The following is a 55,253-nucleotide window of genomic DNA, read 5'->3' on the forward strand; positions in this document are numbered from 1 at the left end:
AGTTTTCAAGGTTCAATGTGCAATCGCTTCGTTTAAGCGACTTTTTAATCTTACCAAGTTATGGAGTTAATGTCAACAACTTTTTAAGATTTTTAAGTCGCCACTGACCGCTCGTTGTCGTCGTTCAGCAGCGACATTTACTAATATAACAAGGTTTCATATTGAAGTCAACGAATAATTAATATTTCACTATAATTATTTCACTGCTCGATAATAACGGTGATAAATCCCCTGTCCCTTTGTCTCTACATTTACAATTTCAACAAATCCTTTGTCTGTCAAATATTCAATGAGCATGCTTAAATCCACTGAATAATGCTTGGCCTCTGAATGATTGAGAAGGTCCTGGAACGTCCAATGTTCTTTCTGGTCCAGGATGCTTAATAGATGTTCCGTTGAAACCTTTGTTCTTGAGTGAATGAGAAACTCGCTTGCCAGAAATAGCAGTTCAAGTCGTTTATCGATTTCTTCATCGCTTGTTACGAGTTCTTCATACAGCTTGTAGATTTCAGGCTCTATTTGTTTTACCTGGCTCCATACTGTTACCTCCGGATGGAATCCGTTTTCGATAACCGCGAGCCTGGCCAGATGGTGTAAGGAATGAACGATGTGATTATAGGCATCTAAATAATGCTTACTTTCAAAGAATTCTTTACCGTCCATGTAACGACGAATCAACTTGGCAAATTCCATCCCCATCTTTATCTTTCTACCATAAAAGGGGAAATCCCTCAGCTCTGTTTTAAGATTAAGAATATATTCGTTGCGATCGAACAGTATCTTACCATTAAATAGCCAATCAATCACTTTACGGTTGGACCCGAGTAAAATCCACTCATTCAGCTTACCTTCCGTTACGATATGTAAGGCTGCCTTCTGTTCTTTATAAGAATAGTGCTTAATGAATACTGGTTCTTCAGCTTCTTTCACCACTAGAAAAAGGACAATATCAAAAGTATCCGTCAACGGACTGGATTTCTTGCTTTGTTCTATTAAAAGCGCTCCTAAAGTATTGGGGTGACTTGTACGCTCTTGATATAACGGTCGTAAAATATCTTCCATTTCATACTCCTCCACATCAATCATTGGTTGGTTACTATTTCGACATTCAAAGACGATTTCCTTCTCTGAATATAGTCATTTTTCGACAAAAGGGTTTCGTATCCCTCTTCTTACAACAATTATGGTATAGTATTTTTTTAGGAGGGACAAACAAATGGCTAAGTATTCGAGTAAAATTAATAAAATCCGTACGTTTGCCTTAAGTTTGGTTTTCATCGGATTTATCATTATGTACGTAGGTATATATTTTAGAGAACATCCATGGGTTATGACAACATTCATGCTGCTGGGTTTTCTGGCAATCATCGGAAGCACGGTTGTGTATTTCTGGATCGGGATGCTATCCACGAAGGCTGTTCAAGTCACATGTCCTAATTGCGGGAAGGTCACAAAGGTCCTTGGGCGAGTAGACATGTGTATGTATTGTAATGAGCCATTAACTCTTGATCCGAACTTGGAAGGCGAAGAGTTTGATGAGGACTATAATAAAAAGCAAAGATAGACCCAATTGAGAAAAGACCTTCTGCTGAAGGTCTTTTTTGGCATCAAAAAAAGAATGGCCCTGATATTGGGACCATCCTTATCTAGTGGGTTTCCTTTATAGAGCAGTCAGAACATGTTCCGTAGATTTCCATTCGGTGGTTATTCACCTTGAAACCTGTCACATGGGAAGCCAATTGTTCAACTTCATCCAGTCCAGGATAATGGAAGTCAACGATTTTCCCGCAGCCATCACAGATGACATGGTAATGATCGGTTGTCACAAAATCGAAGCGACTGGAAGCATCACCGTAGGTCAACTCTTTCACTAAGCCTACTTCACGGAATACGCGTAAGTTATTATAAACAGTAGCGACACTCATGTTGGGGAATTTCCCTTCGAGTGCTTTATATATGTCATCGGCAGTTGGATGAGCCATTGAATCAATGAGATACTCTAATATCGCATGACGTTGAGGAGTGATACGGACTCCCGTTTCCTTCAATGTCGAAATCGCTTCTTTTAATTGTCCTTCTTCAGACATCGTCATGCACCTCTTTTCATAAGAATTATTATTTTATAATCTTTATAAATAGTGTACTAATCAACGGTCCCCTTTGTCAATCTTTCTCCCTGGTTACTCATGTAAGTTTTTCTCTTGTTCCCCAAGCTGTTGGTTTATATAGCGGCCTGCAACGAATAGATAGTCAGAAAGTCTGTTCAGATAAGAAAGGACCAACGGATTAATGTCTTCATCAATTCCAACCGCTTCTCTTTCGGCTCTTCTCACGATTGTTCTGGCCGTATGAAGGGCAGCTCCGGCAGGCTGACCTCCTGGAAGGATGAAATTGCTAAGGGGCGTCAGGGCACCATCAAGAAAGTCGATTTGCTCTTCCAGTTCTTTAAGATGTGATTGTTCAAGCTTCCACTTCACATCTTTTCCTGCAGGCGTAGCCAGTTCCGCTCCAACATGAAAGAGAATCGTTTGAACCTTATGAAAGAACTCCTCAAACTTTTCTTTTCCATCAAAGTATTCAGCTTTAAGGTAGCTTAGACCTAAACCGATCATGGAATTCGCTTCATCGCATGTCCCGTATGCCTCAACCCGCTGATCTTTTTTTGATACTCTCGTTCCATATACCAATGACGTCGTTCCCTTGTCTCCGGTTTTTGTATAAATTTTCATCCTAATATCCCCTCTCTGCATCGATTACGTTAATATAGTTTTCACTATTCTTACGATATGTAGTTAAATTCTTTTTAAATATTTCAAGTGCTCTTGGCATGTATTTTTTTGTGATGCTGGAAAGATGAGGCGTCACCGTTATACCTTCATTCTGCCAGAACGGGTGATCTTCTGGTAATGGTTCCTTTTCAAATACATCAAGGTACATATGCTGTATTAACTTCTTGTCACTTACTTCAAGGAGAACGGATTCCTCCACGAGATCCCCACGACCTATATTGATGAAAACAGCCGTGTCCTTCATTTGTTCAAAGTGCTCAACCTGCAGGAGATGCTTCGTTTTCTCAGTACTGGGCAGAACGGATAGTATGTAATCGGCATTTCTCAGCTCCGTCTGAAAGGTCTTCAGGGTGAACATACTGTCAAAATGTTCTGCAGGAGAGCCGGAAGAATTCACACCCGTCACTTTCATATGAAACGCTTTTGCCAACCGTGCGATTTCTCCTCCAATCGCTCCTGCCCCGAGAATAAGGATAGAGGCTTCATGAAGTTCTGAGGTTGGAAGTCTTCTGCTCCACACGCTATCCTCTTCCTGCTTCCATACTGCTTGAAGCTGTTTTGCATGCTGAAGCATCAATCCGATTGTAAACTCAGCCATAGGAATTTTATGAATACCTCTTGCATTGGTGACCAGGATGCCTCTTTTTTTGATGGCTTTAAATGGCATCTTCTCAAGGCCAGCTGAGGTGACCATGATCCATTTGCATTTCTCACTTTTTTCAATGTGAAAGTCGGTCAAATCTTCCCCCATAGTGACAATCACCTCTGCTTCTGGAAGTTCTTTCTCCGCTTCTTTGATTTTTTTGTAAAAAAGAAACTCAACCTCATGGAAGCTATTCTTTAAGTCTGAGATAAACTCTTCCTTAGGTTGAAATGTGAAGATAATTTTCATGCAGATGCCTCCCATCCCTATTGCCCATTATTTTACCATATTTATACCGTATCACCCTATTTTATAGCATCTTTAAAAGCATAAAAAAAGAGGATCGACCTGGTCGATCCTTAAACGGATGAGACTGACTTATTTGAGGAGGTTGCCCTACTCTTACTATATGTCTTTACCTCTCTTGTGAATGGACAAAAGCCTCAAGCTTCTTAAAATAGGCTTAAAAATAGGTTCAGAAAAGGTTCTCTTTAATGTATTGCAGAGCTTCCTCCACATGTCCCTTCACTTTCACCTTTCTCCATTCCTTTGACAGGTTTCCTTCTTTATCGATAATAAAGGTAGAACGTTCAATGCCCATGTATTCTTTCCCGAAGTTCTTCTTCAGCTTCCACACGCCGTATTCCTCTGCCACCTTATGATCTTCATCCACCAGCAGAAGGAACGGAAGTCCATGCTTGTCTACAAACTTTTCATGCTTATCAACGGGATCGGGACTCACCCCTAAGATAACGGCATCGAGATTCTCAAAGTTTTCATGCTGATCCCTGAAATCACATGCTTCTGTCGTACAACCTGGAGTCATGTCCTTTGGATAGAAATAAAGAACCACGTTTTTCCCCTGGTAATCTGAAAGCTTCACCTTTTCTCCATTACTTGCAAGTAATTCAAATTCAGGTGCTTTTTGACCCACTGTCATATTTGTTCCCCTCCATTGAATATTTTCTAACTTTAGCGTACCCAATAGGAGGAAAAAACTCAAACCATATGCTACTTGTTTTCGTAGTTTAAAAATGATTTCACGACAAAGGCGGCAGGTATGGTGTAACCGAGCCATGACTCAATGAGGGCAATTCCCCTCCCGATACCAACAGGGGTTACATCCCCGTAACCTACTGAGAAAAGGGTGATGCCGCTGAAATACATCGTGGTAAAAAAATGATCGAGGAAGTCTCCCGTTAAGGGTTTTCCTCCTTCAACGAGAATCGGAACCCCTTCAAGCTCAAGGAGAGCAAACAGAAGACCGAATCCAACCATGATTGTGATATAACTCATTCCTAAAAAGAGAAAATGATGAAGTGAAACGTGATGCTCTTTCCACCTTGAAGGATAAAATAAGGCCCGTAAACTCATCACCATACAGAACAAAATGAAAAACCCTATGATATAAAGCATGTACATACCCTCTTTTTTCTGCTTGTCTTCCTATATGTACGCTTAATTCTTCAGATTCATTCTAGTTACCTGCACCCCTGTATCGTTTCACTCCTTCATTCCATAACACGATCGAGAAGATGAAAAAACCGATGCCCACAAATGGAGTCAGAAACGAATAGGGGTACCATTCCGTCTTTTCCAGGAAAAAGGCAGATGGATAGACTCCGACAAAAGCGAATGGAAGAATCCACGTTAATACGAAACGAATCACTTTATTATAGATATCAACGGGGTATCTTCCATAGTTACCGATATTGTACATCATCGGCATGATCGACGTTTTCGCATCCGACCAGAACCCGATGCTTGCAAGGGCGATGAAGATTCCTGCATACACAAGAGCTCCCCCGATTACAAAGAGGATAAATAATACGGGTTCGTACCATTCAAAGGTAATATCCAGTCTTCCCCCGGCGTAGAACATAACCGCGAGGCCCGTTATCACTCCGAAAAGCGACTCCAGTTCCATTCGCTCTAAGATGATTTGAAATAAGCTGTGTATGGGACGGGTCAGGATCCGGTCGAACTCTCCCTTCACCACATACCGGTCGTTAAAGTCCCAAATGTTGAAGAACGAACTGAATAGTGCAAACGGGACCAAGAAGAAACCATATATGAAAATGATTTCGTCTCTTGTCCATCCGCTCAGAAGCTGAGTATGGCCAAACACGACCAGGATAAATACGAGGTTAACTGCCTGAAACAGTAAATCAGAAAGAATCTCGACAACCAGGTCGGCCCTGTATTGCAGCCTGATCTTCATATATTGGGCGACATATTGAAAAAACATCCTTACATAAAACATCGGTCACCCTCCTTGAATAATCATTTGTTTTTTTGCCATGACCCAGAGTATCTTGATCGGTATGAGAAGGATCAACGACCATACGCCCTGCATAAGAATCGCATTGAATGATTCAGAAGTCGTAAAGCCATTGGTGAAAATCATGCTGGGAACATAACTTATACTCTGGAACGGTAAGTAACCCATCACATCTTGCGCCCAAAGGGGGAAGAAATGAATCGGCAGCAGTAAGCCGGAAAACAAATCAATGACCACTCGTTTCGCCCGGATGAGACCATCATTATTAAACAAGAAAAAGGTCGTGATACCCGTCAGTAAATTGATTTGTGTATTGATAATGAAGCTAAACAGGATCGAAATTGCAAATAAGCCCAATGTATCAAACCCTGTACCGAATTGTAGCGGGAAGATGAGGCTGACAATAATCATTCCCGGGAACGAGAAAAACAACAGTCTGAAGACTCCCTCTCCGAGTCCCTGCATCGTCTTCATTCCAAGATAGTTATAGGGCCTGATAAATTCAACTGCCACTTTTCCTTCTTTAATTTCCTGAGAGATTTCACGGTCGATATTATTAAAATAAAAGGCCCTCGCCATCCAGGAAACGGCCACATAGGTCGTCATTTGAATGATGGATAATCCTTCAATATCACTTTTTCCTCCGTAGATGGCCTGCCACAAGAAATAGTAAGCTCCAATATTGATACTGTATATTAATATTCCACTATAATAATTAGTTCGGTACGCCAGCATCATGAGAAAGCGGATGCGAATCATTTCTATATACTTAGCCATGATACCCTCCCGGACACTGGAGCTGAACCGATAGCTTCTACTCCCAAACTCATCTCGTCACTGCCCCCTTTTCATAGATGTTCCGTATGATCTCCTCCGTAGTCGTTTCTTCAATCTTCATGTCTTTCACTTTGAAACTCGCAACGATTTTCGTTATCAGTTGTGAGATGACTTCATCATCCGCTTCAATTAATGCTGAATAGCTCTGCTTTTTCTCATCAAAAGACCAGGAGATGTTTTGATTCTTTGTAAGATCGGATAAAGCGGAGAGAGACGTATCGTCCAGGAATTGAAACACGACTTCCTTTTGATCTCCCCAATTTTCTTTGAGCTGACTCAGAGCCCCGTCATAAATGATTTTCCCTTCATCCAACATCACGACCCGTTCACAAAGAGCTTCGATGTCGGTTAAATCATGGGTGGTTAAAAGAATCGTAGTATTGTACTTCTCGTTGATTTCTTTCAAGAATTGGCGGATTTTCAGTTTCACCAGAACATCCAATCCAATTGTAGGTTCATCCAAGAAAAGTAAAGGCGGATTATGGACAAGAGCCGCTGCCAATTCACATCTCATTCGCTGCCCCAGTGATAATTTACGGACCGGCTTGTCCAGTAGCGGCGCGATATCCAACGTTTCAATCACATGATCCATATGTGCTTTGTATTGTTGATCAGGGACTTTGTACACTTTCTTTAAGAGTTGGAAGGATTCCTGAACCGCAATATCCCACCAGAGCTGGGAACGCTGCCCAAACACGACCCCTATCGTCTGAACGAATTTTTCCCGATCACGATGAGGATTCATTCCATTGACGGTCAACTCTCCCCCGGTCGGTGTCAAGATCCCCGTCAGCATCTTGATGGTAGTGGATTTTCCGGCTCCATTTTCACCGATGTACCCGACCATCTCCCCCTGCTTCACATTAAATGAGATATCATTCACCGCAGGAACGATCTTATAATTACGCGTAAATAAATCCCGAAAGGCTCCTTTAAGTCCGGAACGACTTGAAAAAGCCTTGAATTCTTTACGCAAGTGATGTACTTCGATTGCATTCATATTGCGTCCTCCTAATTTCAAAAAAAGTATCGGTCCCTCTTTTACAAACAAAGAATAGTGTACCACAGAGAACTGTTTCCCTTAGAACAGTCTGCTTGAAAATTTGTGTGCCCAATGATTCCCTATTTGCTAAAGTGGAAAAGACCGTACTACAATAGAAGAGTAATAGATAGCTAAATACACATATTCAGGAGGAAATCATGAAATATACTGAATCAGAAACTTTACATACAGAAGCATTGGAACATATCGTAGGAGGAGTGAACAGCCCGTCACGCTCATATAAAGCAGTGGGCGGAGGCTCGCCGGTTGCAATGGAAAGGGGTCAAGGCGCATATTTCTGGGATGTAGACGGAAATAAATACATCGATTATCTGGCAGCATACGGACCTATCATCACCGGACACGCTCACCCACATATTACAGAAGCGATCAAAACAGCGGCGGAAAACGGAGTCCTTTACGGAACCCCTACCCGTCATGAAGTGAAGTTTGCCAAAATGATCAAAGAAGCAATGCCTTATATGGACAAGGTTCGATTTGTAAACTCCGGGACTGAAGCGGTGATGACAACGATTCGTGTTGCAAGAGCATACACCGGGAAAGACAAAGTCATTAAATTCGCAGGTTGCTATCACGGTCACTCAGATCTGGTACTGGTTGCAGCCGGATCTGGACCATCCACATTAGGAACCCCTGATTCAGCCGGTGTTCCTAAGAGTATCGCCCAGGAAGTCATCACGGTTCCATTCAACGACATCGAACCCTTTAAAGCAGCAATGGAAAAATGGGGAGATCAAATTGCAGCAGTCCTTGTGGAACCCATCGTAGGGAACTTCGGCATTGTAGAACCAAAAGAAGGCTTTCTTGAGCAAGTGAATGACATTACTCATAATGCCGGTTCCCTTGTCATTTATGATGAAGTCATTACGGCATTCCGCTTCATGTATGGCGGAGCTCAGGATATGTTAAAGGTGAAGCCTGACTTAACGGCGCTGGGGAAAATCATCGGCGGCGGTCTTCCAATCGGGGCTTACGGCGGGAAGAAAGAAATCATGGAACAGGTCGCCCCGTTAGGTCCTGCCTATCAAGCAGGTACAATGGCAGGAAATCCCGCTTCCATCCTTTCAGGAATTGCCTGCCTTGAAGTGTTAAAAGAAGAAGGCGTATATGAGAAACTTGATAAACTCGGAGAAATGCTTGAAAAAGGGATCCTTACAGCAGCTGAAAAACATAACGCACCAATCTCCATTAACAGATTGAAAGGAGCTCTCACACTTTACTTTACTACAGAAAAAGTGGAGAACTATGAGCAAGCTGAAGCGACCGATGGAGAAATATTTGCGAAGTTCTTTAAGCTTATGCTTAATCAGGGAATCAATCTTGCTCCTTCTAAATATGAAGCATGGTTTATTACGACCGCTCATACAAAAGAAGATATACAGGAAACGATCGAAGCTGTCGATCGTGCATTTGCACAATTATAATAGAAGAACCTAAAGACTGCTCCACCTGCGTAGGGCAGTCTTTATTATTGATTTTGTAGAACAACTCTTCCCTTCATGGCATATCTATTCATTCGGGAGAAGACTGCTGCGATTTGTTTATTCCCTTCCTCAAAAAGGTACATATTTTGTAGAAACTTATTTAAATTTCCCTATTGATATTACTTGTAAGTACATGTATAGTACAGTATTGTTTATTAAAATGTTACACAAGAAAGGATCCTAATTCCATGAAACTTGGTGCTCGCATCCTTAAAACGGGAATTGCGATTGTATTAGCTTTACTTGTATCGCAGCTATTGGGTATACCTTCTCCAGTTTTTGCTGGAATCGCGGCGGTCTTTGCCGTACAGCCCACCATTTACCGCTCATATCTATCGATCATCGAACAGATTCAAGCAAACCTGATCGGTGCTGGGATTGCCGTTATCTTTGTACTCTTATTCGGCAGCAATCCCCTTATTGTAGGTCTCGCTGCTGTCATAGCCATTGCCATCATTCTGAAATTAAAGCTGCAAAACACGATCGGCCTGGCCCTGGTGACGTTGATCGCGATTATGGAAGTGACGGACCAGGATTTTATTCAATTTGCATTTATCCGTTTCTCAACCATCATGATCGGTGTGTTCTCATCTTTCATTATTAACTTGATTTTCCTGCCGCCAAAATACGAAACGAAGCTTTATCATAAAATATCTGATTCAACAGAAGAAATCTTAAAGTGGATCAGGTTGAGTTCAAGACACGCAACAGAGTTCCATCTTCTGAAAAAAGACTTGGAGCGCATTAAAGAAAAACTTATTAAGGTCGATCAATTGTATCTTCTTTATAAAGAAGAACGGGATTATTTCAAGAAAAATTCGATTGTCAAAAGTCGTAAGCTTGTCATTTTCCGTCAGATGATTTCATCAACGAATCGAAGCTTTGACATCTTGAAGCGATTGAACCGGTATGAAAATGAAATTTTTCAATTGCCGGATGAATTACGTGGAGTGATCAAGGGACAGCTTGATTGTCTTCTCACCTACCATGAACAGCTTCTTTTAAAGTTCCTTGGAAAAATGCATCCGCATGCTGAATCAGAAGCCCAGCAGGATGTGTGCATGCATCGAAAAGAACTGATGAATATCATGATCCAGGAAGTAAAACAGCATAGTAAAGATGAAAATATTCATAACTTTCATCTCCTTCATATTTTCTCGGCCATCTTTGAATACGATGAGCATTTAGAGCACCTGGAAAAACTCATCACAAGCTTCCAATCGTATCATAAAGAAGACAATGAAGTGACGATCGGGGAAGAGGAAGAATAAAAAACGGAGCAAAGGATGTGATTTCCTTTGCTCCGTTTTATTGTTCTATTTAGTTTTTCATTTTAGGATCAAGGGCATCCCGAAGTCCGTCCCCCATCAAGTTGAATCCCAGTACCGTCAGCATGATGGCAAGTCCCGGGAAGATCATTGTCCAAGGAGCTTGCAGCATATATTGCCTTGCATCAGACAGCATCTTTCCCCATTCAGGTTCAGGAGCCTGAGCTCCTAGACCAAGGAAACCGAGTGCTGCTGCTTCAATGATGGCAGTCGCAATGGCAAGAGTGCCCTGCACGATGATCGGAGCCATACTATTTGGCAATACGTGACTGAAGAGAATACGAACGTCGCTCATTCCGATGGCTTTTGCAGCCATTACATACTCCTCCTGCTTCACACTCAACACCCTCGAACGGATGAGTCGTCCAAATTTCGGAATATTAATGATGGCAATAGCAATTAAAGCGTTTCTTAGGGAAGGCCCAAGAGCAGCTACGACTGCTATCGCTAACAGGATACTCGGAAATGCAAGCATAATATCAAAGATACGGGAGATGATGGTATCGACCCATCTGCCGTAATAGCCTGCTACGATCCCCAATAGACTTCCTACTACTGAAGAACCGATAACCGCGAAGAATCCTACCCATAAGGAGATGCGTGCTCCATGGATGATTCTTGATAATATATCCCGGCCGAAGTCATCCGTCCCTAACCAATGTTCAGAGGAAGGTGCTTGTAGTCTTTTTGATAAATCTTGATCATTAATACCTTGTGGTGCAATGACTGGAGCCGCAATTGCTAAAATCACGAAGAAAAGAACGATACAAAAACCTACTAATGCAATTTTGTTTTTCTTAAAGCTTTTCCATGCTTCCTTCCAGGGAGATACCGTTTCTTCTTCCAAAGAAGGATGAAGCTCCTTTTGCGGTTCTGCTAATTCTGCCATGAGAGTTCACCTCTTTCTTCTATTGATGTTAGTTGTATTTAATACGTGGATCCACAGCAGCATAAAGTAGATCGACAATTAAGTTAATCGTGACGAAGATCGTTGCGACTACCAGGATGCCAGATTGCACTACAGGGTAATCACGGTAACCAATCGCTTCATAAATATAACGACCGATTCCCGGCCAGCCGAAGATGGTTTCGGTTAAGATCGCTCCTCCCAGGAGAAGGCCCATCTGCAAACCAATGACGGTCAATACCGGAATGATGGCATTTTTCAGCGAGTGCTTGTACACTACCCAGAACATCTTCAGACCCTTGGCACGAGCTGTACGAATATAATCTGAGCGCATGACCTCCAGCATACTGGAACGTGTCATACGTGCAATGATTGCCATAGGGATGGTTGCCAGAGCAATTCCTGGCAGGATGATGTGCTTCAGTACCTCACCAAGCTGATCAAACCGACCTTGAATTAGGGTATCGAGAATATAGAAGTTGGTAACCGAATCAACAGGGTTTCGTATATTCTCCCTTCCAGTTGTAGGAAGAATGTCAAGCTGAATACCGAATATCCATTGCTCCATCAACCCTAACCAGAAGATCGGCATGGAAACACCGATAAGGGCCAGGATCATGGCCGTATAATCGAACCAGGAGTTTTGAAACCAGGCACTGATGATTCCTGCGTTCACTCCAATAAAGATCGCTATGATGATGGCCACGATCGCTAACTCGGCGGTAGCGGCCAAATATGGCCAGATTTCAGCTGAAACTTCCGTCTTGGTTCTAAGGGAACTTCCTAAATCCCCGGTCAATAATCCTTTTAAATAGTCAATATACTGGATATACCAGGCATTATCGAGCCCCAACTGATCTCTTAACGCGGCTACTGCTTCTTTCGTAGCCTGTTGCCCAAGAATGACCTGAGCTGGATCGCCGGGAATGGCACGAATGATTGAAAAAACAATAAGAGTCATTCCCAGCAAAACAGGAATGAGCTGTAATAATCGACGAATGGTGTATTGGAACATCATGTTCACCTCTCTATGTGGAGATTCTGATTTTCTTGTAATGTTAGTTAGATTAGGAAAATAGCAGGTTTGGTATTAATTAAGGATTGCTCGGAAATGCTTGTCGAATCTGGGCATAGCCCCTCCGATCTTCTACCTGTCCAGCTGCGGGGCTTAGAGGCTCGAGGTCATAAGGCCAGCCCACCAAAAAGGCAAAAGGCGCCTTTCCGGTGGACTTCCCTTATGCTTGTCGCCTCTGGGCAAAGCCCCTCCGCTTTTCTATGTACAAAGGGGAGAAATCATAGATGTCTCCCCTTTGGTCTATTGCCTATTACTCCATATCTACTGCGCCTAACCAGTCGGAACCAGTTGGGTGCGGCTTGAAGTTTTTAAGAGCTGCACTTCCTGCAAGTAGTGGTGTAGAGTGAGCAATCGGTACCCATGGAGCATCTTCATGGATAATTTCTTGCGCTTTTTTGTATAGCTCTTCACGTTTTGCAGGATCTACTTCTGTTTGAGCATCAATTAAGATTTTGTGTACTTCATCGTTACTATAGTAAGAGTAGTTGTTACTTCCGATATTGTCCTTATCAAGAAGAACGTATAAGAAGTTATCTGCATCTCCATTGTCACCAGTCCAGCCAAGTAAGAATGCATCTGCCTCACCGTTTTTAGCTTTTTCCAGGTAAGTAGCCCACTCGTAAGATACGATTTTCGCTTTGATGCCTACTTCAGCTAAGTCAGCTTGCATCGCTTCCGCTACCTTTTGACCATCCGGCATATAAGGGCGTGGTACAGGCATTGCCCAAAGTTCCATCTCGAAACCATCTTTTAATCCTGCTTCTGCAAGAAGTTCTTTTGCTTTTTCAGGATTGTATTCATAAGCTTCTACGTCATCATTGTATCCGGCAATAACCGGAGGCATCGGGTTTTTCGCCATTTCTGCTTTTCCTTCGAAGAAAGCGTCAATGATTTCTTGCTTATTGATGGCATAGTTCACAGCTTGACGTACTTTAGGGTCATCAAACGGCTCACGAGTTGATGTTAAACCTAAGTATCCAACGTTCATAGATGGACGCTCGAATAATTGCAGGTTGTCGTCCCCTTCAACTTTACTTGCATCACTTGGATTGACTCCATCTGCAAGATCGATTTCACCAGATATCAATGCATTCAGACGAGCAGAGTTTTCTGGAATTGATTTAAATACGACCTGATCTAATTTTGGTAAATCTTTGTTCCAGTAGTCTTCGTTCTTTTCAAGAACAATTTTGTCATTACGCTTCCACTCAACAAACTTGAATGGACCAGTACCTGCATCAGTTGGTGCTTCTGCAAGCTTGTCACCTAATTCATCAATCGCTTTAGGACTTACAATCGCGAATGGGCTCATTGCAATATTTTTCAAGAAAGGTGCTTGCGGGCGTTTTAATACGAATTCAACTGTCATGTCGTCAGCTGCTTTTACTTCTTTAATGACATGACCTTCATCGGCTTTGAATCCGCCGAACATTGAACCGTAATAAGGGAATTGATCTGCATTCCCGTTCATCCAGCGCTCGAAGTTTTTCACAACGGCCTCAGCGTTTAAGTCAGTGCCATCTTGGAATTTCACTCCGTCACGAAGCATGAATGTATACGTTAAACCATCATCGGATACCTTCCATTCTTCTGCTAATCCCGGATTCACTTCTGTATCCTGCTCTCCGAATTTTACAAGTGTTTCGAAGATATTCTTCGTTACCTTAAATGATTCGCCATCAGTTACTGTTGCAGGATCAAGCCCTACAGAGTCTCCTCCGCGACCAAAGATCAATACTTTTGGATCGCCGCTATCTTTACTGTCGCCGCCTTCGCCTGAAGAACTTTCATTTCCTCCACATCCGTAAAGAACAGATGATACGAGTAGGATGAGCAGCATTAAAATTGACCAGCTTTTTTTTCTCAACTAAATCCCCTCCTGAATAATGTTTATATACTTATGAGACTTGTCTTCTAGTAAAGATGACAAGCTACATAATGCCCTGGTTGGTGTTCCTTGAATTCCGGTACCTTCTGTTTGCAGATCTCCGTTGCATGTGGACACCGGGTGTGGAATGTACACCCACTCGGTGGATTGGACGGGCTCGGAATATCCCCCTGCAAGAGAATCGTTTCTCTCTTGAAATCAGGATCCGGAACCGGTACCGCTGATAGTAGTGCCTCAGTATATGGATGAAGCGGATTTTCATAGAGTGTTTCACTATTACTCAGCTCTACCATTTTGCCTAGATACATCACGCCTACCCGGTCACTTATATGTCTCACTACACCTAAATCATGCGCAATGAAGATATAGGTGAGTCCGAACTCTTTTTGCAAATCCTGCATCAGGTTCAGGACCTGTGACTGAATGGACACGTCAAGAGCTGACACAGGTTCATCGGCAATAATGAGCTTGGGCTTCGTCATTAGAGCTCTCGCGATCCCAATTCGCTGCCTTTGTCCACCACTGAATTGATGTGGGTAACGTTTCGCATGATAGCTGCTTAACCCGACAATATTGAGTAGTTCATGAACCCTCTTTTTTCTTTCTTTCGCTGAACCCATTCCATGGACCTTTAATGGTTCTTCGAGAATTTTTTCAACAGTATGCCTTGGATTCAAGGAAGCAAAAGGATCCTGAAAGACCATTTGCATTTCCCGGCGGATCTTTCTCATTTCAGAGTTTGATAGACTGGTAAGCTCTCGATCTTCGAATGTCACTTTTCCTTCCGATGGATCGATAAGTCTCATCAGCATCCTGCCAGTCGTCGACTTTCCACATCCGCTTTCTCCTACGATTCCAAGAGTCTCTCCTTTATTCACGGTAAAAGAAACCCCGTCCACTGCTTTTACAGAACTGACAGGTCGTCCGAGAATTCCTCCTGTGATCGGAAAGTGTTTCTTAAGATTCTCAACCTTTAGCAACGGTTCCGTCATAAACTCCCTCCTCCACTTCATCGAACAGGAAGCATCGTGTGCAATGTCCTTGTGATGTTTCATATAATTCCGGTGTTTCGACTAAACAGCGATCGAAGGCATACTCACAGCGTGCTGCAAATCGGCATCCGGTCTTAATGGATCCCGGTTTCGGTACATTTCCCTGAATCGAGTGCAGTCGCTGCTGCTTGTTTCTCATATCCGGTACGGATTGAATCAGGCCTTTCGTGTAAGGATGCTGAGGGTTTTTAAAGATTTCTTCTACTTTCCCCTCTTCCACCACTTTCCCTGAGTACATAACGACCACTCGTTCACATGTTTCAGCTACAACTCCTAAATCATGAGTGATCAAGAGGACCGCTGTATTCAGTTCTTTATTTAATCGTTTCATCAATTTTAAAATTTGGGCCTGAATCGTCACGTCAAGAGCGGTTGTCGGCTCGTCTGCTATCAATACACGTGGATCACAAACCATGGCCATGGCAATCATGACCCTTTGTCTCATACCGCCTGATAGCTGATGAGGGTATTCCTTGATAAGCTCCTCAGATCGCGGTAAACCGACCATCTTCATAATTTCAATTGCTTTATCTCTTGCTTGTTTCTTTCCAACCTTCGTATGTATTCGTATTGCTTCCGTTAATTGGTCACCTATAGTAAAAACAGGGTTTAAAGAAGTCATTGGCTCTTGGAAGATCATCGCTATATCATTGCCCCGGATATCTCTCATTCGCTTTTCAGATGCTTGTGTCAAATCTTCATCTTTATACAGTATCTTTCCACCTACTATTTTCCCCGGTGGTTTCGGTACCAGGCCCATGATGGATAGGGATGTAACACTTTTACCACATCCACTTTCCCCTACAATTCCCAGTACTTCCCCTTCATTCACATGAAAGCTTACTCCATCGACTGCAGGAACTTCTCCGTCATCAGTAAAAAAGGAGGTCCTCAAATCTTCCACTTTTAGTAAAGGACGCGCTTCGCTCATTCAAATCCTCCTCTTGAAACTATCTCTCTTTTCTTAATAGTGTTTATTTTCTAATTTTTATATGTTTCTTATTATACAAGATGTTACAAATGTTGCAATCTATTTTCAGAATTTTTCTACACAAAATCAATATGCTCTTTCATTCCTAATTCAATTCAATATATGTCCAATTATCCTTTTCATTCCTTCCATATAAAGTTATTTAGCCCTACTTTCTTCACGACACACCTGAAATAAGTTTGATATATTTTTTTGATAAACAAAAAAAGTCATGACTTTTATCACACGTATCGTGATAAGTCATGACTTTCCATTTTTACTGATCGAGCTGCTGTACTTGGAAAAGTTTATGGTAATGTCCCTGTTTTGCCATCAGCTCTTCATGGGTTCCCATTTCGACAACTTCACCGTGCTCCATATGAATGATTCTGTCAGCATGGGTGATCGTTGATAATCGATGAGCGACTATGAAGGTCGTTCGATCTTTTGCCAGGATTTCAAGAGATTCCTGGATAAGGTGTTCGCTTTCCAGATCAAGGGCTGACGTTGCTTCATCCAGTATGAGAATCGGTGGATTCTTAAGGAACACCCTGGCAATCGCGACACGTTGCTTCTGTCCACCCGATAGCTTCACACCTCTTTCTCCTACTTTCGTGTCATAGCCTTGAGGTAATTTCATGATGAAATCATGTGCATTTGCCGCCTTGGCAGCTTCTATTACATCTTCATCCGTCGCATTAGGATTACCGAATTTAATATTCATCTTAACCGATTCACTAAAGAGAATATTGTCCTGAAGCACCATTCCGATATTGTCCCGCAATGACCTCACCTGAAACCTTCTGATGTCTGTTCCATCTAAAAGAATTTCACCATCTGTGACATCATAAAAACGGGGAATAAGACTGACGAAGGATGATTTTCCTCCACCGCTCATCCCGACCAGAGCGACGGTTTCACCCGTTTTAATATCAAGGTTGAGATTACGCAGTACCTCTTCCTCTTCAGATTCATAGCGGAAGGAAACATTTTTAAAATGAATATCTCCGCGTACGTTTTCACAAGGAATCGCACCTGGTTCATCATCAATATCATACTTCTCATCCATGAACTCAAATACGCGGTCCATGGAAGCGATCGATTGAGTCAAGGTTGTAGAAGAATTCACCAGTCGTCTAAGCGGACCATAGAGACGATCGATATAGGCGATAAAGGCAGCCATTGTACCAATGGTCAGATCTCCATTAATCACTTGCAGCCCCGCATAACCAATGATGATCAGCGGAGAAATATCCGTAATGGTATTCACAACCGCGAACGCTTTCGCATTCCAGCTTGTTTGCTTTAAGGCCTTCGTTAAGAAATTACTATTCTGATCCTGAAACTGTTTTTGTTCATAGTCTTCAACAGCAAAACTCTTGATGACAGCCATTCCCTGGACCCGTTCGTGTAAGTGACTTTGAACCTCTGCCAGTGCCTGAGACCGGTCTCTCGTCAAACCTCTGAGTCTTCCAAAGAAATAACGGACAGAGAACGCATAGAAAGGAAACGCGATAAGAGAAACAAGTGTTAACGAAACATCCATCGTAAACATGATGGACAAGGCAATGACAATGGTAGCAGCATCCAGCCATAGATTCATCAGACCGGTGATCACGAAATTCTTCGTTTGCTCAACGTCATTGATGACCCTGGAAATGACTTCCCCCGCTCTTATATTCGAATAATACTTAAAACTGAGTCGCTGAATATGTGAAAACAAATGATCCCTTAAGTCATACAAGATCTTGTTTCCCGTCCACTGAGCAAAGTACTGTCGATAATACTCCACAGGCGGTCTTACCAATAAGAAAAGGCCAAGCATGACCCCCATGATCATCAGTAATTGATTGGTCTTTTCTTCCGAGGATAAGCCCGAAGCGCCTACAATATCATCGATTACATATTTAATTAAAATCGGAATTAATAAAGGGATGGTAAATTTAATAATACCTATAATTAATGTACCAATAATTTGCCACCGATAAGGTTTTACAAATTGAAGGTAGCGTTTGATACTATCCAAGTGATTACTCCTTTCTAAGGTGTGAGTATTTATTTTGCCCCAATAAAAAGGGATGACCCTGTATGGAACGCAGCACTGTTCCTCTTCAAGTCCTTTCAGGAAATGAAAAGGGTTGCTCCTTACTGGGTCAGCCCTTTAATGCCTATACAGTTTTCCAGCTGTGTTATCCCCTGTGAGTCAGATAACGCTCGTACCAAATATCAATAAAGTCAGGAGCAAAAGGCCCTTTTCTTTGTCGGATCCAGCGAACAAGCTTGTCTACATTTCGCTTCAGGATGTGATCGATCACATCCGGGTAACCGTACAACTTGCGATGAGCTTCATACTCATCCTCATCCAGCAGTGTATATGTCATATCAGGAAACACTTTAATATCCAAGTCGTAATCGATATACTTGATCGCTTCATGATCATATACAAATGGTGAGCTTAAATTACAATAATAATAAATACCGTCCTCACGAATCATACAAATAATGTTAAACCATAGCTCTGAATGAAAATAGCATATTGCGGGTTCACGGGTCATCCACGTTCTTCCGTCTGATTCCGTCACCATCGTTCGATCATTTCCACCGATTATCTGATTGCTTGTTCCTTTCAGAACCGTCGTCTCATTCCATATCCGGTGAATGTTGCCATCATGCTTAAAGCTATGTATTTGTACTGATTTTCCTTCAGTGGGAACCGCCATCGTATCCCCTTCTTTCATTTCAAAATTACCCTTATATATGCTTATCTATTCTATCATTATAACGTTTCCTCAGAAAATTTAAAACAAAAGGGCTATCCTTAAAGAAAAAATCCTTTAAGAATCGCCCTGTTCCTGTTCAAAAATGGGATTTATCATGAATATCTTTTTATGTTGTAACGCTGTTTTGTTCCTTTTGATAGGAGCGAATCACTTCATCGGTTTGTTTTTGAAACATTTTTTGAATCTCTTTTAGTTCCTTCTTTTTTGAAGCAATCTCTCTCTTTATAGATTCAACCTTCGTCATTTCTTGAAGCTCGAACAGCTCCTCTTCAAGCTCTTGACAACGTTCGATCTCTGACTGAAGATATAACAACTTATCCATCGTCTCTAACTGCTCTGTTACCAACTCATTAAACCGTTGTTGCATCAGTTCCACCACTCCTCTAAACAAGCTCTCCTAAACATTCTCCTTCCCACCCCCAAACCCTTTGACAACTTCTGTCACATTCCCACCTGTTTTGTCGATGTGGAGGGACGGACCTCTTTTTTATAGTGGATATTGATAGGAGTTAGTTGTGTAGACTTCTGGAAGATCAGTCCTTCATTGATTGAAGATTTGAAAGGTCCGTCCCTCAAAAACAAAATGATGCCCAAAACGAAAAAGCACCCAACTTAATGGGTGCTTTTTCCGTCAAGAACAATTCAATTATTGTTGTTGTTGACCGTATTTACCAGAAGCTTTCGCTTTGTTAGCTTCTGCTTGTTGGTTTTGTTGCTTCACGTGTTGTGCTGCTGTTGTTTCTGAAGCGAACTCAGTACCGTATTGTTGTTGCTGAGCTGCACCAGCTTGAGCGTTTTGTTGTTTTACGTGTTGAACGCTTGTACCAGCTTGAGTTTTGTTTGGTTGTTTTGCCATTGTAATCACCTCCACGCTTATTAAGATAACCAAGCGTGGAATTCACTATTCGATATTTTTCAGGAAAAACATTCCACTAAACGAGTAGTGAGCGACCTCCATCTACGATGATTGTTTGACCTCTGATCATGGAGGAATCGTCTGAAACGAGGAACATCACTGACTTCACAAGATCATCAATTTCCACCATTCGTCCTGCAGGTGTTTTACTGCGGGCATCTTCGAGAAGCTCTTCACGATTAGGGAAATGCTTGAGTGCATCTGTATCGATCGCACCACCGGAAACTGCATTTACGATTATGTCACGCGGTGCAAGCTCAACTGCAAGATAACGCGTTAATGCTTCAACTGCAGCTTTAGATACTCCCACAGTTGTGTAATTGTCTAAATAACGGATGGATCCCAATGAGCTTATGCTTACGATGCGTCCACCCTTATCCATTAACTTTGCTGCTTCCTGGGCACAGAATAGTAACGCCTTGCTGTTAATGTTCATCGTCCAATCCCAATGAGATTCTTCAAGTTCCATGACTGGACGCAGAACCCCGGATGCTGCGTTACTTACCAATACATCCAAACGGCCGAATTCTTCTTTAATCTGTTCGAACATAGATTTGATTTTATCCACGTCTCCTACATTTGCCCGTACGACAAATGCTTTTTGGCCCAACTTTTCGACCTGTTCTGCCGTTTCAAGTGCACCTTTTTTACTCCGTGCATAATTGACTACGATATCGTATCCTTTTTCTGCTAGTTGAATCGCGATTTCTCGTCCAAGTCCGCGGCTGCTTCCTGTGACTAATGCTACTTTTTGACTCATCATGTTGATCATCCTTTCAATTTCATTTTCCATTTGGTGTAAAGCATATTCAGGCCTTCTAACATACACACTAATAGGAGCATGTCAGTTAAATGGAGGAATGAGTTATGTATGTAGGTAGAGATATGACAGAGCTTTCAATGATTCCAAAAGATGAATGGCAAAAAAGCGAGCTGGCTTTCTTTCATCATTCACTACAACAAATAGTACCCTATTTGAACGCAGAAGGACAATCGATTCACAGAGAAATTGTCGAAGAAATTGAAAACCGCGGCGGATTGAAGCGTGGCGAAGCCGATTATACTCACGGCACGAAGGTTAGTTACGATTAAGACGATAATACACAAAGAGCAACCAGCACGGCTGCTCTTTTTTATTTCTGTAGTATTCCTGCTCCTGTTTCCCTCCAAATTTTCTGATGGGAGACGGGAAAGGCATATTTCTCCAATTCTTCAGTCGTAACGGCAATCAGGCCGCTTTCATCAAGAGTGGTGCTGTCGATAGAACCAACATATACTTCAATATCCCAAACGATGTGAGAGAATAAATGCTGGATTTTCGTGACAACCCCTGCTTTCAAAGAGCAATCGACCTTGTATTCCTCCTCCATTTGATCAAGCAATTGTTTTCGACCTCCGCTTGAACCCCCCACTTCAAAATTAGGGAATTCCCATAAATTAGCGAGCAGTCCTTTACCCGGTCGTTTATGGATAACAACTCGATCATCTTCTGTAAACAGAACGGCTGCCGCCATATTTATTTTACGTGCAGATTTCTTTTTTGATTTAATTGGAAGTTCTGTTTGCACTCCTTCTTCAAATGCCTGACAGTGCTCCCGGACAGGGCATAGTAAGCAGGATGGTGATGTCGGTGTGCAAATCAGTGCACCAAGCTCCATCAGTGCTTGATTGAAATACGATGGATTCTCTTCAGAAATCAAATTTCTGACCGCTTGTTCAAATACCTTGCGTGATGCAGGTTTGGCAATATCGAGCCAGATGGATAGAATACGTGAAAATACCCTCATGACATTTCCGTCGACAGCAGGTTCCGGTTTGCTGTAGGCAATACTCAAGATCGCCCCCGCAGTGTATGGTCCCACACCTTTTAATGACGATATTTCTTTCGGAGTATCCGGGACGATTCCTCCATACTTTTCACTCACTTCTTTTACAGCAGATTGAAGATTCCTGACTCTCGAGTAATAGCCTAGTCCTTCCCATGCTTTCAGGACATCTTCTTCGTCTGCTGTAGCAAGAGCATCTATGGTAGGAAATTTCTCGATGAATCGGTTAAAATAAGGTATGACCGTATCCACCCTTGTTTGTTGAAGCATGATTTCAGATACCCAAACCTTGTATGGATCTTGATCCTTCCTCCATGGAAGATCACGCTGTTCTCTTGAAAACCATGATAATAAATTCTTCTGAAATTCCTTACGGTTAATGGTCTGTAAATGTTTCAATGGTTCTTCTTTCAATTTTGTACCTCCAAGATGTTAAATGTTACGTTGAATAGGGAATAAATAATTAAAGTTGTGTTTTTAAGCCAACAAGGTTTATTTCTTTTAACCCTCCACAAATACATTCGTCCAATAATCCAAATAATAAATGACGACGGGATGTCCGTAAACGTTTCAAAACATGGAAATGGGATTCAGTGGGCACTATAAACCGTTCGATGTAACGATTAGGGTCGGCTTCAGACTTTTCCCACTGGATATTAAAGGCGTCGTATTGTGGTAATGTCGCTACGATATTGTTCATAATCTGATTATATTGAGGTTGAAAATTTTGTTTTATTTCATATTCTAAGTAAATGTGTAAAGTGTTTTTCATTGAAATAAACTCCTTTTAACCATATCATGTTCAAAAATGAATACAAGTCATTAAAAATACAGATGAAAATGAGCCAAGGGAGGACTTTTTTTGGATACAGGCACTCATATCGTCATGGGTTTCGCTCTAGGGGGCTTAGCCACCCTGGATCCCGTTGTTGCTGAAAGTGCGGCCACTTCTCAAAGTGTGTTGGTTGCAGCAGTCATCGGCTCTCAAATACCAGACATCGATACCATTTTGAAATTACGCAATAATGCGGTTTATATACGTCATCACCGAGGCATCACCCATAGCATTCCGGCCGTTGCTCTTTGGCCGCTATTAATTGTCGCTTGTCTTTATCCCTTTTTCCCGGGGGCAGATTTGCTTCATTTATGGATTTGGACATTTGTGGCCGTATTCCTCCATGTATTTGTCGACATTTTCAACGCCTATGGGACACAAGCCATCAGGCCGATCTCGTCGAAATGGGTCGCTTTAGGGGTCATTAACACGTTTGACCCGATTATTTTCGGGATTCATATTGGAGGATTGATCCTTTGGGGCATCGGATTACCTCCAGGAAAGACTTTTTTGGTCATGTACATTGTGATTTTTGCTTATTATGTATTGAGATTCCAGGTTCAAAAAGCCGTAAAAAATGCTGTTAAGAGAAGAATTCCGAAAGCGGAGAAAATAATCGTTTCTCCGACGATCCGGTTTTTCCAATGGCGCCTTGCGATTGTGACCAAGGAACATTATTATGTCGCACGGGCATTCAGACGGTCGATTACGATTTTCGATAAATTTGAACGTATACCGATACCTGAGAATCCAGTAATAAATGCCGCTAAAAAAGATAAAAATCTCGCCGCCTTTCTTTCCTTTTCCCCGGTTTTCCGCTGGGAAGTGGACGAATACGATGATCACTTTGAGGTACGCTTCATCGATCTTCGCTACAGAAATAATGGACACTATCCCTTTGTCGCCCTGGTACAGCTCGACAAAGACCTGAACATCGTCAGCTCCTACACAGGATGGGTCTTCAGCGAAGAAAAACTTCGCTCAAAAGTCGACATCAACATTTTAATCGATTAAAGCAGTGAGGGACGGACCTTTAAAAAGGTCCGTCCCTCATCACTTTAATGTACTAAATCGTCATCTTCTTTATCGTCGATCAGGTGTTTGTATTTAGGGTTTTGTGCAGCAAATTCGTGGATTTGTTCACCGTATGTATTGACCCATTGGCGAACGACTTTTTCCGTTACTGCTTTTCCTTTATAATCGTAACCTGCTTTTGCGTATGTGGCTTCGAAATCCTCCCACACAAGTTCGATCCAGGTTCTCGCTTTTTCATACGAGAGCTTATTATTTTTTTCAATTAACAATTGTGTTAATTCGTGGAATGTTGACTCCATTTTGTCTCCTCCTTTTCCATATATTTAGTTCCCACTTTTATGATAATGTACACCAATTCACCCATACTATTAGTACGTGGTTAAGCTTAGTTGTGAACCTTTGCTTCTTCACGGTATGAGTCAGAAAATTCACCTTTTAGGAGGCACTTTATGCGAAATAAAACGACAGGGTTCCCTAACATGAATAACAATAAATTCGAAGGTGAACCGAGAGCTAAAGCGGAATTTGCATCTAAAAGGGCTAACGGCACCATCAATACCCATCCTCAAGAACGTATGAAAGCTTCTGGAGAAAGAGATCACGACTCACTTTAATGAAGTGAAAATCTGTTTAGGGGGTAGTTACGATGGCAAACATGAAAAACAACTTCTACCGAAATAAGTACAGCAGTCCATTTAACAAGGCATTCTACAATCCAAAGCATGCCCATTCCCAAGCTAATGGACAAACCACACAAACTCAAGACTTAATCATTCTAGAGAACCAGACACGCAAGCGTTCCTAGACTACTTCAGAGGTCCGTCCGTATGACGGACCTCTTCATTACTTCTTTTCTCCTGCCAACAGGGAAATCGGCAGTGCTTCTTCTTTTCCGTCTCCACCAAGGCGATATCCCCAGGCAAATACCCCGTTTAGATAGTCGACTTTGAAATATGTACCGGGATCACCTTCTATCGCGTATATCCCGCCAGGCTTGTAGGCGTCAGGATTCATCAAATAAGCCTGTGCCATAAGTGCCTTGCGCTCCAAAACGGCAAACTCATTCACAATCCCCAGTTGTTCAGCTTTCCTTGCCTTTTCCTTCAACGAAGCAATCTCCTGCTTCAACTCATGCTCCGTCATCTCACTATATCTTCTCTCTTGTTCCATTCCTCATCACCTCTACTAATAGTAGTATAGAGAAAATGATACAATAAGAAAAGCGGAAGCGGCTGGTCAGCCCAGACAAGCATAAGGCAGGCCCTTAATTAATTACACCAGAAAGGATGACACCACCATGAAAACAGCCATCATCACAGGCGGAGGCTCCGGCCTTGGAAAAGAATTAGGAAAACTTCTTAGCCAGCAAGGATATCATATCTTCCTTCTTGCTCGGACGGAAGACCGCTTAAAAGAAGCTGCAGAAGAAATTGAAAACATAGGCGGACAGGTTTCATTTGCCACGTTGGATATTCGGTCAACTCATGACATTCAACAATTCGGTGAAAATCATCTTAAGGATCATAATGTAGAATTACTCATACATAACGCAGGGATAGGCTATTTCGGCCCCTTCAAGGATACGGACGATGATGAATTAGTAAGCATGTTTGAAACGAATGCACTAGGTCCCATTCGATTAACCAAGGTACTGCTAAATCGACTGGAACAAAATAGCACCATCATTAACATTATTTCAACAGCAGGCCTTAGAGGGAAAAAGAACGAATCATTGTATGTAGCGAGCAAGTTTGCCCTCAGAGGATTTGGTGAAAGTTTACAGAAGGAGTACGAGGATTCGAATCTTCGTATCGTGAATGCTTATATGGGTGGAATGGATACTCCATTCTGGGAAAACAGCGATCATATCAGTGATCCTTCAAGGCTTCGCTCTCCTAAGGAAGTTGCGGAATTGATTGTGAATGAATACCAAGAAAAAGACGAAATCGTCATCGAATCAAAAAAATAAACCTCAAAAGGCAGCCTTCCCTAAAGGAAGACTGCCTTCTCATTTATGGAGCAAAAGGGAAGAACATAAAGGCCACTACAAATAATAAAACAGGCACTATAAATACAGCGAAGGCATCAATAACCACGACAAAAGCCATCCACACCCAGCGGATACCGTCTTTTCTTTTGAGAAACTGCTGGATCATCCGGATGTTCACGATGATGAGGAAAACCGCCACCCCTAATAGGAAAAATGGCATCACCCATTTCCCCATGGTTTCGGCGTATCCTTGGTTATACCACTCTTGCTTCCCAAGTGTATAGAATCCGGTTTGGACTTTAATAATGATTTCACCAATGATAAATAGTGCGGCTGCCCCTAAGACAATTCCACCTGTGTAAAGCTTGAATTTTTTAGTCGTACCGATGAGCAGCAGAAGTGTTAAACCAGCAAACAGAAGCGCAAAAATCTCCACACGAACTCCCCCTTGTCATACCCCTTTAGTTCAATCTATCTTGAAAACATCAAATCATTCTTCATTTTCTTTTAATTCTTCCAAAAGTCTTTCGATGTCCTCCATAGAGAAACCTTTTCGATACAAGGTCTGTTTCATTTTCTGGACATACTCGTATCCCTCATACTTTGAACTCAGCTTTCTATGAGCCTTTAACCCTTGGTGATAGACGGCATCCCATTTTTCATCGTCATCCCGATCAGATTCTACTGTCTCCCAGACAATTTTCATGACAGAACCCGGATATCCTTTTCGCATCAGATTTTGTTCAATTTTTTGCCTGGCAATCATCTTAGAATCTTTTCTATATTTATGAAGAAGTTTTTCGGTGAGACCGACCGCTTTGTCTACCTGCTTCTCTTCGGTAAATACAGCAAGAGCCTCTTCGATATAAGGGTCATCCACCCCTTTTCTTCTTAATTCCCCCCGGATCCAAGTCGGCCCCTTATCAGAGGTATTCATGTGAGTCCCGACAAAAGCGTGAGCGAATTCTAAATCATTAATGTATTTAATATCATTTAATTTATGAATCACTTCCTGTATGACTCCATCTTCGGGATCTCCTTCTTGTAAATGGTCCCGAATTTCTTTTTCCGTGCGCATTCGATGGGCTAAATATTGAATCGCTTTATTGAATGCTTTTTTTACATCGTCTTCATATTGAAGCTCTGAAATCTCAAGCTCATCCACATCCAGACCTTTTCGAAGCTGAAACTTCGCCAGTACTGCTTCATCGACACTGAAGGCATATTTTCCATCTATAAATAAATTGTAACGCTCATCGTTCTTTACTTGCTTCGTTATTTTCGTAATCTTACCCATTTTTTCCACCTCATTGTAATCCTAACACATTCAGCATATGTTTTTTATTCTGTAGATAGGTAAAATAATAAGTATATTGGAGGGATGATGATGAAGATCGCTATAACAGGTGGGACGGGTTTTGTCGGGCAGGCTCTAACGGAGGAACTTCTCGGACACCATCACGAAGTCATGATACTTACTCGAAATCCGGATAAATACGACAATCGTTCAGGAGTTACCTACGTAAAATGGCTTTCCGACGGGGCGAAACCCGAAGAAGAGCTCGAAGGAATCCAAGCCTTCATTAACCTTGCAGGGGAATCCATCAACAGCGGCCGCTGGACAGATGAGCGTAAGAAACGAATCATCAATAGCCGGATCAACTCAACACAAGAGGTAATGAACATTATAAAGGCACTGAAAGAGAAACCGGCGTGTCTTATTAACGCAAGTGCAATCGGCTACTATCCTTCTTCCAAAACGAATACGTATACGGAAGCGTCAACGGAAACGGCAGAGAACTTTTTAGGAGAAACCGTTCAAATATGGGAAAAAGAAGCGAGCAAGGCAAATCAGCTGGGTATCAGGGTTGCATATGCTCGTTTCGGAATTATACTGGGGGAAGGGGAAGGCGCCCTCCCTCGTATCGCTCTTCCTTATAAAATGTTTGTGGGAGGAACGGTTGGGTCCGGTGACCAATGGATGTCGTGGGTCCATATTAAAGACATCGCAAGAGCGGTGCATTTCATTGCTGAAACAGAATCCATCTCGGGACCGGTGAATGTGGCAGCACCCTCCCCCGTTACCATGAAAGAGTTCGGGAAAACACTCGGGGCCGTGCTTGGCAAGCCACACTGGATTCCTGTCCCTTCCCTTACTTTAAAAGTAGCAATGGGTGAAATGAGCGCCTTAGTCCTAGAAGGCCAAAAAGTACTTCCGAGTGTCCTTTCAGAAAACGGTTTTCAATTTGAATACCCTGAATTAAAAAGTGCCTTGATTGATATTTATCATTAATTCACAGGTATGCCCCTTTCTTTTCAAGGCAAAAATAGAAGTAATCTTGAAAAGAAGGGATGTACATACGAATGGATAATAAGAAGAAGAAAGACAAAAACAAATCGGTTCTATCCAGTGCACAGGAAGTAACGTATTCAAGAGAATTCAAAGCAGCTGATCGTGCAGGCGGCTTCAGTTCCAAAGCCCATAGATAGACAATTATTACCTAACTAAAAACCCTTACTTTGAAGAAGAATAAAGGTACAGACTTCTTAGTCTGTACCTTTATTTTTTTAACCAACTGAAAAGGGGATGTTCATATTGGGCAGATCACGCGGAAATAGCAAACGAGGAAACAAAAACAGCTTGCCACAAACACCCGCTCAGCTCAAATCTGACGGTGTTGACGAAGAGTTCTCACGTGAACTTGCCGACCAGGCTGATATGGAAGCACAAGCTCGCGCCAATGCTGCCAACCAGCGTGCACGAGTGAAGAAAAACCAATAGTGTACTCCCTGTAGGTAAAAAAAAGATAGGTTCTGAGGAATTCACTAAGAAACCACCCATGCAATGTCTGCATGGGTGGTTTCATTAAACGTTCTATCACACCACGATCGGTTTTTTATTCTGTTTGCCTTTAGGAAGGACCATATGTTTCAGGTATGGCATCATCCAGCGGTCAGCTCCCCAACAGAATGCCCCTCTGCCGGCAAAAAGAAGGATGATGGCAACTGTGTAGAGAACTGGATTCGTGCTCACCGTGCCTGCTAATAAGAAGTTTAAGTTCATGAAAGCTCCTGCGAGTAGCGCCGGTATTGTCATGAAGCCGACAATCAAGCCAACTCCCACCAGCACTTCTCCCCAAGGGATCAAAGTATTGAATACATCGACATTCGGTATTGCGAACGCTGTTAGGAATTCTGCGTACCACCCTTGAACGGCTGGATGATCTCCCGTCGCCTTAGCCAATGCTCCTTGCAAGAATCCGCTTGCATCAAAACCATCGTTCACCTTATGCCAACCCGCTTCCAGCCATTGAACGCCCAACCAGATTCTAATCACTGTCCAAACCATGCTCACCTTTTGATTTTCCCACCATCTCATGATGGATCATCTCCTTTTGGATCTATATTGTGAAATATTTCACAAGAGTGATTAAAAAAACAGTTGATCAAAGTTTGTGATGGTTTTTGATATGATAGCTGTTTTGTTTGTGAAATATTTCACATTCCCTTTACACTTATAATATACCTCTTCTCCATGCGTATTGCAATAGGCTTTTGAGCAGTTCACAAAGGTGTCAAAAACGGTAAAAAAACATTTTATAATTTCATTCACTTCTTTGTGATTTAGCTTTTTGAGATGAATTCCTCTCAGCTACTAACTGGTTATTTCTTTCACGATGAATTGTTTTAAATCCCGCTCATTCTGTGATTCACATCCTTTGGTATCGTTAGAAACCTTTTACTGATATTATTCAATATATTGAATTGTGTATATATTACTATGAAAATCCAACGGAAAATGAACTTTCTTTATGATAAGGCAGAGAAACTTTCTTCTTCTTTATCCGTATTACATAATAGAACTAGACAGTCCAGTTACGGGGGATGAAACGATGAAATCAGAGAAGAAGCTTTGGAGAATGTGGAAGGTATTATCACTGGCGCTTTCCATCGTGGTGAGAGTCTATTGGTACCGTCTCCGCGGTAAGTCCCAATGGGAGAAAGAGAAGCTCTGGGAACGCATTGGAAAAGAGTTTAAAGAAACTTTATTTGAGTTAAATGGCGTTTTGATCAAGGTTGGCCAGCTCCTTAGTATACGTGAGGATTTGCTTCCGAGAGGATTTATCAATCAAATACAGGATTTGGTCGATCACGTTCCTCCTTCACCATGGAAGGAGATTGAAAAGGTTCTGGAAAGTGAATGGAACGGTTCTGTGACTACTAAGGTACAGGCCATCGAATCAGAAGCTGTTGCTTCAGCTTCAATAGGAGAAGTTTACAAAGCGACGCTGTTAGATGGTACCCAAGTGGCTATAAAGGTGCAGCGCCCTGAGATTCCTTCCCTGGTGAAGACGGATTTCCGTTCCCTTGCCATCATTATTTGGTTCGCTCGACGATTCGCTCCAGTTCCCAAAGGGTTCATTGATTTCAAGATGCTTTATCAGGAATTAAAGCAAGTCATCGAACAAGAGCTCGACTTTTCAAAGGAAATGAACACGGCAATTTCATTCAAGCAGCGGTTCAAGGACCATCCTAACGTGAAGATTCCTGCTATGTACCCTGAACTTTGTACAGATAAAGTATTGGTGATGGAGTGGGTGGATGGCGTTCGATTGAATGACAGAAAAGCGTTTGAGTCTTATGGGTTGGACGGGCAGAAGTTAGCTCAGGAATTGTTTCGCCTCTTCCTTCCCCAATGGCTCGAGCCGGGCGTCTTTCATGCCGACCCACATGCAGGGAATATACTCCTTCAGCCGGATGGTACCTTTGTTCTCCTGGATTACGGAATGATCGGGGAAATTTCCAAGAGAGATTCCACTCACTTTCAAGATCTTCTGGAAGGAATCCTTCTAAAGAATTTCCGGAAAGCAGCAGAAGCTCTGGCTCAATTAGGGTTCTTGCTTCCTGATGCCAGTCCGAAAACGATCGAACCCGTGCTGAAGGAATTTGTCACACTCGATATGGAGCAATTCAAACAGATGGATCTGATATCCGTGAAGAAAGAAATAAATGATATGGTGAAATCATTGCCTGTACAAGTGCCTACACGCTTCATCTTTTTAGGTAGGTCTTTTGCAACCATAGAAGGGCTTGTTCATACATTGAATCCCGATGAGGAGACCCTCGATGTTGTCAAACCCGCATTCATGGATTGGGTAAAGGATAGTAACACAAACAAGTGGGAGCTTCTTTTGAAATGGATAAGCGCTCAGCCTCTGTTTCAAACGGTGCAAAAAGTCCGTCAGCTCCTGGACGTACCGGAAAAAGCACTCGAGCAAAAGGATCATCATCAGCAAAATGAGTTTCAGTTTTTGATTTTTGAAAACCAAAAGAAGCAGTCCTTCATCCTTCTACTCTCCGGTGGCGTTGGCGCGTTTACAGGATTGGGATTCGACGTGGATTTCATTTACCAAGGTAGTTTAGTGGTATCTGGATTAAGTCTAGTTGGTTATTTGTTTATCAGCTCCCGACAAAAACGTTGGCTGAAGAGACTTAGGAATGGACAGCTGAATTAACAAAAAAAGGTAACCTTGAATTTAGGTTACCTTTTTTATGGTAAAATATAGAAAGGAGGGATACCATGACAAATCCTAAGAAATCGTTTAATGATGTGACAGACCATTTGTCGAAAATCGAAGGAGCCCCCATGAGTAAACCCGAAATGGGGAGTCTGCCATTGGGAATCCGGATCATCGGATACGTGATCATTGGATTCACAGCCCTTACATCTTTATTTGTCATTGTTTTCGGCTTTCTTGATTGAAACCTGGTTAAGATTTTGACATAGAGATGCCACAATGGAATCGACCGGTACCGTTAGCCTGAACCAATAGAAATTAACTTTTTAGCTATGCAATTTTGAGGTGAGGAGTAATTTATGCGTCAATTTGAAATTTTTGGAATTGATCACACTAAATATCCCACTCCGGTTCGGGCTCATACCGATACTTCTCTAACCTGATCCGATTCTTCCCTATGAAATGAACCCCTTCAGCTTCCAAACATAGCTTTTGGGTCATCGCTTGCTCTTCATCCCCAAATCCAATTTCCCCCTTGCTATTCAAAACCCGGTGCCAGGGAAGTTTATACTTTTCACTCATGGAATGAAGAATCCGTACGACCTGCCTGGTAGCTCTTGGACTGCCTGCAAATGAAGCGATTTGACCGTACGTCATCACTTTTCCAGAAGGGATGCTCTGTATGATTTTTACAACTCGTTCAGTAAAAGGTTTCATGCGAATTCATTTCCCCTTTTCATATGTAAATCCATAGATTTCTTCCTCTCACTTTGTACTTCTTCTATTGTAATACGAAGGTCCAAGCTTAGGAAATAATACCTTCATCAAGTCGGCTCCCTAGAAGATTTTCTCCAATTATATTACACTGGATATGAATGAATAGAAGGACGTGATAGGTATTATGGATATTAAATTAATTGCCCTGGATATGGATGGAACACTCGTTAATCACGAAGGAGAAGTATCTCCTGAAAACGCACAAGCCATTCAACGTGCGAAGGAGAAAGGAATTCATGTGGTGTTAAGTACCGGCCGCTCCCTTTTCACATGCCGGGACATTTCAGATGAGCTTGGACGTTCATCTTATCTGGTGACCGTGAATGGAGGGGAAATTTACGATCATGAATACAAGCTGGTAGACAGCATCCCACTCGATCTTGATCTTGTGAAACAGCTTTGGAAATTAAAAGAAGAGCATGATGTCTACTTCTGGTCTTCTACTTCCCAAGGACTTTTCAATACGAATAAGCCTTTTGATCAAGATATCGGTACCTATAACTGGTTGAAATTCGGTTTCGATATCCAGGATGATGACGTCCGCAAAGTCATGATGGACGAGCTGGTGAAAAATGAAGCACTTGAAATCACAAATTCTTCGCCGACGAATATTGAAATCAATCCTGCAGGCGTCAATAAGGCAGCGGCTTTAGTGAAGGTATGCAAATGGCTGGACCTGTCCATGGAACAAGTCATGGCGGTCGGGGACAGTATGAACGATATTGCCATGATTCGGGAAGCCGGTTTCGGAGTGGCGATGGGGAACGCACAGGAAGCTGTGAAAGAAGCCGCTGACTGGGTCACTGGTATCAATACGGATCACGGGGTAGCCCAAGCGATTGATAAAATTTTATCTGATAAGTAGTAGATGAGCCTATTAAAGTGCCTGATTCAATAAGAATCAGGCACTTTATATGTCAAGAGGTCTATTCTGTTTCTGATACGTCCATACTGAGTAACAAAAACAAGGATTGTTCTATATGTATTTATTACTGGTAGTGATTGTTTATCTGATTTTTGCCAAGCTTTTTATTGATTGGAAACGCTGGAAAGAGTATTATCCAACGGTTCAATACTATATTATTTGTAATCTCACATATAATTTTATTTTTTACAACCATACATTATGGGAGTACAGGGCTGTAACGGTAGACTGGCTCAATCATACCTTTATTGAACTTGTCTTCTCTTTCTTCATCATTCCGGTTGTCATCATGATTTTTCTTCGTTATTTTCCATATCGAAAAAGGAAGTGGCTGTATCTTACGTGCTGGATTGCCTATTTCACGTTATTGGAATACTTATTTCATAAAAAAGGACTGTTCCTTTACGAAAATGGCTGGAATTTAGGATGGTCTGCTTTTTTTAATGTCATCATGTTTTCAATCTTAGGATTGCACCATAAAAGGCCGTTACTTGCCATCATTATTTCCTTACCTATCATTGCGATCCTATTATTCATTTTCCATCCATCTTTACAAGATTTAAAGTGAGGGTGTTTCTATGATTTCCTTTTCTACCCCTGTATTTATTGTCTTAGTTTTAGGAGTTTATTTAGCTATGGCAGTATATATCACTTTTTTGAAGAGGAAAGAATAGAAAAAGAAGCACCTCAAAGGATGCTTCTTTTCTTATTTGACGATGATTTCGTCGTTTTCCAGTGAAATGACTACGTCCGTTACACCATCTACATCAAGGAGTAAATCAGCGATTTTATCTTCCACTCTTTCCTGGATCACACGACGTAATGGGCGTGCACCGAATTCAGGATGATATCCCAGTTCAACGAGTTTACTCTTCGCATCTTCGTCGATGGTGACAGTAATCCCCTGTTCTTTAAGTTCAACCTTCAACTCGTCAAGCATAAGGTCAAGAATTTGAAGAAGCTCTCCTTTGTCAAGAGATTCAAATTCAATGATGCTGTCAAAACGGTTCAGGAACTCAGGCTTAAAGTAGGCACCGAGTGATTGAAGAATATTCGTTTCTTTAATCGCATCTGTGCCATCTGTGTTAAAACCGACCACTGCTTCCTTCTTGTCCGTCACACCTGCGTTACTTGTCATGATGATCACAGTCTCTTTAAAGCTGACCGTTCTACCTTGACTGTCGGTGAGACGTCCATCTTCAAGAATTTGCAGGAACATATGCTGAACATCGGGATGGGCTTTCTCGATTTCATCCAGGAGAATGATTGAATAAGGGTTTCTTCTTACCTTTTCAGTCAATTGACCGGATTCCTCATGACCTACATAGCCTGGAGGTGAACCAATCAATTTAGATACTGAGTGTTTTTCCATGTACTCACTCATGTCTAATCGAAGCATTGACTCCTTAGATCCGAACAACTCTTCTGCCAGTGTTTTCGTTAATTCTGTTTTACCTACACCTGTTGGTCCTACAAAGAGGAAAGTTCCGATTGGACGATGCTTCGCCTTCAATCCTGCACGGCTGCGGCGGATCGCTTTCGCTACTTTTTTCACTGCTTCTTCCTGTCCGATTACTTTACCCGCCAGGTTTTCTTCCAGTGCTTTCATTCGTTTCCGATCATCACTTTGCAGCTTCCCAACAGGAATACCCGTTTTCGATTCAACGATCGTCTGGATCAGTTCTCTTTCTACAAGTGCTTTAGAGTCTGACCCACCTTCACTAACTTGTCTTTCTAATTCTGCTTCTTGATCGCGAAGGATGGCAGCTTGTTCATAGTTCTCTTCTTTTGTTGCCAGATCCTTCTTCTCTCTTACATCGTTCAATTTTTTATATAGAGCCGACTTGTCTTTACCCTCTGACTGTAGATTGACTTTAGAACCTGCTTCATCCATTAAATCAATGGCCTTATCCGGTAAGAATCGATCCTGAATATATCGATGGGATAGTTTCACACAAGCCTCAATAGCCTCGTCTGTAAACTCGACTCCATGATAGTTTTCATATTTATCTTTTAATCCTCTAAGGATCTCAATAGCTTCTTCAGGTGTCGGCTCATTGACCAAGACCGGCTGGAAACGACGCTCAAGTGCTGCGTCTTTTTCAATTTGGCGGTACTCCTTCAATGTCGTAGCTCCGATTACTTGCAGTTCACCCCGGGCTAAAGCTGGTTTTAGAATGTTCCCTGCGTCCATGGAGCCTTCAGCAGAACCGGCGCCAACCAGTTGATGGATTTCATCAATAAATAACATCACGTCTGGTCGATTCTGAAGTTCGCTGATGATGGCTTTTAAACGTTCTTCAAAAGAACCGCGAACCCCTGTACCGGCAGTTAGTGAAGCAACATCCATTACATACACTTCTTTATTTAATAACTTGGATGGAACATCACCTGCTACAATTTTAAGGGCCAGCCCTTCAGCGATAGCCGTTTTACCCACACCGGGCTCACCGATGAGTACCGGGTTATTCTTATTACGACGATTTAAAATTTCAATGACGCGATTCACTTCTTTGTCCCTTCCGATAACAGGGTCAATCAATCCAGCTTTGGCCGCTCCTGTCACATTGCGTCCAAACTGATCGAGAACGCCATTTCCTCCATTTCCGCCTTGGGTTTGAGGAGATGATTGCTGATTGTGGAAGCCATCATTTGAGTTTCCACCCATGCTCATCCCTTTAAACAACTCATCAAGCGGAAATCCTCCGTGTGTTCCAGAAGGCGTTTGCTGCTTTTGAAAGCAGGCTGAACACATCTTCATACTGGACTTATGACCATTCACTTGCTTATACACTTCAACCGTTGCTTGGTTGTGTTGACATACTTGGCATTTCATTAAACATGACCTCCTGTAGCAGAGTTTTTATATAAATATTTTTGTAGATTGTATTATGGATAAGGTCAGTGTGTTTAGTATTCGTTTACACTTAATTTGACTTTGACTTTCTTTGACCTTATAACCATAGTATACTTTGACCTATTTTGACTTTCAAGATTTCTGCTTATGGGAATTTTTTCATTTTCAATGGCTGTTTGACCTGTAGATGGAAGAGTATAGTAGGTGCAACGAAGTGAATCAAGTGATTGATTTGGACGATGTAAAAGTGGAATCTGGCTTGAGTTTCCACCGGCTTGGGATTAAATGATTGAAAAAGTGCCAGACCTGATTGATCAGGTCTGGCACTTCTCATATAGAAGAGAGAGAGTATTACTCCTCTGTCTTCAGATTAAATTTATACTAATTCGCGATCCCAATGACGATGTGCTGCGATGGCTTCTGTAAATTCTTTCGCGAATGACTTCATGTCTTCCCCGGTTACCACACCAGAGCCGCTGACACCCGCTTCTTCCAGCCAGTGTATCCCTTCATGGGTTGCACCGATCGGTTTAAAGTGAGAATACGCTTCTTTGACAAAGTAGGTTGTATCTTGAGAGAACTTTTTATCTACATTCTCTCCGCCTACTATGTAAAGGCTATCAAATAATACAGATTCCCCTGTTAAGAAGGTATGGTCCACTTCAAGCTCCGTACCGTCATCCCCTTTTCTCATCCCCAGCTTGTCACTGATGATTTCCGGTTGGATGCCATCTTCTTTAAGAGCCGAAAGAACCATCTTCACTTCTTCCCCTTTAAAGCCGTTTCCTACGATGACTCCTACTTTACGAGTAGCAGGTTTCTTAATCGTATTTTCCTGGCTTAAGGCTGGAGAAGATTTGGTTACCTTCGATCCTTCACCACTAGGGACTTCCACATCAATTGCTTCGGCAAATCCTTTTGCCAGCTTCATGCTTACGTTTGCAAACATATCGACGACCTGTTTCTGAACAGATTTGCTCTTCACTTTTCCAAGCTCGAAACTGAATGCTTGGATGATATGCTCTTTCTCAGGCTCACTCATGCTGTTCCAGAAAAGAGTCGCTTGTGAGAAGTGATCTTTGAAGCTTTCACTTCTTGCACGGACTTTACGCCCTTCCATTTTCTCCTGATAGTGAGTGTAGCCTCCTTCTTCCTGACTCGCAGGTGCTGGTGTATTTTTAGCGAGTGAGTTGTTATGGTAGCTCACCTGGCCCTTATTTATTGTATGTCGGCCGTATCCATCACGCTGATTATTGTGGAATGGGCACACCGGTCGGTTAATAGGAAGCTCATGGAAGTTGGGTCCTCCAAGGCGGATCAGTTGTGTATCAGTATAGGAGAATAAGCGTCCTTGTAATAACGGATCATTTGAGAAATCGATCCCGGGAACAACGGAACCAGGATGGAAAGCCGCTTGCTCCGTTTCTGCAAACACATTGTCCACATTGCGATTAAGGGTCATCTTCCCTACGATTTTCACAGGGATTTCTTCTTCAGGCCATAGCTTGGTAGGATCAAGAACATCAAAGTCAAAGTTAAACTCATCTTCTTCCTTAATGAGCTGAACACCCAGTTCGTACTCTGGATAATCGCCATTGTCGATGGATTCATACAAATCACGGCGGTGGAAATCCGGGTCTTTCCCGTTGATCTTCTGAGCCTCATCCCAAACGAGAGAGTGAGTTCCCAATACCGGCTTCCAGTGGAACTTCACAAAATGGGCCTTCCCCTCCGCGTTTACCAGTCGGAATGTATGAACACCGAATCCTTCCATCATACGCAGACTGCGTGGAATGGCCCGATCGGACATTGCCCACATGACCATATGAGCAGACTCCTGGTTATTCGCTACAAAATCCCAGAACGTATCGTGGGCAGAAGCTGCTTGGGGCATTTCATTATGGGGTTCCGGTTTAAGTGCATGAACAAGATCCGGGAATTTAATCGCATCTTGAATGAAGAACACAGGAATATTGTTTCCTACAAGATCATAATTGCCTTCTTCCGTATAAAATTTCGTAGCAAATCCCCGTGCATCACGCACGGCCTCAGCAGAACCCTTGGATCCGGCGACAGTAGAAAAGCGTACAAATACAGGGGTTTTCGTTGATGTGTCCTGAAGAAATTTAGCTCGAGTAAATTCTTTCATGGAATCATAGAGTTCGAACTCTCCATGTGCCGCAAAACCCCGGGCGTGAACAATCCTCTCCGGTATACGCTCATGGTCAAAGTGAGTCATTTTCTCACGGAAGTGGAAATCTTCCATTAAGGTAGGTCCGCGTTCTCCGGCTTTCAAGGAAAATTCATCTTCTGATACCTTCAATCCTTGATTGGTTGTAAGATGCTTACCTTCGTCCTCTACGCGATACTGTTCAAGCTGTTCATCCTTGCTTTTCTCATTCACTTTCGTACGACGATCGTCTCCCATTCCTTCATCCCTCTCAACGGTTATTAATGTTTACTATGTAAAACATTTCTGTTTCTTTAGTACCCTTGATCCCCGATTTCAAACATTCTCAGCCAGTTTGGAATGGGTCGTTTTTGAAAATTTCCCAATAATATCTTTACTAACGTAACATTGTTCTGTTAAACTAACTTTAAAGTAACGTAACAATGTTTTGTTACAGATAAGAGGTGATTCCTCATTGGAAACAGATCTTATTTCTAAGAAGGAAGTATTGGAACGGACCGGGATTTCGTATGGCCAGCTCTACCGTTGGAAACGAAAGAACATTATTCCGGAGAGTTGGTTTATTAAGAAATCCAGCTTCACGGGTCAGGAAACGTTCTTTCCCAGGGAAAAAATGCTCTCACGCATCGATACAATCAAAGAGATGAAGGATGATTATTCACTGGATGAACTATCCGATTTCTTTTCACCAAATCCAACTAAAATTGAAGTCCGTGCAGATGAATTACCTTCTCATAACATTCTATCGGAAGATACCTTATCCTTCTGTACAACACTTCTACCGGTAAGAAAGGTATTTGAGTTTCCAGATATATTAAATATGTTGATTATTGAGAAGGCGAAAAGGATACAAGTCCCAAGAGAAGAACTGCAAACTTTATTTCTCTTTCTTCATGAGAAGTTCACTCCACTGAAAGATTCTGCCCTTGAACTTGTAGGTCTTCGTAAAGGAGAGGAATATATATGGATGCTCCTTCCTCTTCATTCCGAATTGCTTGCTGACCATTTAGCACAGGCCGTATTGAAATTCGATTTACAACAGATGATGGAAGAATTGAAAATCACGTTAACGAATACAAAAGGGGTATGACGTCCCTGAACTGGAGGAGAAAAGAATGAATACAGTGGAAAACAAAGAACTGCATGACTTGAAGATCAGTGGATCCGGAACGTCCGGCGGAGGAAAATTCGATGCGGTAAAAATCAGTGGAAGTGGAAAGATCGTTGGCGACATCGACTGCCATGAGCTTAAAATTTCAGGTTCCGGTACGATTTCAGGTGACGTAAAAGCGGGATACATTAAAACGAGCGGTTCTTCCACCATTAAAGGGGATACAAAAGCAGAAACAATTACAACAAGTGGAAGCTCCAAAAATGAAGGCTCTGTGATGGCTGTTGAAATGAACACAAGTGGTTCAAGCATTGTTTCGAAAGACCTTATCTTTAAGACATTCAAGGTGAGCGGATCGTGTAAGGTTGGAGGAAGGATCCAAGGCGGATCGATTAAAGCAAGCGGCTCTTTACGAGTAGAAAAGGATTGTGAGGTCGAAACCTTCACTTCTTCAGGCTCGGTCCATATCGAAGGGCTGTTGAATGCTGACCGTATTCAGATTGAAATCAATCATGAATCCTCCATTAAAGAAATCGGAGGCGAAACGATTGCAGTGAAACACCACAACTCGAACGGACTGATCAAACAAATGGTCAACTTCTTTCTCCAAAAGGAAGACTACTTATTTTCAGAACTGATCGAAGGTGATGAGGTTTATCTTGAGAACACGAAGGCGAAACTGGTCCGTGGTAAAAATGTTGTAATCGGTGAGAATTGTGACATTGATACGGTTGAATATTCAGGCAGCCTGGATGTGAAGCAAGATAGTCGAATCGGAGAAAAAGTGAAGATTTAAAATATAGCTCAACTAAGGGCAGGGATGGGATACCATCTCTGTTTTTTTATATGTCTCTTCCTTCTTTACGGTCCCTTAACGTCAGCATAATCGAAATTTCATATTTTTATTCTGAATGTTCTGCTATATTAATAGGTATATAGTACAATCCTACGCGAAAGCTGGAGGCCTTTATGACTCGACTTACAGATTACCTGATTGTCATATCTTTCGACTGTTTATCTGCTTTGGATTACCCCATTCTAAAAGGTCTTCCTCACTTTCAAGAACTGCTTGCCCATGGATCCTTTTGCAAAAATGTTGAGACCATATATCCTTCTGTGACCTATCCCTGTCACGCCACCATTGTCACCGGTAAGCTTCCTAATTGTCACGGTGTTGTGAATAATACACTCATTCAGCCTGGCCGGGTTTCTCCGGATTGGTATTGGCATCGACGACATGTCAAGAGTACTACATTGTATGACGAAGCCAAGAATGCAGATATGACCACAGCCGCTCTACTCTGGCCTGTGACTGCGAAAGCGGACATTGATTACAACATGCCCGAGATTTTCGCGAATCGGCCTTGGCATAATCAAATCCTTGTTTCCCTTTTCAATGGAAGTCCTCTCTACCAATTACACATGAATCGTCTCTTTGGTCACATACGGAAAGGTCTGAATCAACCTGAACTTGATGATTTCGTTCTGGAATCCACCGTTGAAACGATCAAGAAGAAGCCAAACCTATTGCTTGTGCACTTTACGGATCTTGATACACAGCGTCATTACCATGGGTTTTCTTCCGAAGAAGCACATGGGGCCATACGCCGCCATGATGCCCGGTTGGGAAGAATCATTAAAGCCTTGAAGGATAACGGCATTTATGAAGAGTCTACGGTTATCGCTCTTGGGGATCATAGTGCATTGGATGAATCACAGGCTATTCAATTAAACGTTCTTTTAAAGGAAAATGGGTTGATCACAGTGAATGATCATGGAAAAGTCATCGACTGGAAAGCATACTGCAAAGGATGTGATGGCTCGGCCTATGTGTACGTGAAGGATTCTGAAACGAAACAAGCAGTTCAAACCCTATTGGAGCAATTGCAGATAGATCCGTCCAATGGAATTGAAGAGATACTCACAGGTGAAGAAGCCGGAAGAAAAGGTGCCGATGAATACTGTACCTTTATGCTGGAAGCACGAATCGGTTTTTATTTTAAAGATACTCTTAAAGGATCCTTCATCCATACGATCACCCCGGAAGATGTAAAGGAAAAGCGTTATACGTATGGGTCTCACGGATATTCTCCTGAAAAAGAAGACTACTCCACCATCTTCATGGCTTCCGGGAAAGGGATCCGGTCAAATGTTGAAATTCCTTTTATGCATTTAGTAGATGAAGGTCCGACACTAGCACGCCTGCTCGGCCTTAGTCTGGGGGCAACAGATGGAAAAGTGATCGGAGAATTGCTGGATATATAAAGAAGAGATTTTGTATCCTTAGGGGGAAAAACAATGAAGCGTTTTTCAAAAGAAGAAAGCAGCTGGATCTTTTATGACTGGGCAAATTCAGCGTATTCCATTATCATTTCGACCGCAGTCTTTCCGCTATTCTATAAGGCTGCCGCTACTAACGCAGGAGTCAGTGCCGCTAATTCCACTGCTTATTTAGGGTACACCATCGCGATTGCCACCTTTATCCTGGCTATGATTGGTCCGATTCTCGGAACGATTGCCGATTATGAAGGCTACAAGAAGAAATTCTTTACTTTCTTCTTTGCCCTCGGGGTTACATTCACTGCCCTCCTCGCATTCGTTCCCAGTGATCAGTGGCTGCTCCTCTTAATTTTTTATACAGTGGCAGCGGTCGGTTCAGCTGGTTCCAATGTTTTCTATGATGCCTTTTTAACCGACGTAACAACAGAAGATCGGATGAACCGGGTGTCATCCCGTGGATTTGGATTCGGGTACATCGGGAGCACGATTCCGTTTATCATAAGCATCGCCATCATCATATTATCTCAAAATGGGGTACTTCCTTTCTCCGTTACCATCGCCAGTAAAATCGCATTCGTCATTACCGCTTTATGGTGGGGACTCTTTGCCATCCCATTACTAAAAAATGTCCACCAGCGCTACTTTATCGAGCGTGAGAAGAACCCTGTTGCCAATAGCTTTAAGCGCCTTGGTAAAACGATGAAAGAAATCAGGAAATACCGTGCATTATTTTTGTTTCTTCTTGCTTACTTCTTTTATATCGACGGAGTCGGCACCATCATTACGATGTCTACGGCTTACGGATCGGATCTTGGGATCACCTCCACTAACCTCTTGATCATCCTGTTTGTGACTCAGGTAGTGGCTGGACCATTTGCAATTCTATACGGAAGATTGGCGGAGAGATTCACCGGGAAAAAAATGCTGTATGTAGGAATTTGCGTTTATATCATCGTTTGCATTTACGCTTATTTCCTGAAGACCACAATGGACTTCTGGATCCTTGCCATGTTGGTTGCTTCTTCCCAAGGGGGCATCCAGGCATTGAGTCGGGCTTACTTTGCAAAATTAATCCCGAAGAAGAACGCCAATGAATTCTTCGGTTTTTACAATATCTTCGGTAAATTCGCTTCGATCCTCGGACCTTTGTTAGTGGCCGTCACGGCCCAAGTGACAGGCGAGTCCAATAGCGGTGTTTTCAGTCTCGTCGTCCTCTTTATCATCGGACTTGTTATCCTTGCCTTCGTCCCTGAGCCGAAAGGAAATGAGATTGAGAAGCCTGCCATTTTATAAAAAGAGAGCCTGAACGCATATGTTCAGGCTCTTCTTAGTTGTTTAAAATGTATGAGCAGCATCCTTCGCTCTGGCAATGGCATTCTCTTTGATCTCCTGGGCTTTATCAGGCATGGCCGCATGCCCTTCCACAAATACACCCTCGAAGGAAGGTACACCGAAAAACTGCATGATGATGTCCAGGTAACGATGCCCCATTTCCATGCCGGCTGCAGGGCCCTCTGAGTAAATGCCTCCACGTGCCTGAATATGGATAGCTTTCTTATCTGTCAGTAATCCGACCGGTCCCTGCTCTGTATACTTAAACGACTTACCGGCAACTGCTACAGAGTCAATATACGCTTTCATCACCGGTGGGAAGGAGAAGTTCCATAATGGTGTAACGAACACATATTTGTCAGCAGAAATAAACTGTTCTGATAATTCATTGAGACGATTCACTTTCGACTTTTCTTCCGATGAAAGATCCTCAAACCCTTTTCCCGTTTGTAGCTTCCCCCATCCACTAAATACATCAGCGTCAATATGGGGAATATGTTCACGGTATAGATCAATGTGAACCACTTCATCGTCAGGATTCACTTCTTTATATGAATCCATAAATGCTTTCGCCACCGCCATGCTATACGATTGAGTATCATCATGGGGATGTGCCGTAATATATAATACTTGTGCCATTCTTCATCCATCCTTCACTCATATTTTCCGCTGTATTATTTTGTGAAAAAAAGATGGAATTATCCAAGGTTAGGCGTTCTCAAAAAAAAAAAAGAATGCTGTCTGATAGACAACATCCGATTGATCAAAGGTTTTAGTCGTTTCTTACTCTTCCTCTCCGGAAGCTTCAAAAGGGTTTCCCCCGATATTCTTTCTCATTTCGTCTGTTAGTTCAAATGGAGTGTTCTCTTGTGCTTCCCCTGTTGCGAAATGGTGACTGCCATCATAGTGAAATGGTTTACCTTCCAATGTTGACACCTCCGTTTTTACTGTAGTATTACCTTTATGTATGGTTCTATCCGATTCGTCCTGAACTTCTACAAAACAAACCTTTTACCTAGTATTATTTACTTATTATAATATTTATTTAATCCAGAAGATATGTTTTTTTCCAATTTTATATTGATATTTTCCATTTTCCAACACAACTACCTGCTCATGGGAAGCTTTGGCCATTTGTTTCGTTTCCTCAACGAGATGATAGATGAGATTGTGGCATTGCTGAGCCCCTTTCACGAGAAGAGGAACACCTATCCAATCGATTCCAAGCTCCCTGGACAGGAACCCCCCGGCTGTCATGAGGGGAGGAACAGTCGGCGAGGTGTTGGAAATGATGATTTTCTCCCTTTCTCCATATCTTCTAAGCAGGATGGTACTCAAATCTGTTAGTGCTGGTACGACAAACTTTGATGATCTCCTTCCTATCGTATACACGGGGTTATTCTTTTCGTCCATCCCGCGAAAAAGGATTTGTCCGGCCTCTTTTTTCGTCAGCTGGTTAAAGTAAGGAATATTGAGGATGACGTTCTTAGTTAATGGGCTGTTTGAAGGCTTTAGAATATGCAGGTGATATGCTGCTGCGAGAGACGTTGTATGAGTCCCACCAAAGTCATTGTATATGTAAATCATCGAACCACCCCATCGGAGATTACTTTTCCTTCAGTATGGGCAGAAAGAAAGAGGACTATCCGCCATGCCATTTGCAGGTAGCTTTATATTCCATTATGTCTACCGTATAAAAAAAACAGAGACATCTACATCTGATGTCTCTGTTTTTCTTTTAAGAATCTCTTTTGTTTTCTTCTGATGACGATCTCTTCAAGCGTACCGGATCCGCATACTACTCCAAACACGATGAACACCAATCCTATCAGGTGATAAATCGTCACGGTTTCATTAAGAAAAATGGCTGCTCCTACGAGGGAGAAAAAGGTATTGAGATTCAGGAAAATCGATGTTTCAGCGGCTCCAATTTTACCGATTGAATGGTTGTAAATCATGTGCCCTACTGCCGTAGCTAAAATGGCAGAAGCAAAGAATAGAAGCCAAATCGAGCTTGAGGCATTTCCTAACTCCTTCAGTGCTCCCGGCTCTGTCACCAGACTAATGGCAAATAAGACAATGGATCCGAACACCATCATATAACCCGTAAGTAATCGGGGGTCCAGAGTTTTGGCTGCCCGACTGATGATAATGAAGCTTAAGGCCTGAGAAAAAATGGAGATAAAGATAAACAGATCCCCGGTCTTAAGTCCGCCTAATCCCTCTCCGCCTGACAACACAATGATCGCAACCCCGACACTCCCTGACAGAAACCCGATGATTTTAATCACTGTAGGCCGGTTTCGCAGGATGATGGTTGCCATTAAAGCAGTCAACAACGGACCGGTTCCCAATATGAGACCACCGTTTGTCGACGACGTGCCTGTTAAACCAACCGATAAGAAGTAATGATGACTGACCACATTCAACAAGCCACCAGAGATAATGAACAAGAACTCTTTAGCCGTTGGTTTTCTTATTTTCCTCATGATACCAAGAACGATAAATACCGTAATCCCTGCCGTAAAAATGCGAAGGGATGTAATCGTTACCGGCGTAAATTCACTCACCAAAACCTTTAATGCAGGAACATTAAAGCCCCAAATCAACATGATGAACACAAGTATCAAATACGTTTGCCACTTTTTCACTTCTCCCTGAGGCCTTCTTTCTGTATTTAGTATTCCCCCATCATAGCACCAGGTGACGTTCCCTGCCAGAAAATTAATTCGATTCGTGAAACAATTTTATAGTTTAAAACGTTACACAGATATGAGAGATGAGGAGGTATATATTAATGAGAAACTATTGTAATGGAGTTATGATTGGAATCCTTTCACTTTCATTTCTTTTCGGATGTTCTAATTCCGAAGAAGCGAAAGAGAATACCCGGGCCATCACACTTGAGGAATTTAACGGTGTGACAAAAGGGATGGAACTAGAAGAAGCCATTGAACTAATTGGCGGAGAAGGAAAAATAATGGGTGAGAGCGGAAAAAAAGGAACCCCTTCCTACCAAATCGATATGGTGTGGGACGGTGAAACTGGTAACTCATTCGGACAGATTTCCTTTCAGAATAACAAAATGATGACGAAGATGGAGAAAGGGTTGCGGTAGGGCTTCCTTCTAAGTTAAGGCTGAATTTTTGTAATCGATCATCCTCCTTAACCCGGACTATGCTATAGTAAAGGTCGAAAGGGGTTTTTAAAATGACAAATCAACAACTGCCGCCAAAAACGTGTACGATCGACCGTTTGGTTACTAAATCTGAGGACGTTGAGAAAGTGCTTAAGGGGGAGAAAACGGCGACCCGCAGAAACGGACGATACGCTGATATTGGAGAAATCATGGAGCTTCAAGGAAAGAAATACATAGTAGAAAGCGTCTACTCCCAATCACTAGGCGAGCTGACAGATGATAATGCCAAGCAGGAAGGGTTTAATACTGTTGAGGAATATAAAGAAGCCATCCTCTCTTATCACCCAGGCATGCCATGGCACCCGAGCATGAAAGTATGGGTGCACGAATTCACATTAGTGAACGAATAGAGTACGACGGATGGAGTATTTATTATACAGAACGCTCATCTATCTACATGTGATCAGCGTCGTGGCCTCCATCGGCCCATTTTTCATACTATTGCCGATAATGAAAAAATTACGGACCGCTTCTGAGTCCGTGCTTCCTTCGTACTTGGACACGTTCCGCTTCACGGTCCGACTTTCCAAGCATGCGGGACACGTGCTCGTCGGAACAGGAATTCTCCTGGTTCTGCTCGGACCTTGGAAGTGGAGTACACCGTGGATCATCATGACCCTTGTCATTATGTTCTGCTCCCTGTTCTTTCTCGCAAGAGCGTTCTCACCGACACTACGGAAGTTTGCAGAGAAGGACGCCGACCGGGAATGGCTGGTCGGGAAATTGAATCGGACTGTTTGGATTTATCTAATCCTTCTGTTGGCTATGCTGTGGTTTATGGTCGTGAAGCCGAATTTGGGGATGTAATGGAGTTGACTCATAGCGTGTACCAGGTACAATGGATGTCATTTGTACCTGGTACACGCTGTTTTTGAGGATAAATTAACTAGTCACCATGACCCCATCACCATCAATCCCCCCTAACTGCTACAGTCCTTATCTTAAAAATAAAATAGTAATACTTATACACAATGATCAAACCCAGGATCACCTTTACCATCAAACTATCCGATAAAATCAGCGGTATGAGAATCATGATGTCAGAAAAAATTAGCAGCGTAACCTTCTGGCGCAGTGTCATGGATCGATGACGAATAAAACCCTCTAAATGCTTGTTATATACACTGGTTCCTTTAAACCAGACCTCAAATCGTTCGGATCCCCTTACAAAGAAAAAGGATGATAACAATAGTAATGGTGTCGTTGGTATTAGAGGCAGCACGATGCCTACAACCCCTATTCCCATAAATAGCAAACCTAATAATATATAAATCATTTTCTTAATTTTGTTTATTACGGCCACTCCTTCTTTACCCTTCATTCCCTCTCTATTCTATTCATGATAAAAGAAGCTGGCAAGGAACAAAAAAAGAATCTGACTCTGGTGGAGTATACGCTCACACCATTATCAGATCCCCTCTTCTATTCATTCTCCCTATTCTCTTTTCCCTTCGACTCCAATACCTTCATAAAATAGGCCGTCGGAAGCAACAATCCTATGGCTGCCTCAAGCAATGCAAAGAATCGGATGTGGCCTGTCGGGATATAATCTCCGTACCCGACGGACAGGATCGTCACCCCGCTATAATAGAGATAATTGAGAAACGTATGCTCTACCGGCTTGCCACTGGGTGAACTGACACGAAGCATCGGATTCTCAAACGACAGGACATAATAGAGTACAGCAAATGCGATCATGATACTGAAAAGTACGAAAAACAGCTTATAAAAAAGCGTTGTACTAAAATAACTGTATTTGAAATGCTTATCCTTAAAGAAATAGATTAAGTTTACCAGGATGAAAATGATGGCTCCGATTGTAACGATGCTTGCCAAAACGTTGTTAATCCTCCTCTTTCTTGTACTATGTTTCATATACCACGTGTTGTATGTTTAAAACTCATCTATAGTAGATTCTCATCTCCCCTTGTACAAACCCATCAACTCTTTTATTCTAGTAATAATAGAATTTTCCGAAAAGAAGGAACCTGAAATGAAAAAGTTCTCACTTCAATCTAAGATTATCGTTATTGTATTAGCACTTCTTTCGATTTTGATTTTATCCCTGTCGATTATTTTCTTTAGAATGTTATCTGATACGCTGACGGATTTGAAAGGAAAGCAAGCCTTGGCGGTGGCACAGTCTGTATCCAAGATGCCTGCTGTTATCGAAGCCTTTAAGACGAATCAGCCAGAAGAGATCATCCAGCCTCTGGTAGAAGATATTCGAAAAGAAACAGGGGCCACCTTTATTGTGGTCGGCAATAGAGACTCTGTTCGCTATTCTCACCCCATGCCTCAACGGCTCGGGAAGAAGATGGTCGGCGGGGATAATGAAAGAGCATTGATACAGGGTGAGTCCTATGTTTCTCACGCCACCGGTTCATTAGGACCGTCTGTCAGAGGAAAAGTTCCGATCAAAAACACCCAAAATGAAATTATAGGAGTCGTGTCCGTTGGTTTTCTTGAAGACAATATCCACGACATCGTCATTCCGTACCGTACAAAGGTATTGTTTCTAGTTGCCGTCATCCTATTAATCGGCATCATCGGCTCCTTTTTTATTGGGAAAGGGATCAAAAAGGCGATTTTCGGTTTAGAGCCTGCTGAAATTGCCATGCAGTTCAAGGAAAAGCGGGCCATCATCGAATCGGTCCGGGAAGGAATCATTGCAATCGATCAACATGGATCGATTACTGAAATAAATGCTAGAGCTCACAGTATCCTGGCTCTTGATCATCAATCCTCCAATAGGGGAAGACACATTCTAGAAGTCATTCCCGATACGAAAATGATGGATGTATTGGAAACGCGAGAAAGCCGGCTCGATGATGAGATTTCATTAAATCATCATGACCTCATCGTCAACAGGCTCCCTATTTTTGAAGAGGATGAAATCGTCGGGGTGGTAGCCAGCTTCAGAAGAAAAGATGAAATCGATCAGCTCACGAAAGAACTGTCCCAGGTTCAAGAGTATGCAGGTATATTGCGCTCACAGACCCATGAATACAGAAACAAACTGAATACGATTGCAGGTCTCATTCAACTTCATCATCATGAAGAGGCGTTAGCCCTCATACAGGAGGAATCCTCTGGATATGAAGACTTAATTCAATTTCTATTGAAAGCGGTTCCTGACCCTGTCCTGGCAGGCCTGATCATTGGAAAATATAATCGTTCTCAAGAGTTGAAGGTCTCGTTCTCGATTCATCCTGATAGCTCAATTACAACACCACTTATAGATGTACAGCAGGAAAAATTGATTACCATCATTGGGAACATTCTTGATAACGCCTTTGAAGAGGTCTTATCCCAGCCACTACACAACAGGTGGGTTCAATTGTTTCTGACTGATTTAGGTGATGATTTTATTTTTGAAATAGAAGACAGTGGTGCAGGAATCCAGGATATAGACTCAATTTTTGAAAGGGGCTATTCTACAAAAGCCGGTAAAGACAGGGGCATCGGTCTTCATCTGGTGCAAAGAAGTGTGGAGCATCTGAACGGGTACATAACAGTAGAAGATAGTGAGCTTGGGGGCGCATGGTTTACGATTAGTATTCCAAAGCAACATTAGGGGGAGAAAGTATTGCGTAAGTGGAACGTATTCATTATAGAAGATGATATTCAAACAGCTGAAATCAACAGCCAGTACATCGCTCAAATGGAAAGATTTCAGGTAGGCGGGATTGCCACTACCATTGCAGAAGCAAAAAACGTCTTACCTGTTGTTAATCCTGATTTAATCTTACTTGACGTCTACTTTCCTGATGGAACCGGCAGTGAGTTTCTATGGGAGATCAGAAAACATTACCGCAGCACAGATGTCATCCTCGTAACAGCAGCAAAGGAAACCGAGCATATCTCCAATGCCATCCGTGGCGGGGCATTCGATTATATACTGAAACCCATTATCTTTAACCGATTTCAGGATACTTTATTAAAATATCAACAGTATAAAGAGAGAATGAATGATTCTCAAGTAGAAAATCAACATGAAGTAGACACTTTATTTAATAGAAAGAAAAGTACGAGTAACATTCAAACCGTCCAACTACCCCCGAAAGGGATCGATACGATTACATTGGAATCCATACTCAAAAGGATAGGAACACATCACAGCCTGGGCTATACGGCTGAGGAAATGGCAGGGGAAGTCGGCGTGACCCGTACAACGGCCAGGCGCTATCTGGAGTATCTTGTTTCCCAAAAGAAAATCAAAGTGGAACTTACCTATGGAGGTGTCGGGAGACCTCAGAGAAAATATTTCTTTCAAGAATAAGAGAAAAGCAGTGAGGCATTGAGGCTTCACTGCTTTTCTATTGATCACGCTTCTTTCTTCAGATCCTGACTTTCCGTGGCCTTCCCTCTTCTCGTAAATCCTAAAATGGTAGGGAGCACAAGTGAAAGGAATGAAACGATCAGCAATCCGATGGTGATATTACTTTGAAAAAACACACTGTAAGATCCGTTTGAGATCGTCATCGCCTGTCTGAAGGATTGCTCCATCATCCCCCCCAATATAAACGCCAGAATAAATGGCGGCGCAGGGAATTTGAACATTTTCAACAAATAGCCTAACACACCAAATCCTACAAGCAAGTAAAGATGGAACGTGTTGAAGCTGACTGCGTATACCCCTATTAAACAGAACACGATGATCAATGCGATCAACAGCTGCTTCGGAATATATAAGATTTTTGCTAGTACCGGGATGAGCGGTAAGTTAAGTACCAATAGAAATAGATTTCCGATATACATACTTGCAATGACTCCCCAGAATACGTCCGGGTGATCCTGAAGCATCAATGGCCCCGGCTGCACTCCTACAACAAGTAAAGCACCCAATAGTACAGCAGTGGTTCCAGAACCTGGTATCCCTAATGTTAACAAGGGAACGAATGCCCCGCTTGTCGCAGCATTATTGGAGGTTTCAGGAGCGGCCAGTCCCTTGATATTCCCTTTTCCAAAAGAAGATGGATCTTTGGATAAACGTTTCTCTGAAATATAGGAAAGGAATGAAGCGATCGTTGCCCCTGCTCCAGGCAGGACTCCCAATATAAAACCAAGGACGGAATGACGGCCAATCGGTCCTGCCATCTCCTTTAATTCCTGCTTCTCAAGCTTTAAACTGCCAACAGCACTCTTCCCTTTCAACGTATTTTCATTCCGTGAGATAATTAACTGACAAACCTCGGAAAGTGCAAATAATCCTAATGCAATGATCAGAAAGTCGATCCCCTCTAATAAACCCTCGTTCCCGAATGTGAAACGCTGTGTACCTGTTTGCTGATCAATACCGACAGTTGCGATGATCAATCCAATCGTCGCCGAGATCAGTGCTTTATTGGTGGACCCTTCAGATAAACTCGATATCGCTGTCAGCCCCAGAAGCATTAGAGCGAAATATTCAGTAGGGCCAAACGTAATGGCAAGCTTAGCCATATAAGGAGCGACCAGCATAAGTGCCACCACACTTATTGTTCCACCCGCAAAAGACGAAATGGCGGCTATGGCAAGTGCTTTACCTGCCTTCCCCTGCTTTGCCATGGGATATCCGTCAAATGCTGTCGCCACTGTCCCTGAAATACCAGGGGCATTTAATAGGATCGAAGAAGTAGAGCCGCCAAACACGGCACCGTAATAAACCCCTGCCATCAGGATCAAGGCAGAAGCAGGTGACATCCCATAACTAAGGGGAATCATGATCGCAATGGCGCTGATCGGACCCAATCCAGGCAGCATCCCGATAATTGTACCAGCCAATACCCCAATAAATGCGAAAAATAAGTTTTCCGGTGTGAAAGCTACTTGAAATCCATATAATATACTTTCAATCATGCCCGTCACCTCCTAAAAGGGTAGAATCCCCTGTGGTAATGTAATGTTAAGTAAATAGTTAAATGAATAATACATGATGCCTGAAAAAAGAAAGGCCACTAATACCGTTGTGAGTTTCTTTTTGAATCCCAATACAAACGGGATTACTAACAAAAATAGAATAGTGGATAATAGAAATCCTATCGGTTCCAATAAAAAAATATATACGAGCAGTGCTCCTAATACCGATAAAAGAATGATGACATCTTCTTTTTTTACATAACGTCTTTTCTTATCTTCTTCTGTATCATCCTTCGCCTGGAAGAACAAAACAACCGCTAAAATAATGAGCAGGAATCCAAGCCCTTTTGGAAGGACATCGCTATCGATAATGGCGTATGGAAATGCAGGAAGCTGAAAGCTGAGAGCTAAATAGACCCCGGCAAAAACTAGTAAAAGTATTGAGATGATTCGATCTGGTTTTGTTCTCATGTGATTCACTCCTAATCTTGAAAAGGAAGGAGCAGATGTTTCTGCTCCAGACCTCATTATTTTTTCAACCCGATTTCCTCCATTAATGTTTCAATTTCTTTGTATTCTTCATCTAGGAAGGAACTGAACTCTTCTGAAGACATGTAGTTGTCCGTCCAGCCAAACTTGTCCCGCATTTCCTTCCACTGATCCGTTTCGATCATGTCTTTAAACGCTTTCTCATAATAAGCAACGGCATCGGGATCCATGTCCTTTGGGCCTAAGAATCCACGCCACACAACAAATTCATCATCAATCCCTTGTTCTTTTAACGTCGGGAACTCTGATACCGTATCTCCTTTCAAACGTTCTGGAGCTGTAATCGCCAGAACCTTCACCTTGCCTGCACGGGCTTGTTCAGAAGCTTCCGCAAGGCCCGTCGAGTACACATCCACTTTTCCTCCCAGGAGCATGCTCATTCCAGATCCGTCTTGAGCGGAAACATATTTCAGCTTTTTAACGTCCACCCCTGCTGCCTTAACCGCCTTTACGAACTGCATATGATCCATGCTTCCCGGTGAAGAAACCCCTACAATGGATACTGATGTCGGATCCTTTTTTAATGCATCGACAAGATCATTCATCGTATCGTAAGGTGAATCCGCGTCTACAACAAAGGCTGCATAGTCAGCGATCACCCCGGCTATAGGTGTGAAGTCTTTGTGAGACAGTGTGGACTGTCCATTAAGGGGAACAAAGAAGATCGGTGGAGACGTGACGAACATCGTGTGGTTATCTCCTTTTTTACTATCAATATATGACCAGCCGACAGAGCCCCCGCCACCTGGTTTATTAACTACAGCCATGCGCTCTTCAATGATCTTCTGTTCTTCCATTACCTTTGAAACGGTCCTGGCCGTCGTATCCCAACCTCCGCCGGCACCTGCTGGAGCCACGACTTCAATTGGTTTAGACGGACTCCATTCCCCATCACTCTCAGAATTACTTGCAGAATTCGACCCTCCGCATGCAGTGGTGACAACTAGTAAACTTGATAAAATAATAGCCATGATACCTGTTTTCATTTTCATCAACATTTCCCCCTTTAAATATTATTGGTAACGCTTCCATTATAGAAAATTCAGAAATTTAATAAAATAAATCGTAAATAAACGGCAAAAGGAACTTTGTGGGTATATTGTTTATAAAGTTCACGGAGTTGACTTCTGTCTTATTTTATCAGCTAAAACTAATTAAACCCTTTCGAAAAATCCACATATGATAAAGCAACTTCTTTATATTGAGAAAGGTGAGAGCATTGTTTAATCAACCATTCAGTATGTACAGACCGATACACGGAGGCGGAGGGCATGCCACTTGGGGACACGGAACAAGTTGGAACCACGGAGGAAATTGGAATCACGGAGGCAACTGGGGTTATCATCCAGGATTCGCTGCAGGAACGGTTACTGGATTGGCCGTAGGGGCTGCTGCTTCACCGGGTCCTTATCCTGTACCGGTTCCGGCTTATCCTTATCCTTACCCCTACCCGTACCCTTACCCCTATCCACCTCCCTACCCGCAATCTTAATAAATGATAAATGTCAAAACCGAAAGCCCCATCTCAAAGTATGAGAGATGGGGCTTTTTCTTTCATGATAGGGGTACTGATCCTTCATTGATTAAATAGTACTAGTACAAATTGGAAATATTTATCTTAGAAATAATAGCGGTTCAATATTCTATCAATTGTGGTACTATAGATTAGTTAGTGTTTCGTTCATAGTTTAGTAGAATCAAGGAGGAACTGAATATGGATTTATTATTTCCACTTGGACTTGCCATCTCATCCGGAGCCATCATTGCACTATTAAAAATCATTGCAATTGATATCATACTGTCCGGGGATAACGCGATTGTCATCGCTATGGCAACGAGAGGGTTACCGAAAGAACATCAAAACAGAGCGATTTTCTGGGGAACAGCAGGAGCTGTTATTCTGCGCATTTTCTTTGCTGCCATTATTGTTTACTTACTAAAAATTCCTTATGTTCATCTGATCGGTGGGGTCCTTCTTTTATGGATCGCCTACAAAGTACTTGTAGAAGGAGAAGAAGAAGCCAATATTAAATCTCACACCGGCCTTAGACAAGCGATCACGACCATCATTATCGCAGATGCCGTCATGAGCCTTGATAATGTGGTGGCCGTTGCGGGTGCAGCACATGGACATATGGGTATGATTGCCCTGGGCGTATTCATCTCGATTCCGATCATGATATTCGGATCAAAGGCGATTGTTAGAGTACTTGAAAAATATCGATGGATTGCCTATCTGGGTGCAGGAATTCTAGCATTTACAGCAGGTGAAATGATTGTGAGAGACGAGAAATTCTTACATTTACTTAATATCCATCATGGTCCTGTTACGTATTTGATCACAATCGGTCTTACGGTTGGGGTTTTACTCATTGGATACTTAGTAAATAAGAAATCTGTTTCACCCCACAATAAAAACGTTGAACAATATAATGCTTAATTCCAAAAGATGCTTACATTTGTAGGCATCTTTTTTGTTTTGTGAAGGAATCTATTGGAGATACTATATGGCAGTTGATAGAAGTGAGGACGTGTTCGTTTGGATTTCTTTATGAGTCAGGAATCGTTGACTTCCCTGGAATGGATTTTACGCGCTATTTTTGGCTTTATGTTCCTAATTGTCATAGCTAAATTAATGGGGCAACGATCCATTTCACAGTTAAGGTTCCTTGATTTTGTTATGGCCCTCTTAATAGGGAACATCATGGCTCACCCATTATCGGACGAAGGACTGGGATTGAAAGGCTCCATGCTCACCATGGGTACATTGGTGGCTCTCTATCTGATTGGGGTATACCTCAGTCTGCACTCAACCTTCATACGAAAAATACTTGACCCCTCCCCCATTCCATTGATCGATAATGGGGAAATCCTATATAAAAATCTCAAAAAAGCACGAGTACCCTTAGACAGCCTTTTGTCTGAATTAAGAAAGCAGCAGACCGAAGAAGTTGAGAATGTGGCGTTGGCCCT

General features: G+C 42.3%; 66 protein-coding genes (1 of these 66 running past the window's edge). 27 read left to right on the forward strand and 39 right to left on the reverse strand.

What is annotated here, in order from left to right:
• Positions 1 to 195: 195 nt before the first annotated feature.
• On the reverse strand, positions 196 to 1,062 hold the full coding sequence (locus ACIFOD_RS15045) for a nucleotidyltransferase-like protein (RefSeq protein ID WP_430315475.1): 867 nt from the start codon (positions 1,060 to 1,062) through the stop codon (positions 196 to 198).
• Between the two features lie 154 nt (positions 1,063 to 1,216).
• On the opposite strand from ACIFOD_RS15045, the gene ACIFOD_RS15050 reads away from it, so the two are divergent.
• On the forward strand, positions 1,217 to 1,564 hold the full coding sequence (locus tag ACIFOD_RS15050; protein ID WP_397552595.1) for a YgzB family protein: 348 nt from the start codon (positions 1,217 to 1,219) through the stop codon (positions 1,562 to 1,564).
• Between the two features lie 82 nt (positions 1,565 to 1,646).
• On the opposite strand, the gene perR is transcribed toward ACIFOD_RS15050, so the two are convergent.
• The 8 genes from perR to ACIFOD_RS15090 form a co-directional block, all read right to left on the reverse strand.
• Positions 1,647 to 2,087 (reverse strand): peroxide-responsive transcriptional repressor PerR, encoded by a 441-nt coding sequence (gene perR, locus ACIFOD_RS15055; protein ID WP_397540941.1) that lies wholly within the window; start codon positions 2,085 to 2,087, stop codon positions 1,647 to 1,649.
• A gap of 93 nt (positions 2,088 to 2,180) precedes the next feature.
• Complete coding sequence (locus tag ACIFOD_RS15060; RefSeq protein WP_397552593.1) at positions 2,181 to 2,729, reverse strand: cob(I)yrinic acid a,c-diamide adenosyltransferase; 549 nt, start codon at positions 2,727 to 2,729, stop codon at positions 2,181 to 2,183.
• Between the two features lies 1 nt (position 2,730).
• Complete coding sequence (locus ACIFOD_RS15065; protein WP_430315299.1) at positions 2,731 to 3,681, reverse strand: D-2-hydroxyacid dehydrogenase; 951 nt, start codon at positions 3,679 to 3,681, stop codon at positions 2,731 to 2,733.
• 226 nt (positions 3,682 to 3,907) lie between these two features.
• The gene (gene bcp / locus ACIFOD_RS15070; RefSeq protein ID WP_430315300.1) at positions 3,908 to 4,372 is read right to left on the reverse strand and encodes a thioredoxin-dependent thiol peroxidase; all 465 of its coding nucleotides are present in this window, start codon (positions 4,370 to 4,372) and stop codon (positions 3,908 to 3,910) included.
• Between the two features lie 71 nt (positions 4,373 to 4,443).
• Entirely contained in the window at positions 4,444 to 4,848 is a 405-nt protein-coding gene (locus ACIFOD_RS15075; RefSeq protein WP_113970032.1) for an ion channel, read from the reverse strand.
• A 61-nt stretch (positions 4,849 to 4,909) separates the two neighbouring features.
• The gene (locus ACIFOD_RS15080) at positions 4,910 to 5,695 is read right to left on the reverse strand and encodes an ABC transporter permease (protein WP_397552591.1); all 786 of its coding nucleotides are present in this window, start codon (positions 5,693 to 5,695) and stop codon (positions 4,910 to 4,912) included.
• A gap of 3 nt (positions 5,696 to 5,698) precedes the next feature.
• A complete protein-coding gene (locus tag ACIFOD_RS15085; protein WP_430315301.1) occupies positions 5,699 to 6,490 on the reverse strand; it encodes an ABC transporter permease in 792 nt (263 codons plus the stop codon).
• A 49-nt stretch (positions 6,491 to 6,539) separates the two neighbouring features.
• A complete protein-coding gene (locus ACIFOD_RS15090) occupies positions 6,540 to 7,550 on the reverse strand; it encodes an ABC transporter ATP-binding protein (protein WP_113970035.1) in 1,011 nt (336 codons plus the stop codon).
• A 200-nt stretch (positions 7,551 to 7,750) separates the two neighbouring features.
• Here ACIFOD_RS15090 and ACIFOD_RS15095 point away from each other — a divergent pair, with 200 nt between their 5' ends.
• Together ACIFOD_RS15095 and ACIFOD_RS15100 are read left to right on the forward strand one after the other, a co-directional pair.
• On the forward strand, positions 7,751 to 9,037 hold the full coding sequence (locus tag ACIFOD_RS15095; protein ID WP_430315302.1) for a glutamate-1-semialdehyde 2,1-aminomutase: 1,287 nt from the start codon (positions 7,751 to 7,753) through the stop codon (positions 9,035 to 9,037).
• Positions 9,038 to 9,285: 248 nt separating this feature from the next.
• A complete protein-coding gene (locus ACIFOD_RS15100; protein ID WP_430315303.1) occupies positions 9,286 to 10,368 on the forward strand; it encodes an FUSC family protein in 1,083 nt (360 codons plus the stop codon).
• A 49-nt stretch (positions 10,369 to 10,417) separates the two neighbouring features.
• Here the strand turns inward: ACIFOD_RS15100 and nikC are convergent, their stop codons facing one another.
• The 10 genes from nikC to fabL all read right to left on the reverse strand — a co-directional run bounded on the left by nikC (position 10,418) and on the right by fabL (position 20,773).
• Positions 10,418 to 11,314, reverse strand: a complete 897-nt coding sequence (gene nikC, locus ACIFOD_RS15105) for a nickel transporter permease (protein WP_430315304.1) — start codon at positions 11,312 to 11,314, stop codon at positions 10,418 to 10,420.
• Between the two features lie 28 nt (positions 11,315 to 11,342).
• On the reverse strand, positions 11,343 to 12,347 hold the full coding sequence (locus ACIFOD_RS15110; protein WP_113970039.1) for an ABC transporter permease: 1,005 nt from the start codon (positions 12,345 to 12,347) through the stop codon (positions 11,343 to 11,345).
• A 310-nt stretch (positions 12,348 to 12,657) separates the two neighbouring features.
• Entirely contained in the window at positions 12,658 to 14,247 is a 1,590-nt protein-coding gene (locus tag ACIFOD_RS15115; RefSeq protein ID WP_430315476.1) for an ABC transporter substrate-binding protein, read from the reverse strand.
• 74 nt (positions 14,248 to 14,321) lie between these two features.
• Complete coding sequence (locus ACIFOD_RS15120) at positions 14,322 to 15,287, reverse strand: ABC transporter ATP-binding protein (RefSeq protein ID WP_430315305.1); 966 nt, start codon at positions 15,285 to 15,287, stop codon at positions 14,322 to 14,324.
• Positions 15,262 to 16,278 carry an ABC transporter ATP-binding protein gene (locus tag ACIFOD_RS15125; RefSeq protein WP_430315306.1) on the reverse strand — a complete coding sequence of 339 codons (1,017 nt, stop codon included), beginning with the start codon at positions 16,276 to 16,278 and terminating at the stop codon, positions 15,262 to 15,264. Before ACIFOD_RS15125 ends, ACIFOD_RS15120 begins: the two co-directional genes overlap by 26 nt.
• Positions 16,279 to 16,594: 316 nt before the next feature.
• The gene (locus ACIFOD_RS15130; protein WP_430315307.1) at positions 16,595 to 18,343 is read right to left on the reverse strand and encodes an ABC transporter ATP-binding protein; all 1,749 of its coding nucleotides are present in this window, start codon (positions 18,341 to 18,343) and stop codon (positions 16,595 to 16,597) included.
• Between the two features lie 163 nt (positions 18,344 to 18,506).
• Positions 18,507 to 19,037 (reverse strand): nucleoside tri-diphosphate phosphatase, encoded by a 531-nt coding sequence (ntdP, locus tag ACIFOD_RS15135; protein WP_113970149.1) that lies wholly within the window; start codon positions 19,035 to 19,037, stop codon positions 18,507 to 18,509.
• Between the two features lie 166 nt (positions 19,038 to 19,203).
• Complete coding sequence (locus tag ACIFOD_RS15140) at positions 19,204 to 19,464, reverse strand: YgaB family protein (RefSeq protein WP_113970043.1); 261 nt, start codon at positions 19,462 to 19,464, stop codon at positions 19,204 to 19,206.
• A 279-nt stretch (positions 19,465 to 19,743) separates the two neighbouring features.
• Entirely contained in the window at positions 19,744 to 19,953 is a 210-nt protein-coding gene (locus ACIFOD_RS15145) for a gamma-type small acid-soluble spore protein (RefSeq protein WP_397552583.1), read from the reverse strand.
• Between the two features lie 76 nt (positions 19,954 to 20,029).
• Complete coding sequence (fabL, locus tag ACIFOD_RS15150; RefSeq protein ID WP_430315308.1) at positions 20,030 to 20,773, reverse strand: enoyl-[acyl-carrier-protein] reductase FabL; 744 nt, start codon at positions 20,771 to 20,773, stop codon at positions 20,030 to 20,032.
• A gap of 107 nt (positions 20,774 to 20,880) precedes the next feature.
• On the opposite strand from fabL, the gene ACIFOD_RS15155 reads away from it, so the two are divergent.
• Complete coding sequence (locus ACIFOD_RS15155) at positions 20,881 to 21,105, forward strand: hypothetical protein (RefSeq protein ID WP_397552581.1); 225 nt, start codon at positions 20,881 to 20,883, stop codon at positions 21,103 to 21,105.
• A gap of 41 nt (positions 21,106 to 21,146) precedes the next feature.
• Here ACIFOD_RS15155 and mutY read toward each other — a convergent pair whose 3' ends face one another.
• A complete protein-coding gene (gene mutY, locus ACIFOD_RS15160) occupies positions 21,147 to 22,253 on the reverse strand; it encodes an A/G-specific adenine glycosylase (RefSeq protein ID WP_430315309.1) in 1,107 nt (368 codons plus the stop codon).
• Positions 22,254 to 22,302: 49 nt separating this feature from the next.
• A complete protein-coding gene (locus ACIFOD_RS15165) occupies positions 22,303 to 22,611 on the reverse strand; it encodes a hypothetical protein (protein WP_324747577.1) in 309 nt (102 codons plus the stop codon).
• A 90-nt stretch (positions 22,612 to 22,701) separates the two neighbouring features.
• Here ACIFOD_RS15165 and ACIFOD_RS15170 point away from each other — a divergent pair, with 90 nt between their 5' ends.
• Positions 22,702 to 23,688 carry a metal-dependent hydrolase gene (locus ACIFOD_RS15170; RefSeq protein WP_430315310.1) on the forward strand — a complete coding sequence of 329 codons (987 nt, stop codon included), beginning with the start codon at positions 22,702 to 22,704 and terminating at the stop codon, positions 23,686 to 23,688.
• Positions 23,689 to 23,732: 44 nt separating this feature from the next.
• On the opposite strand, the gene ACIFOD_RS15175 is transcribed toward ACIFOD_RS15170, so the two are convergent.
• A complete protein-coding gene (locus ACIFOD_RS15175; protein ID WP_034762572.1) occupies positions 23,733 to 24,008 on the reverse strand; it encodes a YfhJ family protein in 276 nt (91 codons plus the stop codon).
• Positions 24,009 to 24,158: 150 nt separating this feature from the next.
• Here ACIFOD_RS15175 and ACIFOD_RS15180 point away from each other — a divergent pair, with 150 nt between their 5' ends.
• A complete protein-coding gene (locus tag ACIFOD_RS15180; RefSeq protein ID WP_044339716.1) occupies positions 24,159 to 24,323 on the forward strand; it encodes a small, acid-soluble spore protein K in 165 nt (54 codons plus the stop codon).
• Positions 24,324 to 24,355: 32 nt separating this feature from the next.
• Positions 24,356 to 24,514, forward strand: a complete 159-nt coding sequence (locus ACIFOD_RS15185; RefSeq protein WP_082051311.1) for a YpzG family protein — start codon at positions 24,356 to 24,358, stop codon at positions 24,512 to 24,514.
• A 38-nt stretch (positions 24,515 to 24,552) separates the two neighbouring features.
• On the opposite strand, the gene ACIFOD_RS15190 is transcribed toward ACIFOD_RS15185, so the two are convergent.
• Positions 24,553 to 24,879, reverse strand: coding sequence for a YfhH family protein (locus ACIFOD_RS15190; RefSeq protein ID WP_113970051.1), 327 nt, complete (start codon positions 24,877 to 24,879; stop codon positions 24,553 to 24,555).
• A gap of 127 nt (positions 24,880 to 25,006) precedes the next feature.
• Here ACIFOD_RS15190 and ACIFOD_RS15195 point away from each other — a divergent pair, with 127 nt between their 5' ends.
• The gene (locus ACIFOD_RS15195) at positions 25,007 to 25,678 is read left to right on the forward strand and encodes an SDR family NAD(P)-dependent oxidoreductase (protein ID WP_430315311.1); all 672 of its coding nucleotides are present in this window, start codon (positions 25,007 to 25,009) and stop codon (positions 25,676 to 25,678) included.
• 43 nt (positions 25,679 to 25,721) lie between these two features.
• Here the strand turns inward: ACIFOD_RS15195 and ACIFOD_RS15200 are convergent, their stop codons facing one another.
• Positions 25,722 to 26,135, reverse strand: coding sequence for a hypothetical protein (locus ACIFOD_RS15200; RefSeq protein WP_430315312.1), 414 nt, complete (start codon positions 26,133 to 26,135; stop codon positions 25,722 to 25,724).
• A 54-nt stretch (positions 26,136 to 26,189) separates the two neighbouring features.
• Complete coding sequence (gene recX / locus ACIFOD_RS15205) at positions 26,190 to 26,996, reverse strand: recombination regulator RecX (protein WP_430315313.1); 807 nt, start codon at positions 26,994 to 26,996, stop codon at positions 26,190 to 26,192.
• A 90-nt stretch (positions 26,997 to 27,086) separates the two neighbouring features.
• Between recX and ACIFOD_RS15210 the strand changes: the two genes are divergently transcribed.
• The 3 genes from ACIFOD_RS15210 (at position 27,087) to ACIFOD_RS15220 (ending at position 28,481) form a co-directional block, all read left to right on the forward strand.
• Complete coding sequence (locus ACIFOD_RS15210; RefSeq protein ID WP_430315314.1) at positions 27,087 to 27,992, forward strand: TIGR01777 family oxidoreductase; 906 nt, start codon at positions 27,087 to 27,089, stop codon at positions 27,990 to 27,992.
• Positions 27,993 to 28,063: 71 nt separating this feature from the next.
• The gene (locus tag ACIFOD_RS15215) at positions 28,064 to 28,189 is read left to right on the forward strand and encodes a YfhE family protein (RefSeq protein ID WP_079531092.1); all 126 of its coding nucleotides are present in this window, start codon (positions 28,064 to 28,066) and stop codon (positions 28,187 to 28,189) included.
• A 106-nt stretch (positions 28,190 to 28,295) separates the two neighbouring features.
• The gene (locus ACIFOD_RS15220) at positions 28,296 to 28,481 is read left to right on the forward strand and encodes a YfhD family protein (RefSeq protein WP_044339722.1); all 186 of its coding nucleotides are present in this window, start codon (positions 28,296 to 28,298) and stop codon (positions 28,479 to 28,481) included.
• A gap of 96 nt (positions 28,482 to 28,577) precedes the next feature.
• Here ACIFOD_RS15220 and ACIFOD_RS15225 read toward each other — a convergent pair whose 3' ends face one another.
• A complete protein-coding gene (locus ACIFOD_RS15225) occupies positions 28,578 to 29,078 on the reverse strand; it encodes a DoxX family protein (protein ID WP_430315315.1) in 501 nt (166 codons plus the stop codon).
• 514 nt (positions 29,079 to 29,592) lie between these two features.
• Between ACIFOD_RS15225 and ACIFOD_RS15230 the strand changes: the two genes are divergently transcribed.
• Positions 29,593 to 31,215, forward strand: coding sequence for an ABC1 kinase family protein (locus ACIFOD_RS15230; protein ID WP_430315316.1), 1,623 nt, complete (start codon positions 29,593 to 29,595; stop codon positions 31,213 to 31,215).
• Positions 31,216 to 31,280: 65 nt separating this feature from the next.
• The gene (locus ACIFOD_RS15235) at positions 31,281 to 31,463 is read left to right on the forward strand and encodes a hypothetical protein (RefSeq protein ID WP_430315317.1); all 183 of its coding nucleotides are present in this window, start codon (positions 31,281 to 31,283) and stop codon (positions 31,461 to 31,463) included.
• 148 nt (positions 31,464 to 31,611) lie between these two features.
• Here the strand turns inward: ACIFOD_RS15235 and ACIFOD_RS15240 are convergent, their stop codons facing one another.
• Positions 31,612 to 31,935 carry an MGMT family protein gene (locus ACIFOD_RS15240; protein ID WP_430315318.1) on the reverse strand — a complete coding sequence of 108 codons (324 nt, stop codon included), beginning with the start codon at positions 31,933 to 31,935 and terminating at the stop codon, positions 31,612 to 31,614.
• 184 nt (positions 31,936 to 32,119) lie between these two features.
• On the opposite strand from ACIFOD_RS15240, the gene ACIFOD_RS15245 reads away from it, so the two are divergent.
• Positions 32,120 to 32,860 (forward strand): Cof-type HAD-IIB family hydrolase, encoded by a 741-nt coding sequence (locus ACIFOD_RS15245; protein ID WP_430315319.1) that lies wholly within the window; start codon positions 32,120 to 32,122, stop codon positions 32,858 to 32,860.
• Between the two features lie 115 nt (positions 32,861 to 32,975).
• Positions 32,976 to 33,488, forward strand: coding sequence for a CBO0543 family protein (locus tag ACIFOD_RS15250; RefSeq protein WP_430315320.1), 513 nt, complete (start codon positions 32,976 to 32,978; stop codon positions 33,486 to 33,488).
• A 138-nt stretch (positions 33,489 to 33,626) separates the two neighbouring features.
• Here ACIFOD_RS15250 and ACIFOD_RS15255 read toward each other — a convergent pair whose 3' ends face one another.
• The 3 genes from ACIFOD_RS15255 to ACIFOD_RS15265 all read right to left on the reverse strand — a co-directional run bounded on the left by ACIFOD_RS15255 (position 33,627) and on the right by ACIFOD_RS15265 (position 38,205).
• Positions 33,627 to 35,756 (reverse strand): AAA family ATPase, encoded by a 2,130-nt coding sequence (locus ACIFOD_RS15255; RefSeq protein WP_430315321.1) that lies wholly within the window; start codon positions 35,754 to 35,756, stop codon positions 33,627 to 33,629.
• Positions 35,757 to 35,922: 166 nt separating this feature from the next.
• Entirely contained in the window at positions 35,923 to 36,111 is a 189-nt protein-coding gene (locus tag ACIFOD_RS15260) for a hypothetical protein (RefSeq protein WP_430315322.1), read from the reverse strand.
• A gap of 42 nt (positions 36,112 to 36,153) precedes the next feature.
• A complete protein-coding gene (locus ACIFOD_RS15265; protein ID WP_430315323.1) occupies positions 36,154 to 38,205 on the reverse strand; it encodes a catalase in 2,052 nt (683 codons plus the stop codon).
• Between the two features lie 217 nt (positions 38,206 to 38,422).
• Between ACIFOD_RS15265 and ACIFOD_RS15270 the strand changes: the two genes are divergently transcribed.
• From ACIFOD_RS15270 to ACIFOD_RS15285, 4 genes are all read left to right on the forward strand, one after another.
• Positions 38,423 to 39,058 carry a DUF4004 family protein gene (locus ACIFOD_RS15270; RefSeq protein WP_430315324.1) on the forward strand — a complete coding sequence of 212 codons (636 nt, stop codon included), beginning with the start codon at positions 38,423 to 38,425 and terminating at the stop codon, positions 39,056 to 39,058.
• A gap of 25 nt (positions 39,059 to 39,083) precedes the next feature.
• Positions 39,084 to 39,875: a hypothetical protein gene (locus ACIFOD_RS15275; protein WP_430315325.1), complete on the forward strand. Its 792-nt coding sequence runs from the start codon at positions 39,084 to 39,086 to the stop codon at positions 39,873 to 39,875.
• 173 nt (positions 39,876 to 40,048) lie between these two features.
• Positions 40,049 to 41,344: an alkaline phosphatase family protein gene (locus ACIFOD_RS15280; RefSeq protein ID WP_430315326.1), complete on the forward strand. Its 1,296-nt coding sequence runs from the start codon at positions 40,049 to 40,051 to the stop codon at positions 41,342 to 41,344.
• Positions 41,345 to 41,377: 33 nt separating this feature from the next.
• Positions 41,378 to 42,652: an MFS transporter gene (locus tag ACIFOD_RS15285; RefSeq protein WP_430315327.1), complete on the forward strand. Its 1,275-nt coding sequence runs from the start codon at positions 41,378 to 41,380 to the stop codon at positions 42,650 to 42,652.
• Between the two features lie 42 nt (positions 42,653 to 42,694).
• Here ACIFOD_RS15285 and ACIFOD_RS15290 read toward each other — a convergent pair whose 3' ends face one another.
• The 4 genes from ACIFOD_RS15290 to ACIFOD_RS15305 form a co-directional block, all read right to left on the reverse strand.
• Positions 42,695 to 43,330 carry an FMN-dependent NADH-azoreductase gene (locus ACIFOD_RS15290; protein WP_430315328.1) on the reverse strand — a complete coding sequence of 212 codons (636 nt, stop codon included), beginning with the start codon at positions 43,328 to 43,330 and terminating at the stop codon, positions 42,695 to 42,697.
• A 144-nt stretch (positions 43,331 to 43,474) separates the two neighbouring features.
• Positions 43,475 to 43,618 carry a hypothetical protein gene (locus ACIFOD_RS15295; protein WP_181778147.1) on the reverse strand — a complete coding sequence of 48 codons (144 nt, stop codon included), beginning with the start codon at positions 43,616 to 43,618 and terminating at the stop codon, positions 43,475 to 43,477.
• 114 nt (positions 43,619 to 43,732) lie between these two features.
• Entirely contained in the window at positions 43,733 to 44,278 is a 546-nt protein-coding gene (locus ACIFOD_RS15300) for a DUF3189 family protein (protein WP_430315329.1), read from the reverse strand.
• A 125-nt stretch (positions 44,279 to 44,403) separates the two neighbouring features.
• Positions 44,404 to 45,342, reverse strand: a complete 939-nt coding sequence (locus ACIFOD_RS15305; protein ID WP_430315330.1) for a DMT family transporter — start codon at positions 45,340 to 45,342, stop codon at positions 44,404 to 44,406.
• A 146-nt stretch (positions 45,343 to 45,488) separates the two neighbouring features.
• Between ACIFOD_RS15305 and ACIFOD_RS15310 the strand changes: the two genes are divergently transcribed.
• The 3 genes from ACIFOD_RS15310 to ACIFOD_RS15320 all read left to right on the forward strand — a co-directional run bounded on the left by ACIFOD_RS15310 (position 45,489) and on the right by ACIFOD_RS15320 (position 46,697).
• Positions 45,489 to 45,809, forward strand: a complete 321-nt coding sequence (locus tag ACIFOD_RS15310; RefSeq protein WP_430315331.1) for a hypothetical protein — start codon at positions 45,489 to 45,491, stop codon at positions 45,807 to 45,809.
• Between the two features lie 92 nt (positions 45,810 to 45,901).
• Positions 45,902 to 46,240, forward strand: a complete 339-nt coding sequence (locus ACIFOD_RS15315; RefSeq protein WP_430315332.1) for an ASCH domain-containing protein — start codon at positions 45,902 to 45,904, stop codon at positions 46,238 to 46,240.
• A 10-nt stretch (positions 46,241 to 46,250) separates the two neighbouring features.
• A complete protein-coding gene (locus tag ACIFOD_RS15320; RefSeq protein WP_430315333.1) occupies positions 46,251 to 46,697 on the forward strand; it encodes a hypothetical protein in 447 nt (148 codons plus the stop codon).
• A gap of 103 nt (positions 46,698 to 46,800) precedes the next feature.
• On the opposite strand, the gene ACIFOD_RS15325 is transcribed toward ACIFOD_RS15320, so the two are convergent.
• Complete coding sequence (locus tag ACIFOD_RS15325) at positions 46,801 to 47,166, reverse strand: YbaN family protein (RefSeq protein WP_430315334.1); 366 nt, start codon at positions 47,164 to 47,166, stop codon at positions 46,801 to 46,803.
• A gap of 146 nt (positions 47,167 to 47,312) precedes the next feature.
• Positions 47,313 to 47,726 (reverse strand): ion channel, encoded by a 414-nt coding sequence (locus ACIFOD_RS15330; RefSeq protein WP_430315335.1) that lies wholly within the window; start codon positions 47,724 to 47,726, stop codon positions 47,313 to 47,315.
• A 157-nt stretch (positions 47,727 to 47,883) separates the two neighbouring features.
• On the opposite strand from ACIFOD_RS15330, the gene ACIFOD_RS15335 reads away from it, so the two are divergent.
• Positions 47,884 to 49,467, forward strand: coding sequence for an ATP-binding protein (locus ACIFOD_RS15335; RefSeq protein WP_430315336.1), 1,584 nt, complete (start codon positions 47,884 to 47,886; stop codon positions 49,465 to 49,467).
• A gap of 12 nt (positions 49,468 to 49,479) precedes the next feature.
• Complete coding sequence (locus tag ACIFOD_RS15340; protein ID WP_430315337.1) at positions 49,480 to 50,172, forward strand: response regulator; 693 nt, start codon at positions 49,480 to 49,482, stop codon at positions 50,170 to 50,172.
• A gap of 44 nt (positions 50,173 to 50,216) precedes the next feature.
• On the opposite strand, the gene ACIFOD_RS15345 is transcribed toward ACIFOD_RS15340, so the two are convergent.
• Genes ACIFOD_RS15345 through ACIFOD_RS15355 form a run of 3 tightly spaced genes read right to left on the reverse strand, consistent with a single transcriptional unit; the run spans position 50,217 to position 53,266 of the window.
• Positions 50,217 to 51,731, reverse strand: a complete 1,515-nt coding sequence (locus ACIFOD_RS15345) for a tripartite tricarboxylate transporter permease (RefSeq protein ID WP_430315338.1) — start codon at positions 51,729 to 51,731, stop codon at positions 50,217 to 50,219.
• 12 nt (positions 51,732 to 51,743) lie between these two features.
• On the reverse strand, positions 51,744 to 52,202 hold the full coding sequence (locus ACIFOD_RS15350) for a tripartite tricarboxylate transporter TctB family protein (RefSeq protein ID WP_430315339.1): 459 nt from the start codon (positions 52,200 to 52,202) through the stop codon (positions 51,744 to 51,746).
• Positions 52,203 to 52,258: 56 nt separating this feature from the next.
• Complete coding sequence (locus ACIFOD_RS15355) at positions 52,259 to 53,266, reverse strand: tripartite tricarboxylate transporter substrate binding protein (protein ID WP_430315477.1); 1,008 nt, start codon at positions 53,264 to 53,266, stop codon at positions 52,259 to 52,261.
• A 254-nt stretch (positions 53,267 to 53,520) separates the two neighbouring features.
• On the opposite strand from ACIFOD_RS15355, the gene ACIFOD_RS15360 reads away from it, so the two are divergent.
• From ACIFOD_RS15360 to ACIFOD_RS15370, 3 genes are all read left to right on the forward strand, one after another.
• The gene (locus ACIFOD_RS15360) at positions 53,521 to 53,772 is read left to right on the forward strand and encodes a hypothetical protein (protein WP_430315340.1); all 252 of its coding nucleotides are present in this window, start codon (positions 53,521 to 53,523) and stop codon (positions 53,770 to 53,772) included.
• 222 nt (positions 53,773 to 53,994) lie between these two features.
• Positions 53,995 to 54,720 (forward strand): TerC family protein, encoded by a 726-nt coding sequence (locus ACIFOD_RS15365; RefSeq protein ID WP_397552549.1) that lies wholly within the window; start codon positions 53,995 to 53,997, stop codon positions 54,718 to 54,720.
• Positions 54,721 to 54,819: 99 nt separating this feature from the next.
• Positions 54,820 to 55,253, forward strand: the 5' portion of a protein-coding gene (locus ACIFOD_RS15370; protein ID WP_430315341.1) for a DUF421 domain-containing protein. Its footprint extends 271 nt past the window's final position; only the first 434 of its 705 coding nucleotides appear in the window; its start codon is at positions 54,820 to 54,822; the stop codon falls past the right edge of the window.

The sequence above is a fragment of the Rossellomorea sp. NRS-1567 genome, from assembly GCF_050467885.1.
GTDB lineage: Bacteria > Bacillota > Bacilli > Bacillales > Bacillaceae_B > Rossellomorea > Rossellomorea aquimaris_C.

What these genes read in the sequence shown, in the direction of transcription:
- ACIFOD_RS15245 (WP_430315319.1), top strand. Translation starts at nt 32,120, where the DNA reads ATGGATATTAAATTAATTGCCCTGGATATGGATGGAACACTCGTTAAT.
- ACIFOD_RS15140 (WP_113970043.1), bottom strand. Translation starts at nt 19,464, where the DNA reads ATGCAACAACGGTTTAATGAGTTGGTAACAGAGCAGTTAGAGACGATG.
- fabL (WP_430315308.1), bottom strand. Translation starts at nt 20,773, where the DNA reads ATGAGTCAAAAAGTAGCATTAGTCACAGGAAGCAGCCGCGGACTTGGA.
- ACIFOD_RS15290 (WP_430315328.1), bottom strand. Translation starts at nt 43,330, where the DNA reads ATGGCACAAGTATTATATATTACGGCACATCCCCATGATGATACTCAA.
- ACIFOD_RS15120 (WP_430315305.1), bottom strand. Translation starts at nt 15,287, where the DNA reads ATGACGGAACCGTTGCTAAAGGTTGAGAATCTTAAGAAACACTTTCCG.
- nikC (WP_430315304.1), bottom strand. Translation starts at nt 11,314, where the DNA reads ATGGCAGAATTAGCAGAACCGCAAAAGGAGCTTCATCCTTCTTTGGAA.
- ACIFOD_RS15225 (WP_430315315.1), bottom strand. Translation starts at nt 29,078, where the DNA reads ATGAGATGGTGGGAAAATCAAAAGGTGAGCATGGTTTGGACAGTGATT.
- ACIFOD_RS15255 (WP_430315321.1), bottom strand. Translation starts at nt 35,756, where the DNA reads ATGAAATGCCAAGTATGTCAACACAACCAAGCAACGGTTGAAGTGTAT.
- ACIFOD_RS15175 (WP_034762572.1), bottom strand. Translation starts at nt 24,008, where the DNA reads ATGGAGTCAACATTCCACGAATTAACACAATTGTTAATTGAAAAAAAT.
- ACIFOD_RS15085 (WP_430315301.1), bottom strand. Translation starts at nt 6,490, where the DNA reads ATGGCTAAGTATATAGAAATGATTCGCATCCGCTTTCTCATGATGCTG.
- perR (WP_397540941.1), bottom strand. Translation starts at nt 2,087, where the DNA reads ATGTCTGAAGAAGGACAATTAAAAGAAGCGATTTCGACATTGAAGGAA.
- bcp (WP_430315300.1), bottom strand. Translation starts at nt 4,372, where the DNA reads ATGACAGTGGGTCAAAAAGCACCTGAATTTGAATTACTTGCAAGTAAT.
- ACIFOD_RS15320 (WP_430315333.1), top strand. Translation starts at nt 46,251, where the DNA reads ATGGAGTATTTATTATACAGAACGCTCATCTATCTACATGTGATCAGC.
- ACIFOD_RS15090 (WP_113970035.1), bottom strand. Translation starts at nt 7,550, where the DNA reads ATGAATGCAATCGAAGTACATCACTTGCGTAAAGAATTCAAGGCTTTT.
- ACIFOD_RS15315 (WP_430315332.1), top strand. Translation starts at nt 45,902, where the DNA reads ATGACAAATCAACAACTGCCGCCAAAAACGTGTACGATCGACCGTTTG.
- ACIFOD_RS15185 (WP_082051311.1), top strand. Translation starts at nt 24,356, where the DNA reads ATGGCAAACATGAAAAACAACTTCTACCGAAATAAGTACAGCAGTCCA.
- ACIFOD_RS15230 (WP_430315316.1), top strand. Translation starts at nt 29,593, where the DNA reads ATGAAATCAGAGAAGAAGCTTTGGAGAATGTGGAAGGTATTATCACTG.
- ACIFOD_RS15275 (WP_430315325.1), top strand. Translation starts at nt 39,084, where the DNA reads ATGAATACAGTGGAAAACAAAGAACTGCATGACTTGAAGATCAGTGGA.
- ACIFOD_RS15165 (WP_324747577.1), bottom strand. Translation starts at nt 22,611, where the DNA reads ATGAAAAACACTTTACACATTTACTTAGAATATGAAATAAAACAAAAT.
- ACIFOD_RS15280 (WP_430315326.1), top strand. Translation starts at nt 40,049, where the DNA reads ATGACTCGACTTACAGATTACCTGATTGTCATATCTTTCGACTGTTTA.
- ACIFOD_RS15125 (WP_430315306.1), bottom strand. Translation starts at nt 16,278, where the DNA reads ATGAGCGAAGCGCGTCCTTTACTAAAAGTGGAAGATTTGAGGACCTCC.
- ACIFOD_RS15115 (WP_430315476.1), bottom strand. Translation starts at nt 14,247, where the DNA reads ATGCTGCTCATCCTACTCGTATCATCTGTTCTTTACGGATGTGGAGGA.
- ACIFOD_RS15345 (WP_430315338.1), bottom strand. Translation starts at nt 51,731, where the DNA reads ATGATTGAAAGTATATTATATGGATTTCAAGTAGCTTTCACACCGGAA.
- ACIFOD_RS15065 (WP_430315299.1), bottom strand. Translation starts at nt 3,681, where the DNA reads ATGAAAATTATCTTCACATTTCAACCTAAGGAAGAGTTTATCTCAGAC.
- ACIFOD_RS15250 (WP_430315320.1), top strand. Translation starts at nt 32,976, where the DNA reads ATGTATTTATTACTGGTAGTGATTGTTTATCTGATTTTTGCCAAGCTT.
- ACIFOD_RS15080 (WP_397552591.1), bottom strand. Translation starts at nt 5,695, where the DNA reads ATGTTTTATGTAAGGATGTTTTTTCAATATGTCGCCCAATATATGAAG.
- recX (WP_430315313.1), bottom strand. Translation starts at nt 26,996, where the DNA reads ATGGGTAAGATTACGAAAATAACGAAGCAAGTAAAGAACGATGAGCGT.
- ACIFOD_RS15215 (WP_079531092.1), top strand. Translation starts at nt 28,064, where the DNA reads ATGGATAATAAGAAGAAGAAAGACAAAAACAAATCGGTTCTATCCAGT.
- ntdP (WP_113970149.1), bottom strand. Translation starts at nt 19,037, where the DNA reads ATGGCGGTTCCCACTGAAGGAAAATCAGTACAAATACATAGCTTTAAG.
- ACIFOD_RS15365 (WP_397552549.1), top strand. Translation starts at nt 53,995, where the DNA reads ATGGATTTATTATTTCCACTTGGACTTGCCATCTCATCCGGAGCCATC.
- ACIFOD_RS15045 (WP_430315475.1), bottom strand. Translation starts at nt 1,062, where the DNA reads ATGGAAGATATTTTACGACCGTTATATCAAGAGCGTACAAGTCACCCC.
- ACIFOD_RS15310 (WP_430315331.1), top strand. Translation starts at nt 45,489, where the DNA reads ATGAGAAACTATTGTAATGGAGTTATGATTGGAATCCTTTCACTTTCA.
- ACIFOD_RS15240 (WP_430315318.1), bottom strand. Translation starts at nt 31,935, where the DNA reads ATGAAACCTTTTACTGAACGAGTTGTAAAAATCATACAGAGCATCCCT.
- ACIFOD_RS15110 (WP_113970039.1), bottom strand. Translation starts at nt 12,347, where the DNA reads ATGTTCCAATACACCATTCGTCGATTATTACAGCTCATTCCTGTTTTG.
- ACIFOD_RS15265 (WP_430315323.1), bottom strand. Translation starts at nt 38,205, where the DNA reads ATGGGAGACGATCGTCGTACGAAAGTGAATGAGAAAAGCAAGGATGAA.
- ACIFOD_RS15285 (WP_430315327.1), top strand. Translation starts at nt 41,378, where the DNA reads ATGAAGCGTTTTTCAAAAGAAGAAAGCAGCTGGATCTTTTATGACTGG.
- ACIFOD_RS15195 (WP_430315311.1), top strand. Translation starts at nt 25,007, where the DNA reads ATGAAAACAGCCATCATCACAGGCGGAGGCTCCGGCCTTGGAAAAGAA.
- ACIFOD_RS15095 (WP_430315302.1), top strand. Translation starts at nt 7,751, where the DNA reads ATGAAATATACTGAATCAGAAACTTTACATACAGAAGCATTGGAACAT.
- ACIFOD_RS15075 (WP_113970032.1), bottom strand. Translation starts at nt 4,848, where the DNA reads ATGCTTTATATCATAGGGTTTTTCATTTTGTTCTGTATGGTGATGAGT.
- ACIFOD_RS15235 (WP_430315317.1), top strand. Translation starts at nt 31,281, where the DNA reads ATGACAAATCCTAAGAAATCGTTTAATGATGTGACAGACCATTTGTCG.
- ACIFOD_RS15210 (WP_430315314.1), top strand. Translation starts at nt 27,087, where the DNA reads ATGAAGATCGCTATAACAGGTGGGACGGGTTTTGTCGGGCAGGCTCTA.
- ACIFOD_RS15100 (WP_430315303.1), top strand. Translation starts at nt 9,286, where the DNA reads ATGAAACTTGGTGCTCGCATCCTTAAAACGGGAATTGCGATTGTATTA.
- ACIFOD_RS15190 (WP_113970051.1), bottom strand. Translation starts at nt 24,879, where the DNA reads ATGGAACAAGAGAGAAGATATAGTGAGATGACGGAGCATGAGTTGAAG.
- ACIFOD_RS15145 (WP_397552583.1), bottom strand. Translation starts at nt 19,953, where the DNA reads ATGGCAAAACAACCAAACAAAACTCAAGCTGGTACAAGCGTTCAACAC.
- ACIFOD_RS15325 (WP_430315334.1), bottom strand. Translation starts at nt 47,166, where the DNA reads ATGATTTATATATTATTAGGTTTGCTATTTATGGGAATAGGGGTTGTA.
- ACIFOD_RS15335 (WP_430315336.1), top strand. Translation starts at nt 47,884, where the DNA reads ATGAAAAAGTTCTCACTTCAATCTAAGATTATCGTTATTGTATTAGCA.
- ACIFOD_RS15300 (WP_430315329.1), bottom strand. Translation starts at nt 44,278, where the DNA reads ATGATTTACATATACAATGACTTTGGTGGGACTCATACAACGTCTCTC.
- ACIFOD_RS15180 (WP_044339716.1), top strand. Translation starts at nt 24,159, where the DNA reads ATGCGAAATAAAACGACAGGGTTCCCTAACATGAATAACAATAAATTC.
- ACIFOD_RS15260 (WP_430315322.1), bottom strand. Translation starts at nt 36,111, where the DNA reads ATGAGAAGTGCCAGACCTGATCAATCAGGTCTGGCACTTTTTCAATCA.
- ACIFOD_RS15360 (WP_430315340.1), top strand. Translation starts at nt 53,521, where the DNA reads ATGTACAGACCGATACACGGAGGCGGAGGGCATGCCACTTGGGGACAC.
- ACIFOD_RS15155 (WP_397552581.1), top strand. Translation starts at nt 20,881, where the DNA reads ATGTATGTAGGTAGAGATATGACAGAGCTTTCAATGATTCCAAAAGAT.
- ACIFOD_RS15050 (WP_397552595.1), top strand. Translation starts at nt 1,217, where the DNA reads ATGGCTAAGTATTCGAGTAAAATTAATAAAATCCGTACGTTTGCCTTA.
- ACIFOD_RS15355 (WP_430315477.1), bottom strand. Translation starts at nt 53,266, where the DNA reads ATGAAAACAGGTATCATGGCTATTATTTTATCAAGTTTACTAGTTGTC.
- ACIFOD_RS15350 (WP_430315339.1), bottom strand. Translation starts at nt 52,202, where the DNA reads ATGAGAACAAAACCAGATCGAATCATCTCAATACTTTTACTAGTTTTT.
- ACIFOD_RS15060 (WP_397552593.1), bottom strand. Translation starts at nt 2,729, where the DNA reads ATGAAAATTTATACAAAAACCGGAGACAAGGGAACGACGTCATTGGTA.